General features: G+C 64.7%; 54 protein-coding genes and 1 tRNA gene. 20 read left to right on the top strand and 35 right to left on the bottom strand.

Features of this window, described 5'->3' with window-relative positions:
- Positions 1-213, top strand: a 213-nt coding sequence (locus tag A9973_RS12055) for an IS3 family transposase (protein ID WP_183014007.1), incomplete at its 5' end; no start/stop codon positions are given.
- An 88-nt stretch (positions 214-301) separates the two neighbouring features.
- Here A9973_RS12055 and lon read toward each other — a convergent pair.
- The 5 genes from lon to A9973_RS12030 all read right to left on the bottom strand — a co-directional run bounded on the left by lon (position 302) and on the right by A9973_RS12030 (position 7,249).
- Positions 302-2,752, bottom strand: coding sequence for an endopeptidase La (lon, locus tag A9973_RS12050; RefSeq protein WP_183014006.1), 2,451 nt, complete (start codon positions 2,750-2,752; stop codon positions 302-304).
- A gap of 206 nt (positions 2,753-2,958) precedes the next feature.
- Positions 2,959-4,257, bottom strand: coding sequence for an ATP-dependent Clp protease ATP-binding subunit ClpX (gene clpX / locus A9973_RS12045; protein ID WP_006225306.1), 1,299 nt, complete (start codon positions 4,255-4,257; stop codon positions 2,959-2,961).
- 102 nt (positions 4,258-4,359) lie between these two features.
- Entirely contained in the window at positions 4,360-5,013 is a 654-nt protein-coding gene (clpP, locus tag A9973_RS12040; protein ID WP_183014005.1) for an ATP-dependent Clp endopeptidase proteolytic subunit ClpP, read from the bottom strand.
- A 4-nt stretch (positions 5,014-5,017) separates the two neighbouring features.
- Positions 5,018-6,328, bottom strand: coding sequence for a trigger factor (gene tig, locus A9973_RS12035; protein WP_183014004.1), 1,311 nt, complete (start codon positions 6,326-6,328; stop codon positions 5,018-5,020).
- Between the two features lie 165 nt (positions 6,329-6,493).
- Positions 6,494-7,249 carry a M48 family metallopeptidase gene (locus tag A9973_RS12030; RefSeq protein ID WP_183014003.1) on the bottom strand — a complete coding sequence of 252 codons (756 nt, stop codon included), beginning with the start codon at positions 7,247-7,249 and terminating at the stop codon, positions 6,494-6,496.
- A gap of 264 nt (positions 7,250-7,513) precedes the next feature.
- Between A9973_RS12030 and A9973_RS12025 the strand changes: the two genes are divergently transcribed.
- Positions 7,514-8,059: a TIGR00645 family protein gene (locus A9973_RS12025; protein ID WP_183014002.1), complete on the top strand. Its 546-nt coding sequence runs from the start codon at positions 7,514-7,516 to the stop codon at positions 8,057-8,059.
- A 92-nt stretch (positions 8,060-8,151) separates the two neighbouring features.
- Here A9973_RS12025 and A9973_RS12020 read toward each other — a convergent pair whose 3' ends face one another.
- From A9973_RS12020 to A9973_RS12000, 5 genes are all read right to left on the bottom strand, one after another.
- Positions 8,152-8,358, bottom strand: coding sequence for a cold-shock protein (locus tag A9973_RS12020; protein WP_006225311.1), 207 nt, complete (start codon positions 8,356-8,358; stop codon positions 8,152-8,154).
- A gap of 340 nt (positions 8,359-8,698) precedes the next feature.
- On the bottom strand, positions 8,699-9,262 hold the full coding sequence (locus A9973_RS12015) for a DUF924 family protein (protein ID WP_183014001.1): 564 nt from the start codon (positions 9,260-9,262) through the stop codon (positions 8,699-8,701).
- Positions 9,263-9,385: 123 nt separating this feature from the next.
- Positions 9,386-9,589: a cold-shock protein gene (locus A9973_RS12010; protein WP_006220190.1), complete on the bottom strand. Its 204-nt coding sequence runs from the start codon at positions 9,587-9,589 to the stop codon at positions 9,386-9,388.
- 370 nt (positions 9,590-9,959) lie between these two features.
- Complete coding sequence (locus A9973_RS12005; RefSeq protein WP_183014000.1) at positions 9,960-10,280, bottom strand: hypothetical protein; 321 nt, start codon at positions 10,278-10,280, stop codon at positions 9,960-9,962.
- Positions 10,281-10,375: 95 nt separating this feature from the next.
- The gene (locus A9973_RS12000) at positions 10,376-10,774 is read right to left on the bottom strand and encodes a hypothetical protein (protein WP_183013999.1); all 399 of its coding nucleotides are present in this window, start codon (positions 10,772-10,774) and stop codon (positions 10,376-10,378) included.
- A gap of 120 nt (positions 10,775-10,894) precedes the next feature.
- Here A9973_RS12000 and A9973_RS11995 point away from each other — a divergent pair, with 120 nt between their 5' ends.
- A complete protein-coding gene (locus A9973_RS11995; RefSeq protein WP_006225318.1) occupies positions 10,895-11,197 on the top strand; it encodes a DUF2513 domain-containing protein in 303 nt (100 codons plus the stop codon).
- Positions 11,198-11,214: 17 nt separating this feature from the next.
- Here the strand turns inward: A9973_RS11995 and A9973_RS11990 are convergent, their stop codons facing one another.
- The 3 genes from A9973_RS11990 to A9973_RS11980 are packed head-to-tail and all read right to left on the bottom strand — an operon-like array spanning position 11,215 to position 13,125.
- Entirely contained in the window at positions 11,215-11,487 is a 273-nt protein-coding gene (locus A9973_RS11990) for a hypothetical protein (protein ID WP_183013998.1), read from the bottom strand.
- Between the two features lie 51 nt (positions 11,488-11,538).
- On the bottom strand, positions 11,539-11,934 hold the full coding sequence (locus tag A9973_RS11985; protein WP_183013997.1) for a RidA family protein: 396 nt from the start codon (positions 11,932-11,934) through the stop codon (positions 11,539-11,541).
- A 36-nt stretch (positions 11,935-11,970) separates the two neighbouring features.
- Positions 11,971-13,125, bottom strand: a complete 1,155-nt coding sequence (locus A9973_RS11980; RefSeq protein ID WP_183013996.1) for a DSD1 family PLP-dependent enzyme — start codon at positions 13,123-13,125, stop codon at positions 11,971-11,973.
- Between the two features lie 126 nt (positions 13,126-13,251).
- Here A9973_RS11980 and A9973_RS11975 point away from each other — a divergent pair, with 126 nt between their 5' ends.
- Positions 13,252-14,163, top strand: a complete 912-nt coding sequence (locus tag A9973_RS11975; RefSeq protein ID WP_183013995.1) for a LysR family transcriptional regulator — start codon at positions 13,252-13,254, stop codon at positions 14,161-14,163.
- Positions 14,164-14,172: 9 nt separating this feature from the next.
- Here A9973_RS11975 and A9973_RS11970 read toward each other — a convergent pair whose 3' ends face one another.
- The gene (locus tag A9973_RS11970; protein ID WP_183013994.1) at positions 14,173-14,571 is read right to left on the bottom strand and encodes a RidA family protein; all 399 of its coding nucleotides are present in this window, start codon (positions 14,569-14,571) and stop codon (positions 14,173-14,175) included.
- Positions 14,572-14,636: 65 nt separating this feature from the next.
- A complete protein-coding gene (locus A9973_RS11965; protein ID WP_183013993.1) occupies positions 14,637-15,827 on the bottom strand; it encodes an MFS transporter in 1,191 nt (396 codons plus the stop codon).
- A gap of 94 nt (positions 15,828-15,921) precedes the next feature.
- Here A9973_RS11965 and A9973_RS11960 point away from each other — a divergent pair, with 94 nt between their 5' ends.
- The 3 genes from A9973_RS11960 (at position 15,922) to A9973_RS11950 (ending at position 18,466) form a co-directional block, all read left to right on the top strand.
- Positions 15,922-16,506 (top strand): TetR/AcrR family transcriptional regulator, encoded by a 585-nt coding sequence (locus tag A9973_RS11960; RefSeq protein WP_183013992.1) that lies wholly within the window; start codon positions 15,922-15,924, stop codon positions 16,504-16,506.
- 92 nt (positions 16,507-16,598) lie between these two features.
- Positions 16,599-18,044 (top strand): MFS transporter, encoded by a 1,446-nt coding sequence (locus tag A9973_RS11955; protein ID WP_183013991.1) that lies wholly within the window; start codon positions 16,599-16,601, stop codon positions 18,042-18,044.
- A gap of 113 nt (positions 18,045-18,157) precedes the next feature.
- On the top strand, positions 18,158-18,466 hold the full coding sequence (locus A9973_RS11950) for a hypothetical protein (protein WP_183013990.1): 309 nt from the start codon (positions 18,158-18,160) through the stop codon (positions 18,464-18,466).
- Between the two features lie 7 nt (positions 18,467-18,473).
- On the opposite strand, the gene A9973_RS11945 is transcribed toward A9973_RS11950, so the two are convergent.
- Both A9973_RS11945 and A9973_RS11940 read right to left on the bottom strand, forming a co-directional pair.
- Positions 18,474-18,731 carry a hypothetical protein gene (locus A9973_RS11945; protein WP_183013989.1) on the bottom strand — a complete coding sequence of 86 codons (258 nt, stop codon included), beginning with the start codon at positions 18,729-18,731 and terminating at the stop codon, positions 18,474-18,476.
- 170 nt (positions 18,732-18,901) lie between these two features.
- Positions 18,902-20,542 carry an intermembrane transport protein PqiB gene (locus tag A9973_RS11940; protein ID WP_183013988.1) on the bottom strand — a complete coding sequence of 547 codons (1,641 nt, stop codon included), beginning with the start codon at positions 20,540-20,542 and terminating at the stop codon, positions 18,902-18,904.
- 173 nt (positions 20,543-20,715) lie between these two features.
- On the opposite strand from A9973_RS11940, the gene A9973_RS11935 reads away from it, so the two are divergent.
- On the top strand, positions 20,716-21,210 hold the full coding sequence (locus A9973_RS11935; protein ID WP_183013987.1) for a GNAT family N-acetyltransferase: 495 nt from the start codon (positions 20,716-20,718) through the stop codon (positions 21,208-21,210).
- Here the strand turns inward: A9973_RS11935 and A9973_RS11930 are convergent.
- The 3 genes from A9973_RS11930 to A9973_RS11920 form a co-directional block, all read right to left on the bottom strand.
- Positions 21,207-21,515, bottom strand: coding sequence for a carbohydrate isomerase (locus tag A9973_RS11930; protein WP_169269104.1), 309 nt, complete (start codon positions 21,513-21,515; stop codon positions 21,207-21,209). The genes A9973_RS11935 and A9973_RS11930 overlap by 4 nt on opposite strands.
- A gap of 66 nt (positions 21,516-21,581) precedes the next feature.
- Complete coding sequence (kdsA, locus tag A9973_RS11925) at positions 21,582-22,439, bottom strand: 3-deoxy-8-phosphooctulonate synthase (RefSeq protein WP_183013986.1); 858 nt, start codon at positions 22,437-22,439, stop codon at positions 21,582-21,584.
- Between the two features lie 96 nt (positions 22,440-22,535).
- Positions 22,536-23,099 carry a cytochrome b gene (locus A9973_RS11920; protein ID WP_183013985.1) on the bottom strand — a complete coding sequence of 188 codons (564 nt, stop codon included), beginning with the start codon at positions 23,097-23,099 and terminating at the stop codon, positions 22,536-22,538.
- 165 nt (positions 23,100-23,264) lie between these two features.
- On the opposite strand from A9973_RS11920, the gene A9973_RS11915 reads away from it, so the two are divergent.
- Positions 23,265-24,485 (top strand): hypothetical protein, encoded by a 1,221-nt coding sequence (locus tag A9973_RS11915; protein ID WP_183013984.1) that lies wholly within the window; start codon positions 23,265-23,267, stop codon positions 24,483-24,485.
- A gap of 11 nt (positions 24,486-24,496) precedes the next feature.
- On the opposite strand, the gene aqpZ is transcribed toward A9973_RS11915, so the two are convergent.
- Together aqpZ and A9973_RS11905 are read right to left on the bottom strand one after the other, a co-directional pair.
- Complete coding sequence (gene aqpZ / locus A9973_RS11910; protein WP_183013983.1) at positions 24,497-25,210, bottom strand: aquaporin Z; 714 nt, start codon at positions 25,208-25,210, stop codon at positions 24,497-24,499.
- Positions 25,211-25,403: 193 nt separating this feature from the next.
- Positions 25,404-25,796, bottom strand: a complete 393-nt coding sequence (locus A9973_RS11905) for a VOC family protein (protein ID WP_183013982.1) — start codon at positions 25,794-25,796, stop codon at positions 25,404-25,406.
- 245 nt (positions 25,797-26,041) lie between these two features.
- On the opposite strand from A9973_RS11905, the gene A9973_RS11900 reads away from it, so the two are divergent.
- Positions 26,042-27,049 carry a tripartite tricarboxylate transporter substrate binding protein gene (locus tag A9973_RS11900; RefSeq protein WP_183013981.1) on the top strand — a complete coding sequence of 336 codons (1,008 nt, stop codon included), beginning with the start codon at positions 26,042-26,044 and terminating at the stop codon, positions 27,047-27,049.
- A gap of 1 nt (position 27,050) precedes the next feature.
- Here A9973_RS11900 and A9973_RS11895 read toward each other — a convergent pair whose 3' ends face one another.
- The 5 genes from A9973_RS11895 to A9973_RS11875 are packed head-to-tail and all read right to left on the bottom strand — an operon-like array spanning position 27,051 to position 33,862.
- A complete protein-coding gene (locus A9973_RS11895) occupies positions 27,051-27,635 on the bottom strand; it encodes a glycerol-3-phosphate responsive antiterminator (RefSeq protein WP_183013980.1) in 585 nt (194 codons plus the stop codon).
- A 2-nt stretch (positions 27,636-27,637) separates the two neighbouring features.
- On the bottom strand, positions 27,638-29,194 hold the full coding sequence (locus tag A9973_RS11890; protein WP_183013979.1) for an FAD-binding oxidoreductase: 1,557 nt from the start codon (positions 29,192-29,194) through the stop codon (positions 27,638-27,640).
- On the bottom strand, positions 29,191-30,870 hold the full coding sequence (locus A9973_RS11885; RefSeq protein WP_183013978.1) for a glycerol-3-phosphate dehydrogenase/oxidase: 1,680 nt from the start codon (positions 30,868-30,870) through the stop codon (positions 29,191-29,193). Before A9973_RS11885 ends, A9973_RS11890 begins: the two co-directional genes overlap by 4 nt.
- Positions 30,867-32,408, bottom strand: coding sequence for an FGGY-family carbohydrate kinase (locus A9973_RS11880; protein ID WP_183013977.1), 1,542 nt, complete (start codon positions 32,406-32,408; stop codon positions 30,867-30,869). The genes A9973_RS11885 and A9973_RS11880 overlap by 4 nt, the downstream gene beginning before the upstream one ends.
- On the bottom strand, positions 32,405-33,862 hold the full coding sequence (locus A9973_RS11875; RefSeq protein WP_183013976.1) for an MFS transporter: 1,458 nt from the start codon (positions 33,860-33,862) through the stop codon (positions 32,405-32,407). The genes A9973_RS11880 and A9973_RS11875 overlap by 4 nt, the downstream gene beginning before the upstream one ends.
- A 451-nt stretch (positions 33,863-34,313) precedes the next feature.
- Here A9973_RS11875 and A9973_RS11870 point away from each other — a divergent pair, with 451 nt between their 5' ends.
- Positions 34,314-34,517: a toluene tolerance protein gene (locus A9973_RS11870; protein WP_255469132.1), complete on the top strand. Its 204-nt coding sequence runs from the start codon at positions 34,314-34,316 to the stop codon at positions 34,515-34,517.
- Positions 34,518-34,567: 50 nt separating this feature from the next.
- Here A9973_RS11870 and A9973_RS11865 read toward each other — a convergent pair whose 3' ends face one another.
- The 3 genes from A9973_RS11865 to A9973_RS11855 form a co-directional block, all read right to left on the bottom strand.
- On the bottom strand, positions 34,568-34,819 hold the full coding sequence (locus A9973_RS11865; RefSeq protein WP_183013974.1) for a hypothetical protein: 252 nt from the start codon (positions 34,817-34,819) through the stop codon (positions 34,568-34,570).
- A 385-nt stretch (positions 34,820-35,204) separates the two neighbouring features.
- Positions 35,205-35,654, bottom strand: a complete 450-nt coding sequence (locus A9973_RS11860; RefSeq protein WP_183013973.1) for a hypothetical protein — start codon at positions 35,652-35,654, stop codon at positions 35,205-35,207.
- A 201-nt stretch (positions 35,655-35,855) separates the two neighbouring features.
- A tRNA-Leu gene (locus A9973_RS11855) sits at positions 35,856-35,942 on the bottom strand.
- Between the two features lie 47 nt (positions 35,943-35,989).
- On the opposite strand from A9973_RS11855, the gene dapC reads away from it, so the two are divergent.
- The 5 genes from dapC to A9973_RS11830 all read left to right on the top strand — a co-directional run bounded on the left by dapC (position 35,990) and on the right by A9973_RS11830 (position 42,116).
- Positions 35,990-37,186, top strand: a complete 1,197-nt coding sequence (gene dapC, locus A9973_RS11850; RefSeq protein WP_183013972.1) for a succinyldiaminopimelate transaminase — start codon at positions 35,990-35,992, stop codon at positions 37,184-37,186.
- A 24-nt stretch (positions 37,187-37,210) separates the two neighbouring features.
- Positions 37,211-38,032 (top strand): 2,3,4,5-tetrahydropyridine-2,6-dicarboxylate N-succinyltransferase, encoded by an 822-nt coding sequence (gene dapD, locus A9973_RS11845; RefSeq protein ID WP_169269090.1) that lies wholly within the window; start codon positions 37,211-37,213, stop codon positions 38,030-38,032.
- Between the two features lie 4 nt (positions 38,033-38,036).
- Entirely contained in the window at positions 38,037-39,176 is a 1,140-nt protein-coding gene (gene dapE, locus A9973_RS11840; RefSeq protein ID WP_183013971.1) for a succinyl-diaminopimelate desuccinylase, read from the top strand.
- A 112-nt stretch (positions 39,177-39,288) separates the two neighbouring features.
- Positions 39,289-40,185, top strand: a complete 897-nt coding sequence (prmB, locus tag A9973_RS11835) for a 50S ribosomal protein L3 N(5)-glutamine methyltransferase (RefSeq protein WP_183013970.1) — start codon at positions 39,289-39,291, stop codon at positions 40,183-40,185.
- Positions 40,182-42,116 carry an ATP-binding cassette domain-containing protein gene (locus tag A9973_RS11830; RefSeq protein ID WP_183013969.1) on the top strand — a complete coding sequence of 645 codons (1,935 nt, stop codon included), beginning with the start codon at positions 40,182-40,184 and terminating at the stop codon, positions 42,114-42,116. The genes prmB and A9973_RS11830 overlap by 4 nt, the downstream gene beginning before the upstream one ends.
- A gap of 291 nt (positions 42,117-42,407) precedes the next feature.
- Here the strand turns inward: A9973_RS11830 and A9973_RS11825 are convergent, their stop codons facing one another.
- The 3 genes from A9973_RS11825 to A9973_RS11815 are packed head-to-tail and all read right to left on the bottom strand — an operon-like array spanning position 42,408 to position 46,215.
- A complete protein-coding gene (locus tag A9973_RS11825) occupies positions 42,408-42,713 on the bottom strand; it encodes a chorismate mutase (protein WP_175174396.1) in 306 nt (101 codons plus the stop codon).
- Between the two features lie 2 nt (positions 42,714-42,715).
- Entirely contained in the window at positions 42,716-45,010 is a 2,295-nt protein-coding gene (locus A9973_RS11820; protein WP_183013968.1) for a UvrD-helicase domain-containing protein, read from the bottom strand.
- Positions 45,007-46,215 carry a fatty acid desaturase gene (locus A9973_RS11815; protein ID WP_183013967.1) on the bottom strand — a complete coding sequence of 403 codons (1,209 nt, stop codon included), beginning with the start codon at positions 46,213-46,215 and terminating at the stop codon, positions 45,007-45,009. Before A9973_RS11815 ends, A9973_RS11820 begins: the two co-directional genes overlap by 4 nt.
- A gap of 359 nt (positions 46,216-46,574) precedes the next feature.
- Between A9973_RS11815 and A9973_RS11810 the strand changes: the two genes are divergently transcribed.
- Complete coding sequence (locus A9973_RS11810) at positions 46,575-46,970, top strand: hypothetical protein (RefSeq protein WP_183013966.1); 396 nt, start codon at positions 46,575-46,577, stop codon at positions 46,968-46,970.
- 24 nt (positions 46,971-46,994) lie between these two features.
- Here the strand turns inward: A9973_RS11810 and A9973_RS31315 are convergent, their stop codons facing one another.
- Together A9973_RS31315 and purN are read right to left on the bottom strand one after the other, a co-directional pair.
- A complete protein-coding gene (locus tag A9973_RS31315) occupies positions 46,995-48,491 on the bottom strand; it encodes an RsmB/NOP family class I SAM-dependent RNA methyltransferase (RefSeq protein WP_370539485.1) in 1,497 nt (498 codons plus the stop codon).
- 1,131 nt (positions 48,492-49,622) lie between these two features.
- Positions 49,623-50,288 (bottom strand): phosphoribosylglycinamide formyltransferase, encoded by a 666-nt coding sequence (gene purN, locus A9973_RS11800; RefSeq protein ID WP_183013964.1) that lies wholly within the window; start codon positions 50,286-50,288, stop codon positions 49,623-49,625.
- Between the two features lie 167 nt (positions 50,289-50,455).
- Here purN and A9973_RS11795 point away from each other — a divergent pair, with 167 nt between their 5' ends.
- Genes A9973_RS11795 through lspA form a run of 3 tightly spaced genes read left to right on the top strand, consistent with a single transcriptional unit; the run spans position 50,456 to position 54,811 of the window.
- Positions 50,456-51,421 (top strand): bifunctional riboflavin kinase/FAD synthetase, encoded by a 966-nt coding sequence (locus A9973_RS11795; protein WP_183013963.1) that lies wholly within the window; start codon positions 50,456-50,458, stop codon positions 51,419-51,421.
- Positions 51,411-54,275, top strand: coding sequence for an isoleucine--tRNA ligase (gene ileS, locus A9973_RS11790; RefSeq protein ID WP_183013962.1), 2,865 nt, complete (start codon positions 51,411-51,413; stop codon positions 54,273-54,275). The genes A9973_RS11795 and ileS overlap by 11 nt, the downstream gene beginning before the upstream one ends.
- A 2-nt stretch (positions 54,276-54,277) precedes the next feature.
- Positions 54,278-54,811 carry a signal peptidase II gene (gene lspA, locus A9973_RS11785; protein WP_255469131.1) on the top strand — a complete coding sequence of 178 codons (534 nt, stop codon included), beginning with the start codon at positions 54,278-54,280 and terminating at the stop codon, positions 54,809-54,811.
- The last annotated feature ends 50 nt before the right edge of the window (positions 54,812-54,861 follow it).

The raw sequence follows: 54,861 nt of genomic DNA, 5'->3' as shown, positions 1-54,861 counted from the left end.
TCACGCAAGGGAAACTGCTTGGACAATGCCGCCATGGAGAGCTTCTTCGGGACGTTGAAGGCCGAGTTCTTCCACCTGAACCGCTTCGAGAGCATCGACCAGTTGCAGGTGGGCATCAGGCAGTACATCCGTTACTACAATCACGACCGCATCAAGCTCAAGCTAAAAGGCCTGAGCCCGGTGCAATACCGAGCTCAGGCCTTCGGGCTTTAGCTTCTGACCGTCCAACTTCTGGGGGTCAGTTCACGCAGCGGGGTTTTTCATTGGGCGCCCTCTTTCGAAGACGCCCCCGGTATCGCGATCAGTGCTTGAGCACTGGATCGGTCGAGCCCGGCTCAGCCGGCTTTGCCACCAGAGGCTCCTTTACGGCTTCTTCCTCCGCCAGCGGCTCGGGCAGACGCTCCAGGGCCAGCTCCAGCACCTTGTCGATCCAACGAACCGGCACGATCTCAAGGTGGTTCTTGACGTTATCCGGGATCTCCGCCAAGTCCTTGACGTTTTCTTCCGGGATCAAGACCGTCTTGATGCCGCCACGGTGCGCAGCCAGCAGCTTTTCCTTCAGGCCGCCGATCGGCAGCACTTCGCCGCGCAGCGTGATCTCGCCGGTCATGGCGACATCGGCGCGCACCGGGATGCGGGACAAGGCCGAGACCATGGCTGTCGTGATCGCGATACCCGCGGACGGACCGTCCTTGGGCGTCGCGCCTTCCGGCACGTGCACGTGCATGTCGTGCTTCTCAAAGACGCTGTCGGCAAAGCCCAGACGGCGAGCACGTGAGCGCACCACCGTACGAGCCGCTTCAACCGACTCCTTCATCACGTCGCCGAGCGAACCCGTGCGCTGGATGACGCCCTTGCCAGGCATGTCCGCGACTTCGATCGTCAGCAGGTCGCCGCCGACTTCCGTCCACGCCAGACCCGTCACCTGACCGATCTGGTTTTCCTTTTCGGCCATGCCGAAGGTGTAGCGACGCACACCCAGGTAGTCGCTCAGGTTCTCGCCCGTGACATTCACCGGCTTGACCTCGAAAGTCTTGCCTTCGGCCTTGGCGCGATCGGTCTGGGTCAGCAATTGCTTGATGACCTTGCGGCAGATCTTGCCCACTTCGCGTTCGAGCGCACGCACACCGGCTTCGCGGGTGTAGTAGCGCACGATGTCGCGCAGCGCGGAGTCGTCCACCGTCAGTTCGCTGTCCTTCACGCCGTTGTTCTTCATCAGCTTGGGCAGCAGATGGTCGCGGCCGATATGGATCTTTTCCTCTTCCGTGTAACCGGACAGGCGGATCACTTCCATGCGGTCGAGCAACGCCGGCGGGATGTTCAGCGTATTGCTGGTGGCCACGAACATGACGTCGGACAAGTCGAAGTCGACTTCGATGTAGTGGTCCTGGAACGTGTGGTTCTGTTCCGGATCCAGCACTTCGAGCAGCGCCGACGAGGGATCGCCACGGAAATCCATGCCCAGCTTGTCGATTTCATCAAGCAGGAACAACGGGTTGCGCACGCCGACCTTCGACATGTTCTGGACGATCTTGCCCGGCATCGAACCGATGTAGGTCCGGCGGTGGCCGCGGATCTCGGCCTCGTCGCGGACGCCGCCCAGCGCCATGCGCACGAACTTGCGGTTCGTGGCTTTGGCGATGGACTGGCCCAGCGAGGTCTTACCCACGCCCGGAGGTCCGACCAGGCACAGGATCGGCGCCTTCACCTTGTCCACGCGCTGTTGCACGGCAAGATATTCCAGGATGCGTTCTTTGACCTTTTCCAGACCGTAGTGGTCGTTGTCCAGCACCGTCTCGGCGTTGGAGATCGAGTTGTTGATCTTGCTCTTCTTTCTCCAGGGGAGGTTGATGAGCGTATCGATGTAGTTGCGCACCACTGTGGCTTCAGCCGACATGGGCGACATGAGCTTGAGCTTCTTGAGCTCGGCATCGGCCTTCTTGCGCGCCTCTTTGGGCATGTGGGCAGCGATGATCTTCTTTTCAAGCTCTTCGATGTCAGCGCCCTCTTCGCCCTCGCCCAACTCCTTCTGAATGGCCTTGACCTGCTCATTCAGGTAGTAGTCGCGCTGGCTCTTTTCCATCTGCTTCTTCACGCGGCCGCGAATCCGCTTCTCGACCTGGAGGATGTCGATTTCGGTTTCGAGCTGGGTAAGCAGACCTTCAAGGCGCTCGGAGGTGCCGACGATCTCGAGCATCTTCTGCTTCTGCTCGAGCTTCAGCGGAAGATGCGCGGCGATCGTGTCGGCCAGGCGTCCGGCATCATCGATGCCAGCCAGCGAGGTCAGGATCTCCGGGGGGATCTTCTTGTTGAGCTTTACGTACTGTTCGAACTGGGCAACGATCGCGCGGCGCAGGGCCTCGGTCTCGGAGCCTTGCATGGCGTCCGGCTCGATCGGCGTCACCTGGCAGGTGAAGTGCGAATCGGCATCTTCAATGCTGTTGATGCGGGCACGCTGGGTGCCTTCGACCAGCACCTTGACGGTGCCGTCGGGCAGTTTGAGCATCTGCAGGATGCCGGCTACGCAACCGATCTCGTAGACGTCTTCAGGGGTGGGATCATCCTTGCCGGCGGACTTTTGGGCCACCAGCATGATGCTTTTGCCCGCTTCCATCGCAACCTCGAGCGCGCGGATAGAGCGCGGACGGCCGACGAACAGCGGGATGACCATGTGCGGGAACACCACGACGTCGCGAAGTGGGAGCAGGGGCAGGTCGATCGGGTCGGAAGGCAGGGTCTGGCTGGCAGACATAGGAGGTTCCTCGGTATGACTCGGCGTATCGGGGACAGGAGGCCCGGGTATACCCCGAGCTATCCACGTCAGTTACGTCTGTTATGGGAACAATAGCCGAAAATTCAAGATCCCGGCGGCCTGATAAACGAAAGGCAAAAAAAAATGCCCCAGAGGGCAGCCAGGAAGGAAAAAAACCCGTTACAGGAACGGGTTTTTTTGAAATATCAGGCTGCGGCGTCGCGGACTTCTCCGCGGTCCGGCTTTTCCGTTTCGCCGGCTTCGTCGGCGTAGATCAGCAGGGGCTTGCCTTCGCCTTCAATGGCGTTTTCGTCAACCACGACACGTTTGACGTTGCCCTGGGAGGGCAACTCGTACATGGTGTCCAGCAGCGTCTGTTCGATGATCGAACGCAGGCCGCGCGCGCCGGTCTTGCGCTTGAGCGCCTTGCGGGCGATGGCCTTCAATGCGGCGGGCCGCAGATCCAGCTCGGCGCCTTCCATGGCGAACAGCTTCTGGAATTGCTTGAGCAAGGCGTTCTTGGGCTCGGTCAGAATCTGCACCAGGGCCGCTTCGTCCAGCTCGTCCAACGTGGCGACGACCGGCAGGCGGCCAACCAGTTCAGGGATCAGGCCGAACTTGATCAAGTCTTCGGGTTCGACTTCCGAGAACAGTTCGCCCACGCCGCGTTCGGACTTGGCGCGCACGGACGCCGAGAAACCGATGCCCGATTTCTCGGTGCGGTCGCGGATGACCTTTTCCAGCCCGTCGAAAGCGCCGCCAACGATGAACAGGATGTTCGTCGTGTCGACCTGGACGAAGTCCTGGTTGGGATGCTTGCGGCCGCCCTGCGGGGGCACCGAGGCAACCGTGCCTTCGATGAGCTTCAGCAAAGCCTGCTGCACGCCCTCGCCCGACACGTCGCGGGTGATGGACGGGTTGTCGGACTTGCGGGAAATCTTGTCGATTTCGTCGATGTAGATGATGGCGCGTTGCGCCTTCTCGACTTCGTAGTTGCAGTTCTGCAGCAACTTCTGAATGATGTTCTCGACGTCTTCGCCCACGTAACCGGCTTCGGTCAGCGTGGTGGCGTCAGCCATGACAAAGGGCACATTCAGCATGCGCGCCAGCGTCTGGGCCAGGAGCGTCTTGCCCGACCCGGTGGGGCCGATCAGCATGATGTTGCTCTTGGAGAGCTCGACTTCGTCGCCCTTGATCTCGCCGTGACGAATGCGCTTGTAATGGTTGTAGACCGCCACTGCCAGCATGCGCTTGGGCGAATTCTGCCCGATCACGTACTGGTCCAGGAAGGTCTTGATCTCGGCCGGAGTAGGCAGTTCGGAACGAATCGCCGCGCGCGCAGTCGCTTGCGCTTCCTCGCGGATGATGTCGTTGCACAGGTCTATGCATTCATCGCAGATGAATACCGACGGACCCGCGATCAGCTTGCGGACTTCATGCTGGCTTTTATTGCAAAACGAGCAATGCAGCACTTTTGCGTCTGCCGATCCCTTTTTTTCAGGCATATTTGTTTCGTATCTCAGGTAAAGATGCGCCAGACCGGGTAAAGGGTCCAGCGCATGCGCTTACTCAAACTTGATGGCAGCGGGTTCGGATCAACCGGGAAGTCAGCCTTCCGAGCGGGAGGTCATCACCTTGTCCACCAATCCATACGATACCGCATCTTCGGCGGACATGAAGTTGTCACGTTCCGTGTCCAGGCCGATGCGTTCCATCGACTGGCCGGTGTTCTCAGCCAGGATGCGGTTCAGGCGTTCGCGCAGGTCCAGGATCTCGCGAGCCTGGATCTGGATGTCGGACGCTTGGCCTTGGGCGCCGCCCGACGGCTGATGGATCATGATCCGCGAGTTGGGCAGCGTGAAACGCTTGCCCTTCTTGCCAGCCGCCAGGAGGAACGCGCCCATGCTGGCCGCCAGGCCGGTGCACAGGGTCGATACGTCCGGCTTGATGAACTGCATGGTGTCAAAAATGGCCATTCCCGCATACACGGACCCGCCGGGCGAGTTGATGTACAGGGAAATGTCCTTGTCAGGATTCTCCGATTCCAGGAACAGCAACTGCGCCACAACCAGATTGGCCGTTGCGTCGTTGACCGGACCCACCAGGAAAATGAGCCGTTCGCGGAGCAGACGCGAATAGATGTCGTAGGCGCGTTCGCCGCGCCCCGACTGCTCGATAACCATGGGAATGTAGCCCAGGCCGGTGGGGGTCACCGAAGACCCGCCATTCATTGCCGCATAGAAATCGGTGAATCTCTGCATAGTGTTACGCCATCCCCATCAACTGATCGAAAGGCACCTTTTCGTCGGTGACCTTGGCCTTTTCCAGCACGTGCGCGACAACGTTGTCTTCCAGCACGATAGCCTCGATTTCAGCACGACGCTGGCGGTCAGCCAGGTAATAGCTGACAACCTGAGCGGGTTGTTCGTAGTTCTCGGCGAATTCTTCAATGCGCGCGCGAACTTGCTCGGGCTTGGCTTGCAGCTGGGCTTGCTTGACCAGTTCCGACACCAGCAGGCCCAGGCGGACACGGCGTTCGGATTCGGTCGAGAAGGCTTCAGCCGGGATCGGCACGGACTCGGCGTTCGGGATGCCACGCTGCTTGAGCTCTTCGCGGGCAGCGGCGACACGGCCTTGCACGTCGTTGTCGACCAGGGACTTCGGCACGTCGAACTTGCCGGCTTCGACCAGGGCGTCCATGACGCTGGACTTGGTGCGGCCAGCCGAGCGGACCTTGACTTCGCGCTCGATGTTGCTGCGGATGTCGGCCTTGAGCTTTTCGATGTCGCCTTCGGCCTGGCCGAGGGACTTGGCGAATTCGCCGTTCAGTTCGGGCAGGACACCTTCAGCCACTTCCTTGACGGTGATGGTGAATTCGGCGGTCTTGCCGGCGACTTCCACGCCTTGGTAGTCGTCAGGGAACTTCAGTTCGAAGACCTTGGTTTCGCCAGCCTTCAGGCCGCGGGCCGCTTCTTCGAATTCCGGCAGCATGCGGCCTTGGCCGAGCACGAACGGGAAGTCTTCGGCCTTGCCGCCTTCGAACGGCACGCCGTCGATGGTGCCGGCGAAGTCCAGCGTGACGCGGTCGCCGTCTTGCGAGGCGCGGTCAGCGCGGGCTTCGAACGTGGCGCGCTGCTTGCGCAGGACGTCCAGGGTCTGTTGGACTTCGGCGTCGGTGACGGCGGTGTCGAAACGGGTGACGGCCAGGGCCGACAGGTCCGGCACGACGACTTCGGGGTAGACCTCGAACGTGGCGGTGAACGCCAGCGTGTCGTCGGTGACGCCTTCAGTCTTGGGTTCCAGGTTCGGGGCGCCAGCGACGCGCAGCTTGGCGCCGTCGATGGCTTGTTCGAACGCACGGCCAACTTGGCTATTGATCACGTCGTAGCGGATGCTGGGGCCATGGCTGCGCTCGAGCATGGCGAGCGGAGCTTTACCCGGGCGGAAGCCGGGGACCTTGGCGGTGCGAGCCACGCGCTTCAATTGCGCCTGGACTTCCTTTTCGACGTCGGCCACCGAGACGGCCAGATCAACACGGCGCTCCAGGCCGGAGAGGGTTTCAACCACAGGCTGCATTAAAAGACCTATTTTCCGAGAGATGAGATTACGGGCGGATAAACGCGGCATTTTACCGGAAACTTCCGGAACCCTGACGCAAAGGGGCGCGAGCCCCGGATTTGCCCGGATGCTCGCGCCCCGTTTTCCGCCCGAAAAGGGAGGGGGAACGCCTTTTCGGCGCCCTTATTTGGCCTTGGCGATGCGATCTTCGATGTGCTGAGCGCGCTTGGCCGAGGACGGGTGCGAGCTCATCATATCGCTCTTGCCGCCATCCAGCTCGGCCAGCTTCTGGAATGCCGTCACCAAACCGCGGGTATTGAGCTTCTTGGCCTGCAGCTGGTCGAACGAATAGTCGTCCGCCGCGCTTTCCTGCGATTGCGAGAATTGCGCATTGATGAACTTCTCGGTCAGGTCGCCCAGCTGCGAGGAATTCAGGGCAGCGACCGTCGCGCCGCCAGCCGCGCCTGCGGCGTCACGCGCCGCCGACACTGTGTAGGCCGTCTGCATGGCCTTCTTGCTGTGGCCCAGCGCCACGTGGCCGATTTCGTGGCCGACCACGCCCAGCACTTCGTCGTCGGTCATCATGTCCATCAGGCCGCTGTAGACGCGGATGCAGCCGTTGGCCATCGCCCAGGCATTGACGTCCTTCGTGATGTAGACCTTGTAGTTGGCCTTTTGGCCATTGACCGTGCCGCCCAGCGACTTGGCGATCTTCTGCAGGCGAACGTCGTACTTGCTGCCCGGGGCAGCGATTTTTTCTTGCGAATCGCTTTGCGCGCAAGCCTTGTCCGACAAGGTCTTGATTTCAGCGTCGCTCAGGGTGGCAGCTTGCACGACCTTGCTGCCGGCGCCCACCAGGCCGCCGATATCGAGGGCATGCGATGCGGAGTAAGGGGCAAGCGCAACGGTCAACGCGGCAACGGTGTAGCGGATCTTCATGGGAACAAACTCCTCTTGACTGGCTCTATGCGAGTGAGGCGGCAATTCTATCCATGCCCAAAGCGAACAATGCGTTTCGCCACAGAGTTTCGCAAATGGCAGTTTCGCTTACACAATAGCCCAGCAAATCGTCCGCAAGCGTGATATCGGGCGCATTCGGCGTCATCTAAGGATCCTATAAAAACAGATGCCCCGCATGCCCGGGCATTGATAGAATTGCCGCCGCACTTTTCATCGCCCCACCACAAACGGCTCGCACCCAACATGAATAACACCCCCCCTCCCCGCCTGGGCCTTCTGCCCAGCCTGATCTTCAGCTCGCGCTGGCTGCAACTGCCCCTGTACCTGGGCCTGATCGTCGCCCAGGGCGTCTACGTCATGCTCTTCCTGAAAGAGCTGTGGCACCTGGTGACGCACGCCAGCAGTTTCGGCGAAATGGAGATCATGCTGCTGGTCCTGGGCTTGATCGACGTGGTCATGATCTCGAACCTTCTGCTGATGGTGATCGTGGGCGGCTACGAGACCTTCGTGTCGCGCCTGCGCCTGCATAACCATCCGGACCAGCCTGAATGGCTGAGCCACGTCAATGCCAGCGTGCTCAAGGTGAAACTGGCGATGGCCATCATCGGCATCTCGTCGATCCATCTACTGCGCACGTTCATCGAGGCCGGCACGATCGGCACGCCGAACGCGCGCTTCACCGAAGCCGGCGTCATGTGGCAGACGATCATCCACGCCTTGTTCATCCTGTCGGCGCTGGGGATCGCGCTGGTGGACAAGCTGTCGACGCCCGCCCCGCAAAAACACTGAGGCGTGGCAAAAAAAGCCCCCATGCGTTGCGCATGGGGGCTTTTTTATGGGCCGAACACCGGGATCTCGCCCGGAGCGCTACCCGGAAAACATCAGGCCGCGACCTTGATGTTCTTGGCGCTCGGGCCCTTGGGACCGGTACCGACCTCGAAGGTGACGCGCTGGTTTTCCTGCAGCGACTTGTAGCCTTCGCTGCGGATTTCGGAGTAATGGGCGAAAAGGTCTTTGCTGCCGTCGTCGGGCATGATGAAGCCGTAACCCTTTTCGGCGTTGAACCACTTAACGATGCCGGTTGCCATGGAGTGTCCTTGAACCTAGAAAGTGCGATTGCTCGCGGGGCGCCAGATCATCAAGGATGGGAGAGGAAGCAACCGCAGCACCACTGACGGCGACAAGTTAACGCAGACCGCGTCGCTTGAAAATCTCGCTGAACCCAGTGTATTGGCGAACCCCGAAAAACGTCAAATATGCGAAGGATGGAGCTGGTGGACCGACATGCGAGGAAGCACCGGCAAACGCCGCGACGGCTGGCGCCGACAATGCTTCGGGCAACGGAATATTTTCACCTTGGCAAGAACTGATACATGCCGATACCGGCTGCCGCTGCGACCAGACCGGGGGCCCTGCCTGCCCGAGGCGCTAGCCGGAGAAGCCGCCGACGTCCAAGAACTCTTGTTCGGCTTGCGTGGTCTGACGGCCCAGCGCCGCGTTGCGGTGCGGGAACCGCCCGAAGCGTTTGATGATGTCGCGATGCAGGACGGCCCAGCGTAGCGAATCGGGGTCCAGGGGTTCCATCAGCGCGACGCCACGGTTCTGCGTGACCAGGCTTTCCGCATGCTCGAACGGCAGATAGAAAAACTGGCGCAGTTGCGGATCGACGGCAAGGTCGTGGCCGGACGCAATCGCCCGTTCAGCGAAATATTGGGCCAGGGGGTCGGTGGCGAACATATGCGCAGTTCCCCGATAGGCGTTCCTCGGGAACTGGTCCAGCAGGATCATGAGCGCCAGGGCGCCGTCGGCGTCTTCCAGCCAGTCGTCCAGCTCGCGCGAAGCAGCGGCCCAATGCGCGGCCTCAAAACGCCGGCGGAACTCGGTATCGAACGCGTCACTCTTGCTGAACCACTGCGTCGGCCCCGCATCCATCCAGAACGCGACCACGTCTTGCGGTTGCACGGCTACCGGCGTCGGAGAGGGGGAAATCATGGCAGGATCCTGGGGCATGGAGACGCGGCGATGACGGGCGGCGCCCGACAGACCGAACCCCGGAAGGATACCGCGCAAAAACAAAAAAAGCCCCCGAAGGGGCTTTTTTGAAAACTCAGACCTTTACAGGACCTGAATCTTCGTGGCTTGCGGGCCCTTGGGGCCATTGGCCGTCACAAAGCTGACGCGCTGGTTCTCTTCCAGAGACTTGAAGCCAGAACCCTGGATTTCGGAGAAGTGAGCGAACAGATCCTTACCACCCGCTTCCGGGGTGATGAAGCCATAGCCTTTTTCCGAATTGAACCACTTAACGACGCCGGTTTCCATACTGTATTTCCTAGAGATAATGGGCAAATGCCCGGAGGTCACGAATCAATCAAGGAGGGGACAGTAGAACAATAACGCTGAGCCGGAAAAGGCACGGCACTGAACGAAAATCGCAACGCTTGTGATCGTGTGCCGACACTATCGTTATGTTCCCCTCACAAGTCAACATAATCCTAAAAAATACGTGCCAATAATGCAACAAAGAGAAACTGCGTTGAAAATTTGCACGTTTTCATAGGCAAAACTTGTCCCTGCATAGGTGTAAACACCCATACATCATAAAAAAACAATCAAGGCTTATATAAATGCCTTCTAAACCCGTACATCCTTCATACGCCGTTCAGATAGGCACTTTGGTTTGCCGTCAGGCTTACTCGTCGATAGGTAAACCCAACAAATCGAGTGCCGCGCCAAAAGCATCGGAACCCGAGCAAAGGAAAACCGCCACGTCGCCGGGATTCATATTTTCCAGGACTTGGTCGATTTGTTCTTGCGCATTATCAACATTGTCGACATTTGAAGCGTGGATATCCGCTCCAGCATCGACTTTCTCGATGGGGACGATGTCCGCGATCGCATTGAGATCGGTTACGCCCACTACGACATAGACGCTGATGGACTCGCCATCAATCGTCGTGAGCAGCTCGACGCCGCCCGCCACGTCGGCAAGGTGCCGACTTACTATTTCCATGTTCAATCTTCCTTGATCAGCGGGCCCAGCCCACTTGGACGCACGCACCGTGCAGGTGCAATCTCACGCCCAGGCGCGACTATAACAGCCTTATGCTAATGCTTCTTGACATTCGGACCCAGGGACTGCCTGGCGGCGCCGGACGTGGCGGCGACGCTACGGCAGCGCACCCCGGCTTCGGCCAGGACGCGGATCAGCGGCTTCTGGGCCGTCAGGAAGGTATCCTTCTCGTCGCCCGTCAGCTTGCAGATGAACATCTGGGCCAGCAGTTGGGTACGGCGGGCCTTGCGGTTGCCGGCTTCTTCGGCCAGCCACTCGCCGATCCAGGCGGCGGCCGCCTCGGCATCGCCCTGCAGCTTGACGTGTCCCAGCAGGTCATAGACCGTCACGCCGGCAATGCGGTCGTCTTCGCCGCGCGAAAGAAAGAGCTTGGCAGCCTGGCCCGAGTAGCCGGGGATCAGCGCGAGGCAATCGCGCTCAGCGGGTTTCTTCATAGCGTTCTGTGTGTTTCGTTATCGTGAACCCTGGACTGTAACCCGGGCTTGCGCCCTGTCGCATCGGCGCCACGGAACTCTGCTATTGTCGGCCTACCCATTTTCAACACGGTGAACATCATGCAACGCGATTTCGACCTGGTCGTCACGATTCTGGGTGCCCTGCGCGACGCGCCCGGCCCCAACCTGAGCACGCACGACATCAAGAACGCCGCCCTGGCCCCGCATCCTGAAGAACAGGGCTTGCAGACCATTGCGCATCATCTGGACCTGCTGTCGGACGCTGGCCTGGTCAAGCAAGTGAGCGAAACGGCAGCCAGCGCCGCCGCGACGCGCTGGCGCATCACCTGGAAGGGCTATGACGCCCTGGAGCAGGACGAGGACGACGAGGAAGACGCCGAAGACTTCGACGCCGAAGAATAAAGCGGCATGGCCTGGGCTCAGCGGCGCTGCAAGATGCGCCGCGTGAGCAATGATGCGGCGGCGCCGATCACCAGGCTGAACATGAACGCGGCGATCGACAGCATCGCCGACAAGTCGCTGAAGCCGCCGTGGCGCGACAGCAGGAAAACAGCCACGAAGACCGCGGCGGCCAGTGCGACCACCCCTGCCAGCACCTGCTTGACCGAGCGCAGGCGGCCACAAAGCGAGCCGCCGATCAGCGCGGCCGCCACCATCGCGGCCATGGCCCAGAACAGATATTCGTACTGCATGCGAACGTTCTCCCCCGAAGGCATTGAGGCGACCGCATTATAGGCGTCGGATCAGCCCTGGGCGGCCACCGCCACCACGCTGATCTCGACCAGCGCGCCGTAATGCAATTCACGCGTGGGCACGACCGCCCGCGCCGGCCGATGATCGCCGAACACGCGTTCGTAGACCCGGTTGACCTCGTCCCACAGCGCGATGTCCGGGATGTACACCGTGACGCTGGCGACCGTGGTCAGCGATGCGCCGGCGGCCGCCAGGATCGCCTTCACGCTGCGCAGCGCCTCTTCGGTCTGGGCCGAGGCCCCGGCCGCCAGTTGCGGCCTGGCGCCGGCCTGCGCGGGCGCCAGGAAGCCCAGTTGGCCGGACACGAAGACGAAGCCGTTCGCCCGCACCGCCTGGGAGTAATGCCCGGCGGGCGGCGTCGCGTCGGAGGTATTGATCAAATCCATGGTCGGTTCCTGTAGACGGTGAAAGACGGCGGCGGCTTACCAGCCGCGGAAGCGTTCCCAGCGGGCGACGACGCCGGGCTCGCCCGAGCGCACGACCTGATAGGCGTCGTGCTGCGCGCATGTAGCGCAGGCGTGGTTCGGCACGATGCGCAGTTTCGTCCCCAGCGGCAGATCGGGCAGGCGGGCGTCGCTGCCGGCACGCAGCGCGATGATGCCCTGCTCCTGGTTGGTTTCGGCCAGCAGCAAGTCGGGATAGACCTTGCCGTCGACGTCGCAGACCAGGCCGTATAGCTGGTCGACCGGTTGCTTGGCGGTGCCCCGGTCGCGCGACATGGCCATCCAGCCCGCGTCGACGAGGATCCAGCCCTTGTCGGCCTGATGGCCGATGACGGTGGTCAGCACGGTGGCGGCGATGTCGTCGACCGAGCATACGCCCAAGCCCGCCATTACCAGATCGAAGAACACGTAGACGCCAGCGCGCACTTCGGTCACGCCCTCGAGGTGGCGGGCGAAGTGCGCGGTGGGCGTGGAGCCGACGCTGACGACTGGGCACGGCAGCCCCGCCTGGCGGATCGCATCTGCGCAGCTGACGGCGGCCCAACGCTCTTGCTCGGCCATGTCCGCGATCGCCTCGGCGCTGCGGCAGCCGTAGGACTCGCCGGCATGCGTCATGACGCCGCGCAGACAGCCCGCGGCATGCAGCACGCGCGCGATGGACAGCAGGTGCCCGTGATGGCCCGGCTGCACGCCGGCGCGGTGGCCGTCGCAGTCGATCTCGATCAGCGTGGGCACGGGACTACCCGTGGCCGTGGCGCGATCGGCAACGGCCTGGGCCGCCTCGATGCTGTCCACCACCACCGTCAGATCCACGCCTTTTTGGCGCAGGGCCAACACGCGGTCCAGCTTGGAGGGCGCCACGCCGACGGCGTAAAGCAGATCGGTGACGCCGGCGGCGGCAAATTGTTCGGCCTCTTGCAGCGTGGAGACGGCAGCCGGCCCCTGAGGGCTGGCCATCACTCGGCGCGCCACGTCGATCGATTTAGGCGTCTTCAGATGCGGGCGCAATCGCACCCCGTGGCCAGCCATCAGCGCATTCAGGCGCTGGATATTGCGCTCCATGCGGGTTTCGTCCAGCAGCAAGCAAGGCGTGTCCAGGGAATCCAGGGGCGTCGGCAGACGGGAGAGAGTCATCAGGGCGGTCTCGGCAGATCGGATCGGATGGACGCCACGCAAGTTGGGTCCGGTTGCATGCAGTATGGCGCGCGAGGGGCTGCGCGTGTTTAATACAGGCTTAATTTTCAATTAATGTGAATCTGAATGATCACCACCGACGACCTGCGTTTTTTCATGAGCCTGGCAGCCACTTCGTCGCTTGCCCAGGCCGCGCGCGCCCTGGACGTGACGCCCCCTGCCGTCACGCAGCGGCTGAATGCGTTGGAAAAGCGATTAGGCGTCAGGCTGGTGAATCGGTCGGGGCGCGGCACCGCGCTGACCGACGAAGGACGGCTGCTGGCCTTGCGGGCCGGGCAGATCTGCGGCGAATTAGGGGATCTGGCCGATGAGCTGGCTGGCCGGCGCGGCGTCGTGGCCGGCCATCTGCGTGTGGTGGCGCCGCTGGGATTCGGGCAGCGCTACGTCGCCGGGCTGGTGGCCGGTTTCCGGCAAAGCAGCGCGGACATCACCGCCAGCCTGACGCTGTCCGATGGTCCGCCACGGTTGGCCACCGACAACTGGGATGTGATGGTGCATATCGGCGAGCTGCGCGATTCCACGCTGGTGGCCTACCCCCTGGCGCCCAACCGCCGCATCCTGTGCGCATCGCCCGCCTATCTGGCCCGGCACGGCGCGCCCGCCAAGCCCGAAGACCTGCGCGACCATGACTGCATCGCCTTGCGCGAAAACGATGAGGACGTGACCTTGTGGCGGTTCAAGCGCGGCCGCGGGCCCGCCATCGGCGTGCGCATCGCGCCCGTGCTGTCCAGCAACACCGGGGCAGCGGCCGTGGCGTGGGCGCTGGCCGGCCACGGCATCGTCGCGCGATCGGAATGGGATGTGGCCGAGCACGTGAAAGCCCGGTCGCTGGTACCGCTGCTGGCCGGGTGGAGCCTGCCCGACGCCAATGTGGTGGCGCTGGTGAAGTCGCGCCAGGACCTGTCCGCCCGGACTGCCGGATTCCTGGCGCACCTGCGCGCGGCGTTCGCCGCCACGCCCTGGCGCGAAAAGGGCTGAATCGCCCTTCTAGTCCAGCATCGCTTCCGCTTCGATCTCGACCAGCCATTCAGGCAGGGACAGCCCGCTGACGATGACCCATGACGACGGCGGCGGGTCCACGGGAAAGCGGTCGCGCAAGGCTTGCGCGATCACTTCCTGATCTTCGCGGACGGTCTCGCAGATGTAGATGCGCAGCATGATCACCTGCGCCAGCGTTCCACCCGCCGCGGCGAGTACACGTTCGATGTTGTCCAGCGCGGCCTCTGTCTGCTCTTGCAGGCCTGGCCCGACCGTGCGTTCTTGGAGGTCGACGCCGACCTGGCCCGACAGCAGCATCCTGCGCTGCCCCGTCACGATGACGGCTTGGCTGAATCCGTACTGGACGGTGTTGAAAACGGTGTCGGGATTGACGACGGTTCTGGACATGATGTGCTCCTGTGGACGGCGCGCCCCGCAGCGCGCCGGAACCGCCATTCTATCGGCGCGCCGTGTCAGGGCGCGGCACGCTGCGCCTGCGCCGCCCGCGCCCCCGGCAAGGCCACCAGGAGCACGATCGCGCCGGCGGCGACCGCCGTCCAGAATCCCGCCCGCACGCCGTAGTGGTCGACCACCCAGCCCGCCATCGCGGCGCCCGCAGCCACCCCCGCGCCCAGCCCGGTCACCAGCCATGTCAGGCCTTCGGTCAGGCGCTGGCCCGGCACGCTGCTTTCGACCAGCGCCATGGCGATGATCATCGTCGGCGCGAACGACAGCCCGGCCAGCAGCACGCCCAGCGACAGCGTGACGAGGTCGTTCACCAGCAGCAAGGGCAAGGTCGTGAAGGCCGTGACCGCCGCGGCGATGGACAGCATCCGCGCAAGCGGCATCTGAAATTTCAGCACGCCGAAAACAAGCCCCGCCACGCACGAGCCCAGGGCATAGGCCGACAGGATCAGGCTGGCGCCCGCCGGCACGCCTTGCGCGCGGGCGAACGCGACGCTGAGCACGTCGATCGTGCCGACGATAACGCCCATGGCCGACATCATGGCGACCAGCGACCGCATCGGCGGCATGCGCAACACCGAGGCCTCGCGCCCGGCTTGCCTGACCTGCACGGCAGGCGCGGTGCCCCGTTGCAGGACGAATGCCGTCACGCCCACCGCCAGCAGCAAGGCCGCGGCCAGCGGCGCCGCCTGGGGGAACAGTGCCACGCTCAAGCCCACCGAAATCGGCGGCCCCACGATGAAGCTGAGTTCGTCGGCCACCGACTCCAGCGCATAGGCGGTGCGCAACTGCGGCTGGTCGCGATAGATTTCCGTCCACCGCGCGCGGATCATGGCGGGCATGCTGGGCAAGGCGCCCGTCAACGCGGCGAAGACGAACAGCGTCCAATCGGGCGCGTTCCATCGCACGCACGCTGCCAGCGCGATCAGCGCCAGCACGCATATGCCCGCCGCCAGCGGCAGCACCCGCCCTTGCCCATGGCGGTCCACCAGGCGCGAGATGCGCGGGGCAAGCAACGCCGTGGCCAGCGCGAACGTCGCGGCGACGGCGCCCGCCAGCCCATAGGATCCGCGCACCTCGGACAGCATCGTGATGATGCCGATGCCGATCATCGGCAAGGGCAGGCGCGCGATCGCGCCGGCCAACACGAAACCCATGGCGCCGGGCGCTTTGAACAACTCACGATACGGATTGGACACCGATAACCTTTTGAACCTGGTGGACGGCGAGATCGTATTCACATACATTGCGTATGTCAATTAACATACGCGCCGTATGTCACTGGAGAACCACATGTCGCGTTCGCGCGCCGAGATGATCGAAGCCACCCGGGCCAAATTGCTGGCGACCGCCCGGCGCGCCTTTCAGCACACGGGCTACGCCGCCACGTCCATGGACGAGCTGACCGCTTCTGCGGGGCTGACGCGAGGGGCTTTGTATCACCATTTCGGTGACAAGAAAGGCTTGCTGGCGGCCGTCGTCGAACAAATCGACGACGAGGTGGACGAACGGCTCAATGCGGTGTCGGCGCAAGCCGCCGCCCCCTGGGAGGCCTTCCGCGAACGCTGCCGCGCTTACCTGCGCATGGCGACCGAACCCGAAATCCGCCGCATCGTACTGCAGGACGCCCGGGCGGTGCTGGGCCCGGCGACCGACGCCGCCCAACAACAGTGCATCGCGTCGCTTGCTGCGCTGCTGCAGGGGCTGATGGAGGCGCGCATCATCGACGACGCCGACCCGCAGGCCCTTGCCCGGCTGGTGAACGGCAGCTTGACCGACAGCGCGTTCTGGATCGCCGACGCCCCCGATGACGCGCCCCGGCTCGATCAAGCCTTGCACGCGCTGGACCTGCTGCTGCGCGGGCTGCCGCGGCGCTAAGGCCCCACCGGCCGCGGGCCTTAGGTTGTGCATCCCCGGCGACGCACGTATTATCAAAGAATAAACTTGTTTAAATAATCCCGGAGACCGTTGTGGCCGTCAGCACAACCCCTGATTCAAGCGCTTCCTGGGCCGATCTGCTGCATGGCGCGAACGCGCTGCGCTCGATTGCCCTGGCAGGCGGCGTGGCGCTGCATGCCATCAACGTCTATATCGTCACCACCATCCTGCCCAGCGTCATCCAGGACATCGGCGGCCTGGAGTACTACGCCTGGAACACGACGCTGTTCGTCGTGACCTCCATCATCGGGTCGGCGTTGTCGGCCAAACTGATCGAGACCTTCGGGCCGCGCGCGGCCTACCTGCTGGCCGTGGCCGTCTTCACCGCCGGCGCGGTCGCCTGTGCACTGGCGCCCACCATGCCGGTGCTGCTGGCCGGCCGCAGCATCCAAGGCCTGGGCGGCGGCATCCTCTTCGCCTTGAGCTACGCGCTGATCCGATTGGTCTTCGACGCGCCCCTGTGGTCGCGCGCCATGGCGCTGGTGTCGGGCATGTGGGGCGTGGCGACGTTGTGCGGGCCGGCGATCGGCGGCATCTTCGCCCAGACCGGACATTGGCGGCTGGCGTTCTGGGCGCTGCTGCCCGTTGCCGCAGCGCTGGCGTTGATCGTCACGTTCAAGGTCGGCGGCCGGTCTTCGGTGCCCCCTGCCCCGCCCTCGTCCCTGCCCCTGGGCACACTCGCGCTGCTGGTGGCTTCGGTGATGGCGATCACGCTGGCCAGCCTGTCGACGGATCTGGCCTGGAACCTGGCCGGCATCGCCGGCGGACTGGTGCTTGCCATGCTGATCGCCCGGGTGGATTCGCGCGCCCGCCGGCGCCTGCTGCCGACGGGCGCCTATTCCGTGCGCGCGCCGCTGGGCGCGTTGTATGCCGTGATGTGCCTGGTGGTGGCCGCCATCACGACCGAGATCTTCGTGCCCTACTTCCTGCAAGTCATCCATCGCCTGTCGCCGCTGGCCGCGGGCTATATGACGGCGGCGATGGCGGCGGGCTGGACGCTTGCCGCCATGCCCAGTTCAACACGCACGGGCGCGGCGGCCGATCGCCTGGTCCGCGCCAGCCCCGCCGTGATCCTGGCGTCGCTGATCGGCCTGGCCGTCATGACGCCGCAGACCGCAATGCTGTCGTCGCTGGCGGGCTTGGCGGCGTACATCGTCGCGCTGGCGGGCGTAGGGTTCGGCATCGGGCTGGCATGGCCGCATCTGCTGACCCGGATATTCAACGCCGCCCCCAAGGGCGAAGAAACGCTGACATCGTCCTCGATCACCACCGTGCAGCTTTACGCGTCGGCCGTGACCGCCGCCTTGGCGGGCGTCGTCACCAATAGCGCGGGATTGGCCGATCCCGGCGGGGTCGCGGGCGCGCAGCATGCGGCGAGGTGGCTGTTCGCCGCCTTTGCCATCGCCCCCGCACTGGCGCTGCTGCTGCTTGCGCGGGTCACGAGCACGCCCACAAGCGCGCCGGCAAACACGCCCTGAACCCGAGCGGTATCGGCGAATCTTGGAACATCGGAGCTGAAATCCACCAAACGCGGTATGGAACGTCACGCGGGTCTTTGCTACGCTGACGGCACCTGAACAGGGTGACGTCCATGAGCAACAAGATCCGACTGCTTTGCGTTCAACCATCCTCGCTTTCGGCGCGATTCGCCTTCATGACGATCGCCTTGCGATGGTCGATGGGCGCCACGCCCCGGCCCACTCGCCTGATGATCGGGCCGCACGAACTGGAGCCGGTCGGCACGGAATCGGCCTTCTGGCAATTCGCGCTGCGCCACGCCCTGCTGGGGCAGTCCTTTTTGGTGACGCGCGGCAGCCACTGGGACGTGGCCGCCTCGGTGGACGGCGACGAGGTCCGCGCGTTCGGCCGCAAATTCACCCTTAGCCAGTGCCTGTACTGACGTCTTGCTAGACGCCGAACTCGCGCTTGCGGTGGAAGGCGGCCAATTCCTCGGCCGTCCAGCGCTGACGCGCCTCTTCCTGACAGCAGGTGCGAAAAACCAGCGCGCCCACTTCCAGGAAACGACGGACATCGGCGTCCGACAGCTTGGCCTGCACTTGCAGCAGGCAATCCGCATAGGCCGAGAGTATGCCGTCCCAGCCGTCGACCTTGCCCAGCGCCACGGGCTGCGAGATCATGCGCACCATCATTTCACTGTGGTCCATGCGATTATCCCCCCTCGGATACCACGCCGGCGCCCCATCATCCGGCGGCCGGTCGCCTGACGCTTGCAGCAAGTGCCGTACCTGAGGCTGCCCCGCCACGCCCCGCCCGGCCATCGGTGGCGTTGCCGCAAAGGCGTGGCCTTGAATGCAGAAACTACCGCCGGCAAAGACTACCGGCGCACAGGCGAATCCGGCGCCCTTCCCTTCAACAGCGCTTCCGGATTCGCCTGCAGGTAGTCCGACAGCTCCCGCAGCGATCTGGCCGCTCTGGCCAGTTCGCGCAATGCGGAATCCGCGTTTTGGGGCAGTACGGAATCCGGCGCCAGCAACCCGCCCACCGACGCCAGCGACCGGTTGGCCTGCCGCAGCAAGGCCTGTGCCTCGGGCGCCAACTGCGTGTCCATCCGCCTGACCAGGCTCGAGGCCGCGCGCAATGCGCCGCCGAGCTCGTTCCCGATCGCGTCGAACGGCACGCGGTCGAGCTTCGTGAGGATGTTGCTGAGCTGCTGCTGCAACTGGTCCAGGTTGTTCGGCACGGTCGGGATGAAGGGCTCGTCCTCCATCTTGAACTCCACCGGTTTGGCATTCGGGAATTCAACCATCGCCACATACAACTGGCCGGTCAGCAGGTTGCCGATGCGCAATTGCGCGCGCGTGCCGCGCTTGACCAGCGCCGCCAACAGTTTGCCGCTGGGGTGCTCCAAGTCGCTTCCGGCGTATTCCTTGATATCGTTGAACGTTTCCCCGCCCATGCGCTCGGGGTAGAGCGTGGCGGAAACCAGCGCGAAGAACTGTTGGGCGGTCCTGTCGAAGTCCAGGTCGATCGCTTCCACCTGGCCGATCGTCACGCCATAGGCGTCGATGGGCGCGCCGACGACCAGGCCGCGCACCGACTGGTCGAAGCGCATGCGGATCCGCAATGGCACGCCGTTGGGCTGCGCACGTGCCGCCTCTTCGCTGGGATAGATGGCAAACGACGCATCGGCCGCTGCCGCCTGCGGGTTGCGCTGATCCTGCGTATCGAACGCCACGCCGCCGACAATCACCGACAGCAGCGATTGCGACCGCATCCGCAGGCCACGAGCATCGACGCTGAAGTCCACGCCGCTGGCGTTCCAGAAGCGCGTGCCGGCATTGACATAGGCATCGTTGGGCGCATCGACGAACACCTGCACGTCCACGCCTTGCCCGTCTTTGGACAAGCGGTATCCCACCACCTGGCCCACCGCGATGCGGCGGTAGTAGACGGGCGACCCGATGTCCAGCGACCCCAGGTCCTGGGCATGCAACGTGAAACGCTTGCCGGCGCGGTCCTGGGCCACCTCGGGCGGCACTTCCAACCCGGTGAATTCGGCCTGGCTCTTCGCGCGTACTGCGTCCTTGCCGCGGCGTCCCGCCGGATCCAGGCCGATATAGGAACCGGACAGCAACGTGCTCAGGCCCGACACCCCGCTCAACGTCAGGCGCGGCCTGACCACCCAGAACACCGTGCCTTCCTGCAGCAGGCCGCCAGCGTCCTTTTCAAGGCGCACGGTCACGTCCACCCCGGAACGTTCGGGATTCAGCGCCACGCGCTCGACCAGGCCAATGGCGAGCTCCTTGTAGCGCACCTGGGTCTTGCCGGCCTCCAGGCCTTCGGCGGTCTGGAAATGGATGACCGCCGTGGGGCCCGCGCTCAGCCAGACCTGCAACACCAGCAGCAATCCGCCCAGGGCCGCGACGATGGGCACGAGCCAGATCCAGGAGAGTCGCCGCCGCTTGCGCGGCACGGGCGATGGCGTTTCACCAGCGGCAGAACCAGACTCAGCCATAGAGGGCATCCCCTTTGTGTACACGTCCGGACGCGAGGGCGGATTCCTCCGCTAGCGTCGCGCTGCATTCCACGCGGCGCAAGCGGGGGGATTCCCGGTGCCCCCGCTCCAGCCGCGCCTGCAACCCCGCGCATTAGCGGGTAGCATGGCCGTCCCATTTGGAGGAAGTCAACGTGAATATCACCATCCGCCCCGCCACGCCCACGGATGCGGCCCAAATCTACGCTTTCATCACCGAACTGGCCGTCTACGAACGCGCCGCGCACGAGGTGATTGCCAGCGCCGACGATGTCGCCCGCACCCTGTTCGCCGCCCAAGCCCCCACCAAGGCTTTGATGTGCCTGGCGGATGGCAAAGCAATCGGCTATGCCGTGTATTTCTACAGCTATTCGACCTGGCTGGGCAAGAACGGTATCTATCTGGAAGATTTATACATCACGCCCGAACACCGTGGCATCGGCGCGGGACGCGACCTGCTGCGCCATCTGGCACAGGAAGCGGTCGCCAACGACTGCGGCCGGCTGGAATGGAGCGTGCTGGACTGGAACAAGCCGGCAATCGATTTCTACCGGTCCATCGGCGCGTTGCCGATGGACGAGTGGGTGCGCTACCGCCTGACCGACGATGCGCTGCGCAGCTTTGCCGAAGGCCGCCGCGCCGCCGCCTAGAACTCGGGCAGATCGAACAGCGTGTGCAGCGTGGAGCTGGGCACGGGCACGGACGCGAGATGCTCGCGCCCGTCGTCGTCGACCAGCACCCGCACCGGGCGCAGCGCCACGCTGGTGCCTTCCACGCTGAAGGCGGTTTCAACATCCCCGCCGTCCTTGATGACTTCAATGACCTCGGATGCCGCCGCCGTCACGGGTTCCGTGACCCAGCCGGGCACGCCGCGCTCGGCCTGGCCCCAGCGCACGTAGGCGATATGCCCGCTGACGGGTTCTTTTCGAACGGCGACGATCACATGCAAAGACATCCAGGCCTCCCTAAAGCGTGGCCTGGATCGTATAACAAGTTGACGTAGGCTGGATGACAGACTGCGTCACGGTTCGATGTCGATCGGGGCAAAGGATTTCACCAGGTCATCCAGCTGCTTGAGCTGGGTCAGGAAGGGTTCCAGCTTGTCCAGCGGCAAGGCGCTGGGGCCGTCGCACTTGGCGTTCTTGGGATCGGGATGCGCTTCCAGGAACAGGCCAGCCAGACCGACCGCCATGCCAGCGCGCGCCAGCTCGGCGACCTGTGCGCGGCGGCCGCCCGAAGCGGCGTCCAGCGCCGAGCGCTGCTGCAACGCGTGCGTCACGTCGAAAATCAACGGGCGGTTGCCGGTCACTTTCTTCATCACGCCGAAACCCAGCATGTCGACGACCAGATTGTCGTAACCGAAGCTGGTGCCGCGATCGCACAGGATCAGCTTGTCGTTGCCGGCCTCGGTGAACTTCTCGACGATGTTGAGCATCTGGGTCGGGCTCAGGAACTGGGGCTTCTTGATGTTGACCACGCGCTGCGTTTTCGCCAAGGCCACCACCAGGTCCGTCTGGCGGGCCAGGAAGGCGGGCAGTTGCACGATGTCGGCCACTTCGGCCACCGGGGCGGCCTGCCAGGGTTCATGCACGTCGGTGATGACCGGCACGCCGAACTCTTTCTTGACCGCCTCGAAGATCTTCATGCCCTCTTCCAGGCCCGGGCCACGGTAGGAGTGGATGGACGAGCGGTTGGCCTTGTCGAACGATGCCTTGAACACGTACGGAATGCCCAGCTTGCGGGTCACGCGCTGGTACTCCTGGCAGGCGCGCAGCGCCAGATCCAGCGATTCCAGCACATTGATGCCGCCGAACAGCACAAAGGGGCGATCGTTGGCGCAAAGGATCGACGGGGAGATAACGACTTCTGGGGCGGTCATGGTGACGGAATCCTGTAGTGATAAGGCAGGTGACAGTGCGTAATGTACAACTTGCCCCGCCTGCCTTTCACCTTCCGGCACGCATTCCGCCCGCCCTCACCGGCTGGCAAGCATGCGGCGCAAGACGCCATCGCGCAGGACATAGTGGTGAAACAGCGCCGCCAGGGCATGCAGCAGGGCAAGGACGATGATCGTCCACGCCACCGTATCGTGCAGCCCGCCGATGAACCGGCGCTGCTCATGGTCGATGGCGATCAGCGTGGGCACATCAAACAGGCCGAAGAAAGTGAATGGTTCGCCTTGGGCCCAGCGGAACAGGAATCCCAGCACGATCTGCGCCCCCATCAACAGGTACAGCAGCCCGTGTACGGCCGTACTGGCCACCCGCAGCAACCCGCTGGAACCGGGCGGCAGGCGCCTGCCCCGACAGACGCGCCAGACGATGCGCAACACGAAGACGGCCGCGAACGCCAGGCCGAACGAGATATGCAGCGATTGCAGCAGGCGGCGCGTGGGCGTACCGCGCGGCAGGAAGCCCCAGGTTTCGGCCAGCGCGAACAGGCCGACCACCAGAAACACGGTCAACCAGTGAAACATGATCGTGGTGCGGTCGTAATGGGCCGGGTCCGGATGGGCGGCGGGTAACGGGGACGTCGTCATCAACGGGGCTCTTGGCTGGCAATAAACCATCAAGCGTAGGGATTTCCGACTTACGGCGTCCTGAGCAGCCGGCTATATCGCTGGACGCCAAGGTGTTGACTGGCCACAATGACCCGTCACGGACCGGCCGTCGCGCCGTCCGGCATTTGAATCAAAGGTGGGCCCATGGGTTTTTTGGATGTTCTCTTCCGGCGCAAGCCCTCGCCGGACCAGTTCGCCAAGCTGTTCGTCGCCGCGGCGCGGCGCGAAGGCTTCGCGGACGCACTCACCTACAAGGCGGATGAATTCCGGCTGCTGCTGGGCGAAGGCTCGTACTTCAATCTGCACAACGCGTACCACGCCTACTGCAACACCCGCGGAGCCGAACAGAAGCGCGCGCTGCGGGGTTTCCTGTCGGCGCTGTCCAGCAGCACGCAGGGCACGCCACAGCAGGCCGCCGTCGCCCGGCCGATGCTCAGGCCTGTGATTCGCGGCCGCAGCGCGCTGGAGGACGTGCGCCTGCACCACGTCCGCACGGAAGGCGACGATTCGGCTTTCCACCCCGCCTTCCGGCCCTTCGGAGACGATTGCGTCGTGCTGCTGGCGCTTGACCACCCCGACGCCATCTCCACGCTGACCAATGGCCCTGAAGCCGCGTGGGCGTTGACGTTCGACCAGGCGCTGGCGATCGCCATCGATAATCTGCGCGATGCGCCCGACCACTTTTCTGAATTGGCGCCTGGGGTCTACCGAGGCGGCTGGTCCGATGGCTATGACATCAGCCGCGTCCTGCTGCCCGACATGCTCGAGCGCGTGCCGGTGCGCGGCCGCCCGGTGTTCATGATGCCGACGCGCGACGTGCTGCTTGTCACCGGGGATAACGACGACGACGGACTGATCGCCATGGTGGAATTCAGCCTGCAGGCATTGCAGAACGGGCGGGTGGTCAGCGCGCACATGTACCACTATGAAGACGACCGCGAACCCGTGCGGTATCAGCCCGCCAGCCCCGCGCTGGCGCACCGCCTGGCCCATCTGGCGCGCCTGCTGGACAAGTCGGAATACGACGCGCAAAAGGAAGCGCTGGACCATATCCATGAAGAGCAAGGCATGGATATCTTCGTGGCCAACTACAACCTCTTCACGCAGGAAGACGACCCTGCCACGTCGTTCTCGCTGGCGTCATGGACGCGGGGCGTGGACACGTCCCTGCCCAAGGTCGACCGCCTGGCGCTGGTCCGCCCGGACGCCGAAGACGAGATCGGCGAGGTCCGGGTGGTGTCCTGGGAACAGGCCGCGCACCTGCTGGAACCCCTGCTGGCGCGGGAAGCCGGTTACCCCGTCCGATACCGCACGCAAGGGTTCCCGGCCGACGCCCAGTTGGCGCAACTGGACGAAGTGCCGTAACGGGTTCCGGACTAGCCGCGCTCTGCCGCCGGGTCGCTGACCAGGCGGTAGGCGATGGCGCCGATGATGGCACCGGCAATCGGCGCGACCCAGAACAGCCACAGTTGCTCGATCGCCCACCCGCCCACGAACAGCGCCGGGCCGGTGGAGCGCGCCGGGTTCACCGACGTGTTCGTGACCGGGATGCTGATCAGGTGGATCAGCGTCAGCGCCAACCCGATCGGAATAGCCGCGAAGCCGGCCGGCGCGCGCTTGGATGTGGCTCCAAGGATGACGAACAGGAAGCCCGCCGTCATCACCACTTCCGTCACCAATGCGGACAGCAACGAATATTTGCCGGGCGAGTAGGCGCCATAGCCGTTCGCCGCGAAATGGCTGCCCTTGAGGTCGAAGCCCAGCTTGCCGCTGGCAATGCATGCCAGCACGGCCGCCGCCACGATCGCGCCCAGGACCTGCGCGATCACGTAGGGCAGGATCTCTTTGGCGGGGAAACGTCCGCCCGCCACCAGGCCGACGGTGACCGCGGGGTTGAAATGCCCGCCGGAAATATGGCCCACCGCGAACGCCATCGTCAGCACCGTCAGGCCGAACGCCAGCGCGACGCCCGCGAAACCGATGCCCAATTCCGGAAACCCGGCCGCCAGCACCGCGGCGCCGCACCCTCCCAGCACTAGCCAGAACGTGCCGAAAAACTCCGCGCCGCAACGCTTCGAAAGCGAATACATGTCAACTCTCCGAATACGAAATGGCCAAGGTATCGCGCAGCGGCGATCACGACTTTAAAGAACTGAAAATCTTGACAGTTCTTGTTCGAAGCGTCATCGGCACGGGCGCATTCCTGACGATAAGGCCCAGCGCCGGATCCGGGGATCGTGCAAACGGGCGAGGCTGAATGCCCGTGATTTCCGCGCAGGCGGATCAGCCCTGCATCGGCGTGCACAATTCCACGAGCGTGCCGTCGGGGCAACGCAGGTACGACACCACCTGTCCCCACGGCTTGGCCGTCGGCGCGCTGAGTTCGGTGGCGCCCAGCAAGACCGCCTGCGCGTGCGCGGCGGCGACATCGTCCGTCACGAACGCCACTTCCATGCCCAGCGGTTTTGGCGACGACGAAGCCTCGACGTGCCCGGCGCTGAAATTCATGGCGCCCAATTCGTGCGCGGCAAACGACAGCGTGGTGTCGCCCGTGTCGAGTTCGCCGTAAGTCTGGGATTCGTGCAGGAACCGGCGGGAAAAGCCGAAGGCGCGTTCGAAGAAGGCCAGCGATGCCGCAACGTCCGGCACGTAGATGATGGTATATCCGAATTTCATGATCAGCCTTGCAATAAGGAAGCGGGCCCCGCGGTGCTGCGGAGAGACACGGCATTGAACCAAATAACTGGATATTCATCCAGCAAATAAATGCCATCGGAACAGACTCGTCAAAATAGTTTTGACACCATGTCAACCGCAGACGCCATTGTCAAAGAAACCCGCGAAGGCAAGAATCGCCGGATAAGCGCGATGCCGTGCGGGCCTCTCCGGCTGACAAACGCGCAACTTCTGGAGACAAGCCCATGACCGCGCACGCCCCTCGCCTGCCGCGCCGCCAGTGGTTGAAGCAAAGCGCCTGGAGCCTGGCCGCGCTGAGCCTGCCCCAGGCGGTTTTCGCCCAAGACGCCTGGCCGGCCAAGCCCATCAAGATCGTGGTGCCCTACAACGCCGGCGGCGCCACCGATATCGTGGCCCGGCTGGTGGCCGAACGTCTGTCCGCTGCCGTCGGACAGCCCGTGCTGGTCGAGAACCGCGGCGGCGCGTCCGGCATCATGGGCACCGACGCCGTCGCCAAGGCGCCCCCGGATGGCTACGCCCTGACCGTGTCATTGAGTTCCTCGCTGCTGCTGAACCAGTTCCTGTACAAGAGCCTGCCCTACGATACGGGCCGTGACCTGGTGCTGATCTCGCAGATCGCCATGGCGCCCGTGACCCTTGTCGTCCACCCCAGCGTGCCCGCGCGCAACGGCCCCGAGCTGCTCGACTACGTGCGCCGAAATCCAGGCGAGCTGGCTTACGGGTCTTGGGGCGTCGGTTCGTACGCGCACCTGGGCGGCGCCTACCTGAGCGAAACGCAAAAAGGCGACATGACCCACATCGCCTACAAGGGCGAATCGCCGATGCTGCAGGACCTGATCGGCGGACGGATCCAGATGGCGTTCGCCAGCGCGCTGGGCGCCAAGCCCTACGTCGACAACGGCAGGCTGGCGCTGATCGGCGTCACCGGCGAACAGCGCATGCACGTGCTGCCCGACTCCCCGACGTTGGCCGAGCAAGGCCTGACGGACGATGCCTACCGCGTGGTCGGGTGGGTGGCGATGGCCGCGCCCATCCAGACGCCCAAGCCCGTCGTAGCGCGCCTGGCCGGCTTGATGCAGGCCATGACGCGCACGCCGGACATGCAAGAGCGCCTGACCGCGATGGGATTCATCGCGCTGGGCAATACGCCCGAAGCGTTCATCGCGAACTACCGGGGCGAGTACGCCGTGTGGCAGGAGCTGGTGCGCAAATCCGGCGCGCAGCTGGACTGACTCAGCCCTTGAGCTGGCGCGGATCCAGACTCCAAAGCTCGTGGTCGCTGGTCGACACGCCCACCGCGCCATGCTTCATCGCAATGCCGATATCCGTCTGATTGCAGACGAACCCCGACGCCACGATGGGAGGCAGGGCTTTCAGGTCCTGCTCCGCCATGTGCGTCAGCATCGGCGCCGGCATCAGCTGGACCAGATTGGGGTCGCTCTGCTCCAGGGCCTTTACGCTGCGCGGCCAGGTCGAACGGTCGGTCACGAACACCTTCTGCATCGTGACCATGCCCGCCCGGTTGGCGCGCTGGATGGTGGCCACCCGCGTGGACACCAGGCTGGCCACGCCGATATCGGCCAGGTATTCCACGCCGCCCTTGTCTTGCGACAGGCCTTCGCAGCTGTCTATGTTGACGATCGCGAACTTGCCCGCGCGGTTCAGCGCCGCGATCACCGGCGCCAGCTTGCGCAGTTCGACGTTGGCGACGATGCCGATTTCGGCCACGCTGCCCACGAAGGTGTTGATCTGCTCAAGCCCGTACATCGTCGCGATGACGGGATGACGCGCCAGACATGCCCCGAATGACCTATCCATGGTTATCGATCTTCCTGACCGTAATAGCGCTGATCGCTCAATCCCAGCTTGCCGGGGTTGAGGATGTTCTGCGGATCCAGCGTGCGCTTGATGTCGCGCAGCACGTCGAACGCGCCGCTCAGCGACTCCTGCATGTACGGCGCGCGCAACAGGCCCACCCCGTGGTGGTGGCTGAGCGCGGCATTATATTTAATCAGCACGGCGTTGGCCGCATCCCAGGCGGCGCGATACCACTGGGCGCGCCGCTCTACCTCGACCTCGCCGCGCAGCGAAAAGTACAGGCAGGCGCCGTCGACATAGGCATGCGACTGGTGCGCGGAACCCGCCAGCGTGCCGGGCACCGCGTTGACCGCCGCCACGACCTCGGCGTAGATGCCCGGCAGGTCGCTCCAGCGGCCCGCCATTTCCAGCGTGTCGGCCACGAAGCCGGGGCTGCGCTTGAAGCCTTCGGCGCTCTTGCCGGTCAGGTAGCGGGTTTCCAGCCAGCGTTCGAAGACCGCGTCGCCGTCCAGTTTTTCGCCCAGTTCCTCGCACACGCCCTGGCTGATCTCCATCACGGCGTCCACGATCTGGCGCGCGCCTTCGTCCGCCACCAGCAGCACGTTCAAGTCGGGCCGGTTGAACTGCACGCCGCTTTCCAGCTCGTCGTAAAGCCGCAACGCCGCCGGGTTGGCGCCGCGCTGCATGATTTCGCGGCAGGCGTCCAGGCCGATGGCGAACGTCTTGAAGCCATAGGCGATGGCGCGGCCGTAATCCGGCAGGCGATGCAGCTTCAGGCGCAGGCGGACGATCACGCCCAGCGTGCCTTCCGAACCGATGAAGACCTGCTGCAGGTCGGAACCCACGGCCGCGCGCGAGTACCCGCCCACGCTGATCAGGCTGCCGTCGGCCAGCACCACGTCCATGCCGAAGACCATATCTTCGATCTTGCCGTAACGCGTGGACAATTGGCCCGCGCCGCGGCACGCCGCCCAACCGCCCACCGTGCTGATGCCGAACGACGACGGCCAATGGCCCATCGTCAGGCCATGCTCTTTCTGGATCGTTTCCTCGAACACATCGCCGAACATGCCCGCCTCGACCTCGACGATCTGGCTTTCGCGGTCCACGCCGATCAGCTTGTTCAACTGGCAGACGTCCAGCACGATGCCGCCGCGCACGGGCAAGGCGGCGCCCGTGACGTTGCTGCGGCCCGCCGACACGGTGACCGGAATGGCGTCCGCGTTGGCGATGCGCATCACCGCCTGCACCTGCTCCACCGTGGACACCTTGACGATCACCGCCTGCGGCGTGGCGGGCTTGCCGCCCGTTTCCGACACCATCGATGCGGCCCACCAGTCGCGTGTCCAGGCCACGACATTGGCGGTGTCGGTCAACACCTCGTCGGCCACATGGCGCAAGGCGTCGATCCGCGCCTCCGGCACGCGCACCGGATCGCGCTGCATCCCGGGTTCGGACCCGGTCCGGCTCAATGCCGCGGCGTAAGCGGGCGGCGTGTGCGCGCCGACGACGTAGTTGCCACGGTTGTAGCCGCGCTTGATGGCTTCTTTGCTGATCATTCCTTATCTCCCATGAGTACGGATTTTTCGTGCTTGACGGCAGCCAGGTAGTCATTGACCTGCTGCGTGATGAGGTCGGGCGCCAGGCCCAGTTCGGCTTGCAGGATCTGCCCCACGCGCACGGCGGCCGATGCCGACGCGTCACGCGCCATCAGGCGGGCGCGCATCCGGCGCGACAGTACGTCTTCGACCGTGGCGGCCAGCTCGTGGCGTACGGCATACAGGACTTCGGCTTCGGTGTACGGCAAGCCCTGGACAACGGGCGCCTGCAGCGCCGGCGCAGCCTGCATCAGGTCGCTGACAAAGCGCGCCTCGGTGCCATAGCGTTCGCCCAGATGCGCCGACATGCCGCCCGAGGCCACAATGGCCTGCGGGTCATAGCCCGCCGCCCCAAGCAGGTAGGCCTTTTTCGTCTGGCAGGGGTTGCGCTGGCCGATGACCTGCTGCGCGGCGTCGATGGTCTGCTCGGCCATGTGCCGCGACGTGGTCAGCTTGCCGCCCACGACGGTGACCAGGCCATCCGCAGCCACGCGGATTTCGTGGTTGCGCTTGATCTCAAGCGTCTTGCCGCCCGGCGACCCGACCAACGGGCGGCAGCCCGCGATGCTGCCCACCACGTCCTCGGCCTGCAGATCCGTCTTCAGCGCCGAGCGTGCGCCTTCCAGCAGGAAGTCCAGCTCGCGGCGCGTGCAATGGACGTCGTCCAGATCGCCTTCGTAATCTTCGTCGGTCGTGCCCAGATACGACACGTCGCCCCAGCGCGTGATGGTGGCGCGGCGGCTGCGGCCGGGCACCGGGATGGTGACCGTGCAGTCGTTCCGGACCTTCAGCCAGGGCACCGCCACATGCACGCCTTTTGCGGGGCGCACCTGCAACGCGGACGCGTCGCCCCGCTTCGCGCCGCTCCAGTCGCGCAGCCAGACGCCGGTCGCCATGATGACCACCCCGGCGCGCGCGCGGATCTCTTGCTGGCCCGCCTGGACGATCACGCCGTCCACCTTGCCCTGCGCGTTGCGCGTCACTTCAATCGCCTTGGCGTGATTGATGACGGTCGCCCCGTGGAAGGCCGCCGTGCGCGCGACGGCCAGCGTCAGGCGCGCGTCGTCCACGCGCGCGTCGAAGTACAGGAACCCGCCCAGCAGCCCTTCTTCCTTGAAGGTCGGGCAATGCGACAGCACTTCCGCGGTGGTCAATTTCTGATGCAGGATGCCTTCGCGCCAGCCCCCTGCCAAGTCGTACGTCCAAAGCAGGCTTTCGAAGGCCTTGGACAGACGCTTGTCGAACACCCCGTCGCGCTCAAGGATCGGAAACAGGAACGGCAGGCGCTGCACAAGATGCCTGGCGTTGCGCCGCAGGCGCTGGCGTTCGTGCAGGGAATGCCGCACCAGTCCCAGGTTGCCCTGCTCGATATAGCGCAGCCCGCCGTGCACCATCTTCGACGATTTCGACGACGTGCCCGCCGCGAAATCGTCCTTCTCGATCACCGCCACCCGGTAGCCGCGCAGGCTGGCGTCCAACGCCGCATAGGCGCCCGTAATGCCGCCGCCCACGATAAGCATGTCGTATTGCTCACTGCCCAACCTGTCCAATTGCTCTTGCCGCATCAGACGTAATGGCTCGGTGTTCGTCATATCGGCCCGGTCTTTCCTGGGCTTTCTGGATAGCCAACCGATCATTTGTGCAACGCCTCCTCTTTTTCCTGCTTGAACTGCTTGACGTGGCCCAATTCGGAACCCACCCGGGCGTGCCACAAGGCCCGTCGCCGCGCCCGTTCCGGCGCGTCGATGGCCGGCTGGAAGACCGCGTCGGCCGCGATGGTCTGGCAGGCATCGCGCAACGTCGGCCACAGCAGCCCCGACGAGCCGGCCAGGTACGCAATGCCGCGCAGGCTGGCCCGGTCGGATTCCTGCATGCGGCGGATCGGGATGCCGATCAAATCGGCCTGGATCTGCAGCAAGGGATCGCTGCACGACAAGCCACCGCCCACCACCAGTTCCGACACCTTCACGCCCGAAACGGCTTCATCCGCCTCGATGCAGCTGGCCACGGAATGCGCGATGCCTTCCAGAATGGCGTAGGCGACCTCGGCCTGCGTCGTCGCCATGGATACGCCGGTAAGCGAGGCGCGCGCGGCCGCCTCCATCCGGGGCACGCGCAAGCCGGTCAAGGCGGGCACGAACGTCACCCCTTGCGATGCGTTCACCGTGGCGGCCAGCGCACTGATCTCGCGCGCATCCGCGAACCACTTGAGCTTTTCGCACACCCAGTTCAAGGCGGAGCCGGTCGTCGCCACGAAGGTCTCGACCGCGAAATGCGACACCCCGTGCTGGCGCCTGGCCGTCATCGTCAGCGAGCCCTCGGACAGGCCCGAGTTCACGGGTGGCTCCGGCCCGATGATCAGATCCACGAAGCTGCCCGTGCCGTGCACGCACATCGCCTGCCCGCGCTCCAGGCAGCCCAGGCCGATGGCGCCCGCGTGCTGGTCGCCCGCCGATGCCAGGATCGGCACGTCGATGCCCAGCACCTCCGGCCGCGTCCGTCCGAAGTCGTCCGCGTCCTGGCGCAAAGCAGGCAGAAGCTCGAAGGGGAAGTCCAGCTCTTGCACCCATTCCAGGTAGTAGCGATGGTCCGCCAGCACATAGGCTCCCGCCGACGTGGCGTTGGTCGGCGTGGTAACGACCTCTCGCCGTTGCGAGAAATGCCACAGCAGCCAGCTGTCCACCGTGCCGAACGCCAGGCGCTTGTCGCGCCATGCCTGAGCGACGTGCGGCGTATCGCGCAGGTGCCGCGCCGCCCACAGATACAGCGACCGCACCCCCACAGGACGGCCCACGCGATCCAGCAGGCGCGCGTCCCATTCGGGCGCCAATGGGTCCAGTTCGTCCACGAAGCGCGTGTCCTGCCAGACCATGGCCGGCACCAGCGCGGCGCCCGTCTCGGTGTCCCACAAGACGGCCGTGGCGCGCTGCGTCGCCAACGCCAGCGCGGCAATACGCTGCCCTGCCCGTTCCGCCTGGGCGATGGTGGCCCGGCAGACGGTGATCGTCTTTTCCAGAATCTCGTTGGCGTCCTGCTCGACCACGCCCGGCCGGGGCGTCTCGACATGCAGCGTCAGATACTCCAGGCAGGACACATGGCCGTCGACGGACACGGTGGCCGCCCGCGTGCCGGACGTGCCCTCGTCAATGGCCAGAATCACATCGTTGTTTGTCATCGCGAGGCTTTCCCAATGGCGGGGTCCAGGGTGGCCAGCGCGTCGTCCTCCTTGAACTGGGGCGCGCCGGTCTCCGTGTCGGGATTGATGGTGGTGCGGGTGGGATCCCACTTGATCACAAAGCAGATGATGCTGGCGATCAGCGGCACCACGGACAGGATCAGGAAGGTCTTTTCCAGGCCATAGTTCTCGCGGAAGATCGGGAACACCAGCAAGCCGATCGCCGCGCCGGTGGAACCGAGCGCCCCGATGATGCCGTTGGCGCCGGCGCGCAGCTCGCTGCGGAACGACAGCGACGACAGGCTCTTGCCGTTGGCCCCCGGACCGCCGGAGTGGAACAGGATGAAAAGCGACGGCAACGCGACCGCCAGCCACAGCGGCATCTGGCCGTGGAAGGTTCCCAGGACAAGCAAGATCACGAACACCATCGCGAAGCCGAACGCCGAGGCGCGCCGCAATCCCAGCTTGCGCCCGATGTAGGGCGACATGAAACCGCCGAAGATCCCGAAGACGTTGAACACCAGCGCGCCGATCGTCGCGTAGATGAAGTCCTTTCCGAACAGCGCCGCGCTGATCAACGGCAGGTACCAGCCCACGGCGAAGTACTGGATCGACTGGCCGATCTGCACCGTGGCCGCCAGGATCGTGCGCGGCAGGTACACGCCGCGGAAGATCAGCAGCACGTTGGCCAGCCCGCGCTTGGCCAGGTTGGTGACCGGCACCCGCTCTGCCAGGGGCGCCGCGGCGAAGGCCTGGCCGTAGATCCGTGTCATGGCTTGGGCGGCCTGCTCGACCCGTTCCTTGCGCGCCAGCCAGATCGGGCTTTCGACCATGTAGCTCAGTTGCAGCACCAGGATGACCAGCGCGAAGATCGCGGTGGCGCCAACGGAATAGCGCCAGATCGAATCGCCCACATCCCACGAAAAGAACAGCATCGCCAGCAGCAGGTTCGTGCACACGGCCGTGTACCACATGCCCTGCCAGGTATTCAGGCGGCTCTTGAACTTGACGGGCGTGAACTCGGCCAGCACGGCCATGGCGATGGCGAAGTCGATGCCGTACGCCGCGCCCACGAAGAAGCGGCCCACCAGAATGACCTCGAAATTAGGCGCGAACATCACCAGCCCGGCACCGATGACGGCCAGGAACTTGGCGATGATCAAGGGACGGATGCGGCCCCAGCGGTCGGCCATCCAACCGCCGATCGGGTTGAAGGCGATGGCCACCCATGAGGCGAACGAGGTCATCAGCGCGACCTGGCCCGCCTTCAGGCCCAAGTCGCGCGTCATCGGCCCCAAGCCCGCGCTTAATGCCGAGTTCGCAAACGCATCCAGGAACAGCCCGCCCAACGCCAGCCACCAGATGAGGCCGGCCCGGCCGGCGATGCCGGGGCGTGAATCGATAAAAGCGATGACATCGTCGATGCCACGTATTTTTACGGTCGATGATTGCACAGTCGTCTCCTCTTGGAATTATTTCTGTAAGAGGTCGACGCAATCTGCACGCGATAAAAGACCACCCTACAGATGGTCTTTTATCTAAATCTGTGCGGTGACTTTATGGGTTGCGCGGTGGGGTGTCAAGCAGGAAGGGCATCAGGACAAACCCTGTTCCCCGAACTTTTTCGCCTGGCGGAAAAAGTATCCAAAGCCGCTGAAAAGTATATGTAAAGCGTGGTTCTTATACTTTTTTATCGTTATTTTTCAATGACTTGCGTTAAATACGCAAGCTGGCAAACTACGCCCGATCCAAAAAAGCGATCCCTGCTGCCGACGCCGCATTCACGCGCCGCGCACGCGCGCAACCGCGCACCCTCCAAACCCGCTAAGAGGCGATCACCCGATCACACAACCCTGCTGACAAGGAATTCACATGCGCTTAATCACCGATCAGGAACTCGGCAATATGTCGACTGAAAATAAACGCCGCCGCCATCAGGAATTGGACAAGAAACTGTCTGTGGCGGCCGACCGGGGCTGGGCTTGCGTGCAACGCATCGAAGCCAGCCGCGCGAAAGTGCAGGCGGCGATCTTGATGGACGTGCAATTGGGCCGCGATGTGGAACCCAGCACCGAAAAGCGCCGCGACCGCGTCAAGATCAAGAACTGACGCAAGTGGTGGGCTGGGCGGCCGTATTGGCCGCCCCCGCCACACGCTGACTACCGTGCGCCGTTTTGCTGTTGGCCCGTCTTCATGTAGTACTTGGCGCGCGCCAGGCCTTCATCGGCGTGCGGACGGCATTCCCAGTCCTTCAGGCCGCACCAGGCGCGCGTCGAGATGCGATAGCGCCCATCGCCCATGGGTTCGCGCGTAATGCTGTAGGCCAGCGCGTAATAGTTGGTATAGGGGCGTTCCGTCTCGATCAGGTTCGAGGTTTCCGCCACGACACGCCACTTCGAGTTATTCGCCACGTAGTAAATCCCGCGCTCCCACATGAGTTTGCATTCGGAGGCGCTACTGCAAATCAGCGGCGTATCCAACGCATTCTGCAGCTCTGGCGACAGGTTGGCGGTACGAGGGCCAACGGCGCAACCCGTGAGCAGAACAGCGAAAGAAAGCGTTGCAAGGCGTGGAAGTGTCACTGATATCTCCAGATCGGACTGATTGACTTCGCCAGAGAGACGGGCCGGTTGTCCTCCTCCGCTTGGCGCTGGCGACAACCGGGACGAGAAATCGCCTCATCCGTTGCCGGCATCGGCAGCATTCTATAGAAAGACGACGGAATGGGAACCGTTGCCAACAACGGCTCGCCGCCCGCCCGGGATCCTATGTTGGCCGGGCTGAGGCTGAAGACGATCAAGCGCCCATCAGAATGCCGAGGCGGCTATTCCACGTGTCGCCATACCCTTTACCGGCGACGGGAATGTGGATCAACGGCCTTTTCAGGTCGTTGGTGGAAAAGGCGAAATGCACATTCTTGAATGCGAGCCCGCCGTTGCCTGAAACCTCAGTCCATTTCAATTGCCATTGCCGGATGTATGAAAAGTCGAGGACCTCGCCGGGATCTTTCGCCCCCGAGACCATGCAGAGTTTTCGAGTTTCGGGATCAAACGCGATGACAACCTTCTTGTCCTTATCGCTCAGGATCAATTCGCTGTCGACGCTGGTTTCGGGGAAGGACGTACCGAGTCGCTGGTTGTGTTCGCGAAACTTCGCCAACAACGCGTTATGCCGCTTCTTTTGGCGGTGGATTGCCCAGGCAATCAGAGCGACGATGGTTAAGACGATGGAGATTAAATCAAACATAGCGCTGTTTTCCGGTGGCCGATGGAAGCTGTATCGGCATTAACGGCCACCAGGGCGAGAACTTGAGCGTGGCCTCGCGCAAAGTAAGACTTGGTTGGGGCAATATCAAAGCTGCGGGCAAAAGAAAACCCCCGGCGCATTCGAGCGCTCGGGGGTTGTATGACATTGTCAGCATAACGCCAAACAATGTCAGGCAATATGTGGTGCGAAGGAGGGGACTCGAACCCCTACACCTGTTACGGCGTCAGGACCTAAACCTGGTGCGTCTACCAATTTCGCCACCTTCGCTAAAGGTCAAGCCCACTATTGTAGCTTGCTTGTTAAAATCTTGCGTCATGAATCCGCGCCTCGATGCTTTACACCCCTACCCGTTCGAAAAACTGCGGGCGTTGCTGGCTTGCGCCAGTGCGCAGCCGGACGGACTGACGCCCATCAATCTCTCGATCGGCGAGCCCAAGCACGCCGCGCCGGAACGCATCGGGCAGGCGATCCGCGACCACATGGGCGGGCTGTCCGTGTACCCCTCCACCAAGGGCGACCCGGCCTTGCGCCAGGCGATTTCGGGCTGGCTGGCCCGCCGCTACAGCATCCCCGCCCCCGATGCGGACACGCAGGTGCTGCCGGCGCTGGGCTCGCGCGAGGCGCTGTTCGCGTTCACGCAGACTGTGATCGATCCCTCGGCGGGGTCGGTGGTCATCTGCCCCAACCCGTTCTATCAGATCTATGAAGGCGCCACGGTGCTGGCAGGCGCCACGCCCTACTTCGTCAACGCCGACCCGTTGCGCAATTTTTCCAGCGACTGGAACCAGGTGCCTGACGCGGTCTGGAAGAAGACGCGGCTGGTGTTCGTGTGTTCGCCGGGCAACCCGGCCGGCAACGTCATGGCGCTGGACGAATGGGAAACGCTGTTCAAGCTGTCCGACCGCCATGGCTTCGTCATCGCGTCGGACGAGTGCTATTCCGAGATCTATCTGGACGAGGGCAACCCGCCCCTGGGCAGTTTGCAGGCGGCGCGCCGCCTGGGCCGGGACGACTACCGCAACCTGGTGGCGTTCTCCAGCCTGTCCAAGCGCTCCAACGTGCCCGGCCTGCGGTCGGGTTTCGTGGCGGGCGACGCGGCGCTGATCGGCCGATTCCTGCTGTATCGCACGTATCATGGCAGTGCGATGAGCCCGCTGGTGTCCGCGGCCAGCGTCGCGGCCTGGTCGGATGAGGCGCACGTGAAGGACAACCGGCGCCTGTACCGCGAAAAGTTCGACGCGGTCGTGCCCATTCTTGAAAACGTGCTGGACGTGTCGCGCCCGCAGGCGTCTTTCTACCTGTGGGCGGCCACGCCGGGGTCGGATACGGCCTTTGTGCGCGACCTTTACGGCCGCACCGGTGTTACCGTTCTGCCGGGCAGTTTCCTGGCGCGGGAAGCGCATGGCGTGAATCCCGGCCACGGCCGCATCCGTATTGCGTTGGTGGCGCCTTTGGCTGACTGCGTGCAGGCAGCCGAACGCATCGCCCATTTTGTACATACTTCTGTTTGATCAACCTTTAAAAGCTGAGCCGCTATGACTCTCGACCTGCAGACCACCATCGAAAAAGCCTGGGACGACCGGGCCAACCTGACGCCCGCCGACGCCAGCGCCGAAGTGCGCGAAGCGGTGGAACACACCATCGACGGCCTGGATCTGGGCCGCTTGCGCGTGGCGGAGAAAATCAATGACGACTGGGTGGTCCACCAGTGGATCAAGAAGGCCGTGCTGCTGTCGTTCCGCCTGAGCGAAAACGCCATCATGGGCCAGGCCCCGCTGCAGTTCTACGACAAGGTGCCGCTCAAGTTCTCGGAATACGGCGACAACGCCTTCAAGCAAGGCGGCTACCGCGTGGTGCCGCCCGCCGTCGCCCGCCGCGGCGCCTTCATCGGCCGCAACGTGGTGCTGATGCCCTCCTACGTGAACATCGGCGCTTACGTCGACGAAGGCACGATGGTCGACACCTGGGCCACCGTCGGTTCGTGCGCCCAGATCGGCAAAAACGTCCACCTGTCCGGCGGCGTCGGTATCGGCGGCGTGCTGGAACCGCTGCAAGCCAACCCCACCATCATAGAAGACAACTGCTTCATCGGCGCCCGCTCGGAAGTCGTGGAAGGCGTGGTCGTGGAAGAGAACTCGGTGCTGGCCATGGGCGTGTTCCTGTCGCAAAGCACCAAGATCTTCGATCGCGCCACCGGCAAGATCACCTACGGCCGCGTGCCCTCGGGTTCGGTTGTGGTGCCGGGTTCGCTGCCGTCGGCCGACGGCTCGCATAGCCTGGCTTGCGCCGTCATCGTCAAGCGTGTCGACGCGCAAACGCGCGCCAAGACCAGCATCAATGATCTGCTGAGGGCGTAAGTCGATGGGCAAGTCAGCCGTACTGGATCTGGTCAAGGACCTGATCGCCCGCCCGTCGGTCACACCGGCGGATGAAGACTGCCAGGCGGCGCTTGCCGCCCGGCTGGAACGCATCGGCTTCACGTGCGAGACCATCGCACAAGGCGGCGTCACCAACCTGTGGGCCCGGCGCGGCAGCGCCGCGCCGCTGACCGTGTTCGCCGGTCACACGGACGTGGTGCCGCCGGGCCCGCGCGAAAAGTGGGAGAGCGATCCGTTCGTGCCCACGGAACGCGACGGCTGGCTGTACGGCCGCGGCGCGGCCGACATGAAGAGCTCGATCGCCGCCTTCGTGGTGGCGGCCGAGGAATTCGTGGCGGCCCACCCGCAACACGGCGGTTCGATCGCGTTGCTGATCACGTCCGACGAAGAAGGCCCGTCGATCGACGGCACCGCCATCGTCTGCGACGCGCTGAAGGCGCGCGGCGAACAGCTGGACTACTGCATCGTCGGCGAGCCGACCTCGGGCGACGTGCTGGGCGACACCTGCAAGAACGGCCGCCGCGGCTCGTTGTCGGGCAAGCTGACGGTCAAGGGCATCCAGGGCCACGTGGCCTACCCACACCTGGCGCGCAACCCGGTGCACCAACTGGCGCCGGCGCTGGCCGACATCGTCGGCATCGAATGGGACCAGGGCAACGAGTACTTCCCGCCCACGACGTTCCAGGTGTCGAACCTGAACTCGGGCACGGGCGCGACGAACGTGGTGCCGGGCGAAGCCGTGGCGTTGTTCAATTTCCGTTTCTCGACGGCCAGCACGCCGGAAAGCCTGAAGGCCCGCGTGCATGCGGTGCTGGACAAGCACGGCCTGGAATACGACCTGGACTGGGATTTGGGCGGCGAGCCTTTCCTGACCCCCCGCGGTTCGCTCACCGATGCGCTGGTGCAGGCGATCCACGCTGAAACCGGCGTCACCGCCGAGCTGTCCACCACCGGCGGCACGTCCGACGGCCGCTTCATCGCCAAGATCTGTCCGCAGGTGATCGAGTTCGGCCCCGGCAACGCCACGATCCACAAGGTCAACGAGCGTGTCGAAGTGGCCTCGCTGGATCCGCTGAAGAACATCTATCGGCGCACGCTGGAAAACCTGCTGCTGGACAAGTGAAACTGCCCCGCGCATCGTCCGATCGGGACGGCGTGCGGGGAAACGAAACTGCCCCCCCCGCGGGGGGCGCTTTTCCCCTTGGGCTCGCCCATCGGGAAAAAAAGGCCTGACTATGTATCAATCCGCCCGTCAAGAATTGCTGACCCTGCGCGACCTCATCCGTTATGGGGTGTCGCGTCTGAACGGCGCCCAGGTGGCCTTGGGTCACGGCAGCGACAACGCCTGGGACGAGGCGGTCTACCTGACCCTGCACGCCCTGCACTTGCCGCTGGACACGCTGGAGCCGTTCCTGGACGCCCGCGTGGTGCGCGAAGAGCGCGACCGCGTGCTGGATCTGCTGGAACGCCGCGTGAGCGAGCGCGTGCCCGCCGCCTACCTCACCAACGAGGCCTGGCTGCGCGGCCATCGCTTCTACGTGGACAAGCGTGTCATCGTGCCGCGCTCGCCCATCGCGGAACTGCTCGACCAAGGCTTGTCGCCCTGGGTGCAGGATGCGCTGGCGGTGGAAAACGTGCTGGACATGTGCACGGGCTCGGGCTGCCTGGCCATCCTGTCGGCCCTGGCCTTCCCCTACGCCCATGTGGACGCGGTGGACGTGTCGGCCGATGCGCTGGAAGTGGCCCGCCGCAACGTGGACGACTACGGCCTGCAAGACCGTCTGGACCTGCACGAAAGCAATCTGTTCGACAGCCTGCCGGCATGCCAGTACGACGTCATCATCTGCAATCCGCCCTACGTGAACAGCGGTTCGATGGACGTGCTGCCCCCGGAATACCGGCATGAACCGAACCTGGCGCTGGCTGGCGGCGAAGACGGCATGGACCTGGTGCGCCGCATCCTGGCGGCGGCCCCGCAGTACCTCACGCAAGACGGCGTGATCGTGCTTGAGATCGGCCACGAGCGCGACTTCTTCGAAGCCGCCTTCCCGCAGCTATCCCCTGTATGGCTGGATACGGAAGAGGCGTCGGACCAGCTCCTGCTGCTTACCCGAGAGCAACTTACCCTGTGATACGCGCTACTGGATTGACCCTGCGCCGCGGCACGAAAGTGCTGCTGGACGGCGCTGAATTCGTTGTTCACCCGGGCGAACGCGTCGGCATCGTGGGCAAGAACGGCGCGGGCAAGTCCTCGCTGTTCGCCCTGCTGACCGGCGCCCTGGACCTGGACGCCGGCACGGTGAACCTGCCCGCCGGCTGGCGCATCGCCAGCGTCAAGCAGGAACTGGACGCCGACGACCGCCCCGCCCGCGAATTCGTCATCGATGGCGACACGCACCTGCGCGAATTGCAGGCGCGCCGCGCCACGCTGACCGACGACCAGGGCACGCAGATCGCGGAAGTGGAAGCGGCGCTGGTGGAAGCCGGCGCCTGGAGCGCGGCCTCGCGCGCGGAACAGCTGCTGGCCGGCCTGGGCTTCAAGCCGAACGAATGGATGATGCCGGTCGAGAGCTTTTCCGGAGGCTGGCGCATGCGCCTGGCCCTGGCCAGCGCACTGATGGCACCGTCCGAACTGCTGCTGCTGGACGAACCCACCAACCACTTGGATCTGGACGCGATGCTGTGGCTGGAGAAATGGCTGGGCGCCTATCCGGGCACCGTCATGCTGATCTCCCACGACACCGAGTTCCTGGATGCGGTGGCCAAGTCCATCCTGCACTTCGATCATGCCAAGCTCGTGCGCTACCGCGGTGGCTACGGCGATTTTCTGACGCAGCGCGCCGAGCGCCTGCGCCAGACGAACATCGCCTACGAACGCCAAACCCGCGAAACGGCCCGCCTGCAAGGCTTCATCGACCGCTTCAAAGCCAAGGCCTCCAAGGCCAAGCAGGCGCAAAGCCGCGTCAAGGCGCTGGCCCGCATGCAACTGCTGGCGCCCTTGCATGCCGAAGCCGGCATCGACATCCGCATCCCGTCGCCCGACCAGGTGCCCGATCCCCTGCTGACGCTGGAACACCTGTCCGCCGGCTACACGGACGCCGAGGGCCACGCCGTCCCCATCCTGCGCGACGTGACCTTGATGGTGCGCGCCGGCAGCCGCGTCGGCGTCCTGGGCGCCAACGGCGCGGGCAAGAGCACGCTGATCAAGACGCTGGCGGAAGAGATCCCCGTGCAGGCGGGCGAACGGCGCGCCTCGCGCGGGCTGGCCATCGGCTACTTCCATCAGCACCAGCTGGACATGCTGGACGTGGACAGCACGCCGATCGCGCACCTGGCGCGCCTGGCGCCCGAGACCCGCGAACAGGAACTGCGCAACTACCTGGGCGGCTTCGGATTTTCGGGCGATACCGTCACCAGCAAGGTCGGCCCCATGTCGGGCGGCGAAAAGGCGCGGCTGGCGCTGTCCCTGATCGTCTGGCAAAAACCCAACCTGCTGCTGCTGGACGAGCCCAGCAACCACTTGGATGTGGAAACACGCGAAGCCCTGGCAGCCGCATTGGCCGACTTCGGGGGCAGCATGCTGCTGGTCTCGCACGATCGCCACCTGCTGCGCACCACCGTGGACAGCTTCTGGATCGTGGCCGACGGCGCCGTGCGCGAGTTCGACGGCGACCTTGAGGACTACCGCGACTGGCTGGCCGCCCGCAACGCCGGGGAACGCGCCGAGGCCGCACGCGAGAACGCCGAAGGCAGCGAACCCGTCGTGGACCGCAAGGCGCAGCGCCGGGCCGAAGCCGAGCAACGGCAACGCCTGTCCGCCCTGCGCAAGCCGCTGGAATCCAAGCTTGCCAAGGTGGAATCCGACATGGAGAAGCTGCGGGCCAAGCTGCATGCGCTGGACGCCGTCATCGCCGACCCGGACCTGTATTCGGATGCGCGCCGCGCGGAACGCCAGAAGGTCATGGCCGAGCACGGCGAACACGGCAAGCGCATTGACGAGCTTGAAGAGCAATGGCTTGAGATCCAGGGTTCCCTGGAAGAAATCGATCAGAGCGAAGCCTAGCGCAGGGCTTGGGCAGCGGAGCGGTGCCGCTGCCCAAGTCGCTTTCTATCTATTAATAACAACCATTGTTATTTATACATTGTCGCGAAATTGACTCCATCTGGCGCGGGGCGCCAGCGACATGTCTACGCTTTCGGACGATTCCTCCGCCACTACCGCGAACTGCTTGGCTTTCCGAACCCATCCGGCCGCTGGATCTCAGCGCGGACGACATCGACGCCTTGCTGGCGTTCATGAAGGTCTTGCAGGGAAAGGGGAAGGCGGCGCCTCCGGGGCGCCGCCCGCCTGGCATTACGAGTACGGACGCTCGCGCAGGCGGGTGTGGTGGTCGACCACGGTGTCGATCACTTCGCGCAGGATGGTTTCGGCCAAAGCGGGCGGCACGCCCGCCTCTTCGGCCAACCGGCGGATGCGTTCAACCTGCTGGGATTCCCGCTGGGGATCCACCAGGTCCATGCCGTGGTTGGTCTTGAGCTCGCCGATCATGTCGGTGCAACGGAACCGCACACCCAACAGCAACATGATCTGCTGGTCGATTTCATCGACCTCGGCGCGCAGCGACGCCAACTCGGCTTTCGGGGAATCGTTATTGGCCATGTTTAACCTTGAACAATATCAAGTTTGGCGATGCCCAGCGCCAAGGTCTTGGCGCCGACATCGCGGAACTGGATTTCTGCCTGCGCGTCCTGTCCTGCCCCGCTCAAGCCAATAATCGTGCCATCGCCAAACCGCGCATGATGCACGCCCTGGCCCACACGATACTGCTTGTCGCCCACCGTGACACCGCTTGCGATACCGCGCGGTTGACGCGGCGCAATAGTGTTGGTGGCCTTGCGTCCGAACGCGTCACCGCGGTTGCCCCCGCCCCAGCCCGCGCCCGTGCTGCTGACCGGCGCGAGGCCAGCCTTGGGAGACAGCCACTTCAGGTGCTCTTGCGGGATCTCGTCCAGGAAGCGCGAACGCATGGCGTAGCGGGTCTGGCCGTGCAGCATCCGGCTTTGGGCCAGGCTGATGTACAGGCGCTGCCGTGCGCGGGTGATCGCCACGTACATCAGACGACGCTCTTCTTCCAGCCCCGATTGCTCCAGGATGCTGTTCTCGTGCGGGAACAGCCCCTCTTCCAAACCGGTGATGAAGACGGCATCGAATTCCAGGCCCTTGGCGGCGTGCACCGTCATCAGCTGGACGGCGTCCTGGCCTTGCTGGGCCTGGTTGTCGCCGGCTTCCAGCGCCGCGTGCGACAGGAACCCCGCCAGCGGCGTCAGGCCGTCAGACACCACGATGGGCGCGTCGACCACGCCCGGCATCAGCGTGGACGAGGTGGCCTGTTCAGGCACCACGCCAGCGGGCATGCCGTCGTAGTTCTCTTCGGAAGCGAACACGGCCGCGGCCGTGATCAGTTCGTTCAAGTTCTCCAGGCGCTCGGCGCCTTCACGCTCGGCCTTGTAATGGGCGTTCAGGCCGCTGCCCTCAAGCATGTGCTCGACCATTTCCGGCAGCGGCAGGTCGCGCGTTTCTTCGATCAGGCGATGGATCAGCTGCGCGAACTGGGCCAGGTTGGACCCGCCTTTGCCGCCTACCAGCGCCACGGCCGCATAAAGGCTGGTGTCGTGCGCGCGGGCCGCGTCGGCCAGCTGTTCCAGCGTGCGCGCGCCAATGCCGCGCGTCGGGAAGTTGACGACCCGCATCCACGACGTATCGTCGTTGGGATTGGCCATCAGCCGCAGATACGCCAGCGCGTGCTTGATTTCCTGGCGCTCGAAAAAGCGCAGGCCGCCGTAGACCTTGTAGGGAATGCCGGCCGAGAAAATGGCGTGTTCCAGCACGCGCGATTGCGCGTTGCTGCGATACAGCACAGCGATCTCGCGGCGCAGGCTGCCGTCATGGATCAGCGAACGGATTTCGTCCACGATCCATTGGGCTTCCATGCCGTCCGACGGCTGTTCGATGACGCGCACCGGCTCGCCTTCGCCCTGGTCGGTCCACAGGTTCTTGCCCAGCCGGCCGCTGTTGTGGCCGATCAGCGCATTGGCGGAATCCAGGATGTGCCCGAATGAACGGTAGTTCTGTTCCAGGCGGATCACGGTGCCATGCGCATAGTCGCGCTCGAAGTCGGACATGTTGCCGACGTTCGCGCCCCGGAAGGCGTAGATGGACTGGTCGTCGTCGCCCACAGCGAAAATCGCCGCGCCGCCGCCTGCCAGCAAGCGCAGCCACTTGTACTGCAGCGTGTTGGTGTCCTGGAACTCGTCGACCAGGATGTGGCGGAAACGGCGTTGATAGTGCTCGCGCACCGGCGCATTGCGCGACAGCAGTTCGTAGGCGCGCAGCAGCAGCTCGGCGAAGTCGACCACGCCTTCGCGCTGGCACTGGGCTTCGTAAAGCTGGTAGACCTCGATCAGGCGGCGGCGGTGGGCGTCATAGGCTTCGACGTCCTGCGGGCGCAGGCCCTCTTCCTTGGCGCCGTTGATGAAGCGTTGCACATCGCGCGGCGGGTACTTTTCGTCGTCGACGCCGTTCGCCTTCATCAGGCGCTTGATCGCGGCAAGCTGATCGGTAACGTCAAGGATCTGGAAGCTTTGCGGCAAGCCGGCATCGCGGTGATGCGCGCGCAGCATGCGATTGCACAGGCCGTGGAACGTGCCGATCCAGAGGCCGCGCGTATCGATCGGCAGGATCGCAGACATGCGCGCCAGCATTTCGCGGGCGGCCTTGTTGGTGAACGTGACCGCCAGAAGCCCAAAAGGCGAAGCCTGGCCGGTTTGAATCAGCCAGGCCATGCGGGTAGTGAGTACCCGGGTCTTCCCGCTGCCCGCCCCGGCCAAGACCAGGGCGTGCTGCGGTTCTAACGTTACTGCGGCGCGTTGTTCAGGGTTGAGCTTCTCTAGCATCATGCCGCGTAGCGGCGCAGATGTTGAGCGAATTGCTCGAGCCCGGCGATGCCGCTTTGCTGGGCGCGCTGGCACCAGGCCTGCAGGTCATGGAGGAGCTGTTCGCTGCTGGCGCTGGAGCTTTCCCAGATGCGGCCGAGTTCGCGGCGCATCTGCACCAGGGTCGACAGCGACTTGTTCTGGGCGATGGCCTTGTCCACGGCGGCAAGCTGTTCAGGCTGGAGGATGTCCTCGTTGCGGTGGATGGCGCGGCGCACCTGGTGCAGCTTGGTGTAGCCGCATTCAGCGTTGCCTTCCTGACGCGAGGCCTTCAGCTTGCTCAGCTCTTCGCGAGCGGCGCTCTTGATCACGTCCGCATAGCGGGCCATGACTTCGTAGCGATGCGTGATCACGCCTTGCAGCGTGCGCAGGTCGATGCCCGTGCGGGTGTCGTCCAGCTTCAGCTTGGGCGCAACCTTCTTGATCTTGGCCAGGCCGAAGAACTTCAGGATGTTGATGTAGCACCAGCCGATATCGAATTCGTACCACTTGGCCGAGAACTTGGCCGACGTGCCATGGGCGTGGTGGTTGTTGTGCAGCTCTTCGCCGCCAATCACGATGCCCCACGGGAACACGTTGGTGCTGGTGTCCGGGCTGTTGTAGTTGCGGTAGCCCCAAAAGTGGCCGATACCGTTGACGACGCCGGCCGCCCAGAAGGGAATCCAGGCCATCTGCACCGCCCACACCGTCACGCCCATCGCGCCGAACAGGGCGACGTCGATAGCCAGCATGGACAGCACGCCCCACAAGCTGTGCTTGCTGTAGACGTTGCGTTCGAGCCAGTCGTCAGGGGTGCCGTGGCCGAACTTGGCCATGGTTTCCTTGTTGTTCGATTCTTCGCGATACAGTTCCGCGCCGCGGAACAGCACCTTCCAGATGCCGAACAGCATGGGCGAGTGAGGATCGCCTTCCTTTTCGCACTTGGCGTGATGCTTGCGGTGAATGGCGACCCATTCCTTGGTGACCATGCCGGTCGTCATCCAGAGCCAGAAACGGAAGAAGTGCATGACAGCCGGATGCAGATCCAGACCGCGGTGCGCTTGGCTGCGATGGAGAAAAACCGTGACCGCAACAATCGTGATGTGCGTCACGACAAGGGTGAATACGACGACCTGCCACCAAGTGGCTTGGGTCAGACCGCCGGCGATGAAGGAGAGGATGTAATCCATAAAGCTGTTATGAGCCTCGCTTGAGAAGTGCCTGAAGTTTAGCTTACCTTTGTCTGCTTATGACAAGGTAGTTTCAAAATAGTTTTTGAGCGAAATCAAGGACTAAGCCCTGATTTTGGAACACAAACGCCCACTCTCGCGGCCCTTTCGGGCAGATCGCGAGGGCAAGCCTTGCGGACATCCGGCGCCTGGGCCGGCTACCCCATGAAGGTGGGGGGTATTCGCAATGGCACCAGGTTTTGGCTACATTTCGCTACTAAAGTTCCTGTCAGCAAAGGGATTTCGTCTTGAGGGCGCCACGTTCGCGGCGCACACTTTCCGCCCTTCCTGCTGACCAAACTGTCTCTTTTGCCCCACTGATGTTGCCGAAAACAATCCGACCCTATTTATTTTCAGCCCTGTCGATGCTGGGGATCGCGCTGTCGGCGCCCGCCCCCGCCCAGACGATGAAGTCGGGCGACGTCGTCGTGCTGGCCTCCTATTACGAAATCCGCGGGTCGGACTGCCTGGCGCTCAGGGCGCCGCGCGTGCAGATCACGCAGAACCCGACGCTCGGCAAGGCCAGCATCATGCAGACGCGGGGACAGTCGAGCGATTCGGGCCGCTGCGCCTATCGGCCGGTGGCGGTTTCGCAGGTGGTCTATCAGGCGGACCGGCCCGGATCGGACACCCTGGCCTGGGAAGTGAAGTACCAGAACAAGACGCTGGGCACCCGCCGGTTCAGCGCGACGGTCGGCGTCACGCCGGCTCCCTGAGCCGGCGCGGGCCGAAAGAACGGGTCAGGCCGGCTTGTCGCCCTTGGCCGGGTCGGCCTCAGGGACGGAGTCGGCCACGGGGCTGGCCGCAGGCGCCGCTTCTGCCGCTTCGGCAGCAGGCGCGTCGGCAGCTACCGGCATGTCCGCTACCGGCATGTCCGCTACCGGCATGTCCGCTACCGGCATGTCCGCTACCGGCATGTCCGCATCCACTTCCTCGGCAACGTCGCCAACGTCGGCATCCAGATCGGCGTCCGCATCCGCGGCGGCTGCGGCCTCCTCGGTCGCGCCCGCGGCGCCCTTCTTTTTGCGCTCGAACACTGCGGCGAAGAAGCCGTCGGTGCCGTGCACGTCAGGGCGCAACTGCACGTAGGGGCCTTCCAGCTTCAGCGTTTCGCAACGCGCGGCCAGAATCTCGGCGGCGTCCACGCGTTCGAAATCGGGATGGCTGGCCAGGAAACGCTCGGCCTGCACCTCGTTTTCTTCCGCCAGCAGGCTGCACGTGGCGTACACCAGGCGGCCGCCGGGCGCCACGCAACGCGCGGCGCTGTTCAGGATGCGTTCCTGCAGCCGGCCCAATTCGGCCAGCGCCTCAGGGTGCTGGCGCCACTTCAGGTCGGGGTTGCGGCGCAGGGTGCCAATGCCGCTGCAAGGCGCATCGACCAGCACGCGCTGCGCCTTGCCGGCCAGGCGCTTCACGCGGGCATCGTTCTCGCTGTCGATCACGACGGGCACCACGTTCGACAGACCGCTGCGCGCAAAGCGCGGCTTGGCGCGCGCCAGGCGGGCGGCCGACACGTCGAAGGCGTACAGGCGGCCGGTGGAGCGCATCAGTGCGCCCAGCAGCAGCGTCTTGCCACCAGCGCCGGCGCAGAAATCGATGATCATTTCGCCACGGCGCGGCGCGACCAGCAGGGCCAGCAGCTGGCTGCCTTCGTCCTGCACTTCGATGCTGCCGTTTTCAAACTGCGGCCAGCGGTTGATCGCCGGGCGGCCTTCCATGCGGATGCCCCACGGCGAGAACGGCATGGCCACGGGTTCGTAGCGGCCGGCGCTTTGCTGCAGTTCGGTCAGCATGGCGTCGCGCTCGGCCTTCAGCGGGTTGACACGCAAATCCAGGCTGGCTTGGCGGTTCAGCGCTTCGACCAGGGTTTCCGGGCTGTCCATCTGGCTCAGGCGCTCGTCCAGCCAGTCGGGGATGCTGCCGCGCACGGCACGGGGCAAGGTGGCCAGATCGATCTGCGACACGCGCTTGAGCCATTCGGCTTCGGCGGCGTCCATGCCCTCTTCCAGCGCCTCGGCGCCCAGCGTGGCGTTCAGGCCCAGGATGGCCAGGCGGCGCGAGGCGGGACCCACGCCGCTTTCGCCGAATTGACGGTAACGGCGCAGGTGGCGCAGCACGTCGTAGACGGCTTCAGCGACCTCGGAACGGTCGCGGGCACCCAGGTTCGGGTGATGGCGCAGCCAGTGCGACAGCGCGGAATCGGCCGGGTAGGTCCATTGCAGGATTTCGCCCAGCACGCGCTGCACCTGATCGATGCGGATGGCTGCGTAAGACTGGCGCGGACGGTTGAATTGCGGCTTTTGCGAAGCCGGTTCGCGATGGCCGTGCGAGGCGTCGTCGCCGCGCGGGCCGTCATAGGAAGGACGGCCCTGGCCTTGGCCTTGATACTCCCGGCGTTCCGAGCCGTAGGAGGCACGTTCGCCGCCACGGCTGTCGCCGCGCGGACCGTTGCCGTAGGACGGACGCGAATCCGGACGGCCCTGGCCCTGACCCTGGCCTTGATATTCCCGGCGTTCCGAACCGTAGGAGGCACGCTCGCCCCCACGGCTGTCGCCGCGCGGAGCGTTGCCGTAGGACGGACGCGAATCCGGACGGCCCTGACCCTGGCCCTGACCCTGATATGGCCGGCGCTCGGAACCGTAGGAAGCACGCTCGCCGCCCCGGCTGTCGCCACGCGGGCCGTTGCCGTAGGACGGACGCGAATCCGGACGGCCCTGGCCTTGACCTTGACCTTGGTATTCCCGGCGTTCCGAGCCGTAGGAGGCACGTTCGCCGCCACGGCTGTCACCGCGCGGGCCATTGCCATAAGACGGACGCGAATCCGATCGGCCCTGACCTTGGCCTTGGCCTTGACCCTGATATTCCCGGCGCTCCGAACCATAAGAGGCGCGCTCGCCGCCACGGCTGTCGCCCCGGGCGCCACCGCCACGGTTCTCGCCACGCGGCGCGTCGTAGGACGGACGCGATGCGGGCCGGCCTTGGCCCTGACCTTGGCCTTCACGGCGGTCGCCGCCGAAAGCGCCGCGTTCGCCACGGCCTTCGCCGCGCTTTTCACCACGGTTATCGCCACGTGGGGCATCGAACGACGGCCGCGGGGCCGGACGGCCGGCGTCGCGGTTGGGGCGCTCATCGCGCGCGCGGTCGCTGCGCTCGCGCTGGGGCACCTCGCGGGCGTCGCCCTTGGGACGCGAGAAGAAGGACCGACCGTCGCGCCCTTCGGAGGCTGCCCTCGGGGAGCCTGCCGGACGAGAACGCGGAGATTGGGGTTTAGTCATGGTGTGTTCCAGTGGGGCGGAGGAGTTCCGCCCGGTAAATTCGATTCAGTGCGAGCGATTCAATGCAAGCGATTCCGTGCAATCCGGGGCCGATCAGGCGGCCGGCGACCAGGTGAACAGGCGCGCGGGATCCCCCTGCACGTCCACCCGGTGGTCGCTTGTCAGCGTAACCCGGCCTTCGGCCAGCCAGCGCACGGCGGCCGGAAAAGCCTGATGTTCCACTGCCAGCACCCGATTAGCCAGCAGTTCCGGCGTGTCGCCGGCCAGGACCGGCACACAGCCCTGGGCGATGATGGGGCCGTGGTCCAACACCGGGGTGACGAAATGCACCGTGCAGCCATGCACGCGCACGCCCGTCGCCAGCGCCTGGGCATGCGTGTGCAACCCGGGAAACGCCGGCAGCAGCGAGGGATGGATATTGACCAGCCGGCCCGCATAGTGGTTGACGAAGCCGGGAGTCAGTACGCGCATGAACCCGGCAAGAATGACGTAGTCGGGCGCATAGCGATCGATTTCAGCGGCCAAGGCGGCGTCGAAGGCTTCGCGGCTGGCATAGTCCTTATGGTACAGGGCCGCCGAGGGAATGCCCTGGGCGGCGGCCCATTCCAGGCCGCCGGCGTCCGGCCGGCTGGCGATGACGGCGGCGATGTCGGCCGGCCAGCCTTCGTCGCGGCACGCTTCGGCCAGCGCCTGCATGTTGCTGCCCCGCCCCGAGATCAGGATGACGAGGCGGCGTTTAGAAATTTGTGTTTCCGGCAAGATAGAAGAATCCAAAGGTGTAGCCCCCAGGGCGCCCGGCAGGCCGGGCGTTGCTTGTCGCAAAAAGGCTTGTCCGCCACCATTCCGCACTCCGGAAATACCGTTCGCGCATAAATGGTTGGGGGGATTAGAACAAACCCGGAATCCAAAATTGTAAACTCTCGCTCGTGAAACCATCGCTGCGCATCTACCGATCCCTGCCTCCGCCCGACCGGCGCGCTCCTTGCGCGCTGACGATCGGCAATTTCGACGGCGTCCATCGCGGGCACCAGGCCATGTTGGCGCGCGTCTGCCAAGTGGCCCGCGAACGCGGCCTAGCGCCTGCCGTCATGACCTTCGAGCCGCATCCGCGGGAGTATTTCGCCACCCTGAACCAACGCCCCGAGCTGGCGCCCACCCGGATATCCGGGCTGCGCGACAAGCTGGCGGCGCTGGCGCGCTACGGCGTGTCCCAGGTCGTGGTGGAACGCTTCAACGCCCGGCTGGCCGAAATGTCGGCCAACGCCTTCATCGAGAACCTGCTGGTGCAGGGCTTGCAGGCCAAATGGCTGCTGGTGGGCGAGGATTTCCGCTTCGGCCACAAGCGCAGCGGCGATATCGACCTGCTGCGCGAAGCCGGCATGCGCCACGGCTTCGAGGTGCAGACCCTGGCGGACGTGACCGACCAGCACGGCCACCGGATATCCAGTTCCGAAGTCCGCACGGCGCTGGCCGTGGGCGACCTGGACCGCGCCCGCCACCTGCTGGGCCATCCGTACCACATCAGCGGCCACGTGATCCACGGCCAGAAGCTGGGCCGGACCCTTGGTTTCCCCACGATGAACCTGCGCGTGGCCGAGCGGTGCGCCGCCCGCTCGGGCATCTATGTGGTCCAGGTCTATGGCCTGGCCGACCGCCCCCTGCCCGCCGTGGCCAGCCTGGGCGTGCGCCCGACGGTCGAAGACCGCGGCCGCGTGTTGCTCGAGTCGCACCTGCTGAACGACACCGTCGACGCTTACGGTAAACTCGTACGCGTCGAATTCCTGCACAAGCTGCGGGACGAAGAAAAATTTCCTGACCTCCCTTCCCTGACTGCCGCCATCGCCGAAGACGCGCGAAACGCGCGCGCCTATTTTGCCGTTCATGGACTATAAAAAGACCCTCAACCTGCCCGATACCCCCTTCCCCATGCGGGGCGACCTTGCCAAGCGCGAGCCCGCCTGGATTTCGCAGTGGGAGGAAAATCACGTCTACCAGGCGATCCGTGCGGCCAGCCGCGGCCGGCCCCGTTTCGTGCTGCACGACGGCCCGCCCTATGCGAACGGCGACATCCACATCGGCCACGCGGTCAACAAGATCCTGAAGGACATCATCGTCAAGAGCCGCAACATGGCCGGCTATGACGCGCACTACGTGCCGGGCTGGGACTGTCACGGCATGCCGATCGAAATCCAGATCGAAAAGAAGTACGGCAAGCACCTGCCCGTGGCGGAAGTGCAGTCGAAGGCCCGCGCCTACGCGCTGGAGCAGATCGACCGCCAGCGCAAGGATTTCAAGCGCCTGGGCGTGCTGGGCGGCTGGGACCGTCCGTACATGACGATGAACTTCAGCAATGAAGCCGACGAGATTCGCGCGCTGGGACGCATCCTGGACAAGGGCTACGTGTTCCGCGGCTTAAAGCCCGTGAACTGGTGTTTCGACTGTGGCTCGGCCCTGGCTGAAGCCGAAGTGGAATACGCCGACCGCGTCGACCCCGCCGTGGACGTCGCCTTCCCGTTCGCCGAACCCGCCAAGCTGGCGCGCACCTTCGGCCTGGAATCGGTGGAAGACGGCGCCATCGTGATCTGGACGACCACGCCCTGGACCATTCCGTCCAACCAGGCGCTGAACGTGCACCCGGAAATCGAATACGCACTGGTACGCGTGTCGTCGCCGGCGCCCAAGTTCGGCCCGCTGCTGCTGGTGGCCAAAGACCGCGTCGAAGCCTGCCTGAAGTCCTGGAACCTGGAAGGCGACATCATCGCCACGGCGCCCGGCGAAGCGCTGTCGGGCATCGAATTCCGCCATCCCCTGGCACAGTACGACGCCGCCTACGACCGCCGCTCGCCCATCTACCTGGGCGACTACGTCACGGCGGACTCGGGCACGGGCGTCGTGCACTCGGCGCCGGCCTACGGCATTGAAGACTTCGTGTCGTGCAAAGCGCACGGCATGAAAGATACCGATTTCATCAGCCCCGTCATGGGCGACGGCAAGTACGTGGACAGCCTGGCGCTGTTCGGCGGCCTGTCCATCTGGGACGCCAACCCCAAGATCGTCGAAGCGCTGACCGAAGCCGGCGCGCTGATGCACGTCGAAAAGCACAAGCACAGCTACATGCACTGCTGGCGCCACAAGACGCCGATCATCTACCGCGCCACCAGCCAATGGTTCGCCGGCATGGACGTGGCCCCCAAGGATGGCGGCCCGACCTTGCGCGAATCGGCGCTGGCCGGCATCGACGCCACGGCCTTCTACCCGGCCTGGGGCCGCGCCCGCCTGCACGCGATGATCGCCAACCGTCCGGACTGGACCCTGTCGCGCCAGCGCCAGTGGGGCGTGCCGATGGCCTTCTTCGTGCACAAGGAAACCGGCGAACTGCACCCGCGCACCGCCGAGTTGCTGGAACAGGTGGCGCAGCGCGTCGAGCAAGGCGGCATCGAGGCCTGGCAGGCCATCGAACCCCGCGACCTGCTGGGCGACGAAGCCGACCAATACGAGAAGAACCGCGACACGCTGGACGTGTGGTTCGATTCGGGCAGCACACACGCCACGGTGCTGGGTGGCAAGGACGGCGAATTCGCCGGCTCGCACGGCGCTGAACTGGGTTGGCCCGCCGACCTGTACCTGGAAGGCTCCGACCAGCATCGCGGCTGGTTCCATTCGTCGCTGCTGACCGGCTGCATGCTGTATGGCCAACCGCCCTACAAGGCCTTGCTGACGCATGGCTTCGTGGTCGACGGCCAGGGCCGCAAGATGAGCAAGTCGGTGGGCAACGTGATCGCCCCGCAAAAGGTGTCGGACTCGCTGGGCGCGGAAATCCTGCGCCTGTGGGTGGCGTCCACCGATTATTCGGGCGAACTGTCCATCTCGGACGAGATCCTGAAGCGCGTGGTGGAAGGCTACCGCCGCATCCGCAACACGCTGCGCTTCCTGCTGGCCAATGTCGCCGATTTCGACGCGGTGTCGCAATCGGTGCCCTACGGCGATCTCTTCGAGATCGACCGCTATGCGCTGGCGATGACGGCGCAGATGCAGTCCGAAGTGCAGGCCAACTACGAACGCTACGACTTCCACCCGGCCGTCTCGCGCTTGCAGACGTTCTGCTCGGAAGACCTGGGCGCGTTCTACCTGGACATCCTGAAAGACCGCCTGTACACGTCGGCCCCCGGCAGCCTGGCGCGCCGTTCGGCGCAGACGGCGCTGCTGGACATCACGCAGACGCTGCTGAAGCTGATGGCGCCGATCCTGTCCTTCACGGCCGAAGAAGCCTGGAAGGAACTGGTCGGCTCTGCGCTGAAGCACCAGGCCGACGCTGCCCGCACGACGATCTTCACCGAGGTCTACCATGCGCTGCCGCCGTTTGCCGACGCCGACGCGCTGACCGCCAAGTGGGCGCGCCTGCGCGCCATCCGCGCCGAGGTCCAGCGCAAGCTGGAAGAAGTGCGCACGGCGGGCGACATCGGTTCGTCGCTGCAAGCGGAAGTGGACCTGTACGCCAATGGCGACGACCAGCTACTGCTGACCAGCCTGGGCGACGACCTGCGCTTTGTGCTGATCGTCTCGCGCGCCACCGTGCACGCCGGCGAAGGCGAGACCCGCATCCAGGTCACGCCGTCGACGCACAAGAAGTGCGAACGCTGCTGGCACTGGCGCCTGGACGTGGGCCAGGACGCGGACCACCCCGAGATCTGCGGGCGCTGCGTGTCCAACCTGTTCGGCTCGGGCGAAGCCCGCGACAAGGCTTGAGCATGGCCCGCCCCTCCGATTCGGGAGTGACGGGCACGCCCCCCGCCCGCGCCGTTCCGGCGCGCGTGGGCGGCTGGCTGGCCCTGGCGCTGTTGATCATCGTGCTGGACCAATTGACGAAGGTGTACTTCAACACCTCGTTCCAGTATGGCGAACGGGTCAACGTGCTGCCGGTGTTCGACTTCACGCTGCTGTTCAACCGGGGGGCCGCGTTCAGCTTCCTGGCCTCCGAAGAAGGCTGGCAGCGTTGGCTGTTCACCGCCCTGGGCATCGTGGCGGCCGTGGTGATCACGGTCATCCTGCGCCGCACCCATGGCCAGCCCCGCTTCAGCCTGGCGCTGACGCTGATCCTGGGCGGCGCCATCGGCAACGTCATCGATCGCGTGGTGTACGGCCACGTGGTGGACTTCCTGCTGTTCTACTGGAAAGACTCCTACTTCCCCGCCTTCAACCTGGCGGACGTGGGGATCAGCTGCGGCGCCATTCTGCTGGTGCTGGACGAGCTGCTGCGCGCCCGCAAGAAGCCGCAGGCCTGACGGCTGCCGCCGGGGCCGACCGCCCCGGCAGCCCCCTCCCCCAAGGGTTT

The organism is Achromobacter sp. UMC46 (assembly GCF_014170335.1).
GTDB lineage: Bacteria > Pseudomonadota > Gammaproteobacteria > Burkholderiales > Burkholderiaceae_B > Achromobacter.
Note: the sequence above shows the minus strand (reverse complement) of the source record. Positions and strands in the feature narration are given on the sequence as shown.

Bases quoted from the DNA above. Each gene is read 5' to 3' on its own strand.
- lon (WP_183014006.1), bottom strand. From the start codon at position 2,752: ATGTCTGCCAGCCAGACCCTGCCTTCCGACCCGATCGACCTGCCCCTG.
- A9973_RS11890 (WP_183013979.1), bottom strand. From the start codon at position 29,194: ATGATCAGCAAAGAAGCCATCAAGCGCGGCTACAACCGTGGCAACTAC.
- A9973_RS11940 (WP_183013988.1), bottom strand. From the start codon at position 20,542: ATGGCTGAGTCTGGTTCTGCCGCTGGTGAAACGCCATCGCCCGTGCCG.
- A9973_RS11915 (WP_183013984.1), top strand. From the start codon at position 23,265: ATGGGTTTTTTGGATGTTCTCTTCCGGCGCAAGCCCTCGCCGGACCAG.
- A9973_RS11895 (WP_183013980.1), bottom strand. From the start codon at position 27,635: ATGGATAGGTCATTCGGGGCATGTCTGGCGCGTCATCCCGTCATCGCG.
- A9973_RS12025 (WP_183014002.1), top strand. From the start codon at position 7,514: ATGAATAACACCCCCCCTCCCCGCCTGGGCCTTCTGCCCAGCCTGATC.
- clpP (WP_183014005.1), bottom strand. From the start codon at position 5,013: ATGCAGAGATTCACCGATTTCTATGCGGCAATGAATGGCGGGTCTTCG.
- A9973_RS12010 (WP_006220190.1), bottom strand. From the start codon at position 9,589: ATGGAAACCGGCGTCGTTAAGTGGTTCAATTCGGAAAAAGGCTATGGC.
- A9973_RS11905 (WP_183013982.1), bottom strand. From the start codon at position 25,796: ATGAAATTCGGATATACCATCATCTACGTGCCGGACGTTGCGGCATCG.
- dapC (WP_183013972.1), top strand. From the start codon at position 35,990: ATGAATCCGCGCCTCGATGCTTTACACCCCTACCCGTTCGAAAAACTG.
- A9973_RS11975 (WP_183013995.1), top strand. From the start codon at position 13,252: ATGATCACCACCGACGACCTGCGTTTTTTCATGAGCCTGGCAGCCACT.
- prmB (WP_183013970.1), top strand. From the start codon at position 39,289: ATGTATCAATCCGCCCGTCAAGAATTGCTGACCCTGCGCGACCTCATC.
- ileS (WP_183013962.1), top strand. From the start codon at position 51,411: ATGGACTATAAAAAGACCCTCAACCTGCCCGATACCCCCTTCCCCATG.
- A9973_RS11825 (WP_175174396.1), bottom strand. From the start codon at position 42,713: ATGGCCAATAACGATTCCCCGAAAGCCGAGTTGGCGTCGCTGCGCGCC.
- A9973_RS11995 (WP_006225318.1), top strand. From the start codon at position 10,895: ATGCAACGCGATTTCGACCTGGTCGTCACGATTCTGGGTGCCCTGCGC.
- clpX (WP_006225306.1), bottom strand. From the start codon at position 4,257: ATGCCTGAAAAAAAGGGATCGGCAGACGCAAAAGTGCTGCATTGCTCG.
- A9973_RS12020 (WP_006225311.1), bottom strand. From the start codon at position 8,358: ATGGCAACCGGCATCGTTAAGTGGTTCAACGCCGAAAAGGGTTACGGC.
- A9973_RS11930 (WP_169269104.1), bottom strand. From the start codon at position 21,515: ATGTCTTTGCATGTGATCGTCGCCGTTCGAAAAGAACCCGTCAGCGGG.
- tig (WP_183014004.1), bottom strand. From the start codon at position 6,328: ATGCAGCCTGTGGTTGAAACCCTCTCCGGCCTGGAGCGCCGTGTTGAT.
- A9973_RS12000 (WP_183013999.1), bottom strand. From the start codon at position 10,774: ATGAAGAAACCCGCTGAGCGCGATTGCCTCGCGCTGATCCCCGGCTAC.
- dapD (WP_169269090.1), top strand. From the start codon at position 37,211: ATGACTCTCGACCTGCAGACCACCATCGAAAAAGCCTGGGACGACCGG.
- A9973_RS12030 (WP_183014003.1), bottom strand. From the start codon at position 7,249: ATGAAGATCCGCTACACCGTTGCCGCGTTGACCGTTGCGCTTGCCCCT.
- A9973_RS12015 (WP_183014001.1), bottom strand. From the start codon at position 9,262: ATGATTTCCCCCTCTCCGACGCCGGTAGCCGTGCAACCGCAAGACGTG.
- A9973_RS11870 (WP_255469132.1), top strand. From the start codon at position 34,314: ATGTCGACTGAAAATAAACGCCGCCGCCATCAGGAATTGGACAAGAAA.
- A9973_RS11900 (WP_183013981.1), top strand. From the start codon at position 26,042: ATGACCGCGCACGCCCCTCGCCTGCCGCGCCGCCAGTGGTTGAAGCAA.
- kdsA (WP_183013986.1), bottom strand. From the start codon at position 22,439: ATGACCGCCCCAGAAGTCGTTATCTCCCCGTCGATCCTTTGCGCCAAC.
- dapE (WP_183013971.1), top strand. From the start codon at position 38,037: ATGGGCAAGTCAGCCGTACTGGATCTGGTCAAGGACCTGATCGCCCGC.
- A9973_RS12005 (WP_183014000.1), bottom strand. From the start codon at position 10,280: ATGGAAATAGTAAGTCGGCACCTTGCCGACGTGGCGGGCGGCGTCGAG.
- A9973_RS11860 (WP_183013973.1), bottom strand. From the start codon at position 35,654: ATGTTTGATTTAATCTCCATCGTCTTAACCATCGTCGCTCTGATTGCC.
- A9973_RS11945 (WP_183013989.1), bottom strand. From the start codon at position 18,731: ATGGACCACAGTGAAATGATGGTGCGCATGATCTCGCAGCCCGTGGCG.
- A9973_RS11970 (WP_183013994.1), bottom strand. From the start codon at position 14,571: ATGTCCAGAACCGTCGTCAATCCCGACACCGTTTTCAACACCGTCCAG.
- A9973_RS11920 (WP_183013985.1), bottom strand. From the start codon at position 23,099: ATGACGACGTCCCCGTTACCCGCCGCCCATCCGGACCCGGCCCATTAC.
- A9973_RS11885 (WP_183013978.1), bottom strand. From the start codon at position 30,870: ATGATCGGTTGGCTATCCAGAAAGCCCAGGAAAGACCGGGCCGATATG.
- A9973_RS11950 (WP_183013990.1), top strand. From the start codon at position 18,158: ATGAGCAACAAGATCCGACTGCTTTGCGTTCAACCATCCTCGCTTTCG.
- A9973_RS11810 (WP_183013966.1), top strand. From the start codon at position 46,575: ATGTTGCCGAAAACAATCCGACCCTATTTATTTTCAGCCCTGTCGATG.
- A9973_RS11990 (WP_183013998.1), bottom strand. From the start codon at position 11,487: ATGCAGTACGAATATCTGTTCTGGGCCATGGCCGCGATGGTGGCGGCC.
- A9973_RS11815 (WP_183013967.1), bottom strand. From the start codon at position 46,215: ATGGATTACATCCTCTCCTTCATCGCCGGCGGTCTGACCCAAGCCACT.
- A9973_RS11980 (WP_183013996.1), bottom strand. From the start codon at position 13,125: ATGACTCTCTCCCGTCTGCCGACGCCCCTGGATTCCCTGGACACGCCT.
- aqpZ (WP_183013983.1), bottom strand. From the start codon at position 25,210: ATGTATTCGCTTTCGAAGCGTTGCGGCGCGGAGTTTTTCGGCACGTTC.
- A9973_RS11880 (WP_183013977.1), bottom strand. From the start codon at position 32,408: ATGACAAACAACGATGTGATTCTGGCCATTGACGAGGGCACGTCCGGC.
- lspA (WP_255469131.1), top strand. From the start codon at position 54,278: ATGGCCCGCCCCTCCGATTCGGGAGTGACGGGCACGCCCCCCGCCCGC.
- A9973_RS11820 (WP_183013968.1), bottom strand. From the start codon at position 45,010: ATGATGCTAGAGAAGCTCAACCCTGAACAACGCGCCGCAGTAACGTTA.
- A9973_RS11960 (WP_183013992.1), top strand. From the start codon at position 15,922: ATGTCGCGTTCGCGCGCCGAGATGATCGAAGCCACCCGGGCCAAATTG.
- A9973_RS11985 (WP_183013997.1), bottom strand. From the start codon at position 11,934: ATGGATTTGATCAATACCTCCGACGCGACGCCGCCCGCCGGGCATTAC.